This is a genomic window from Streptomyces pseudoechinosporeus (assembly GCF_054783935.1).
Genome location: NZ_BAAGPS010000012.1, coordinates 131,034 through 188,553, shown reverse-complemented (window position 1 = coordinate 188,553; position 57,520 = coordinate 131,034). Strand labels below are relative to the sequence as shown.

Sequence of the window (57,520 nt, the reverse complement as noted above, 5' to 3'; positions counted from 1 at the left end):
CCGGAGGTGACGGTGGTCCCGTGCCCGGTGAGTTCCCCCACGCTCAACAGCGTTTCGCCGCCCGGCAGTTCGAGGGCGTCGTACCAGTCGCCGCCGATCAGCGCGCTCGTCGAGGCGGGCAGATAGCGGGCGGCCACATCCAGGGCGGGAGGCCCTTGTTGCGGGAGCCGCAGGGAGCCGCGCCACGGCGGTAGCACAGCCTCCTGCAGCTCGACCGCGAGCCGGTGCTCGGTCTGCGCGAGGTGCCGTTGGCGTTGCAGCGAGTCACGGGTCTCGCTCACCGTCCGCTGGCTGCGGCGCAGTTCGCTGACGTCCCGCAGCACGGCCCACATCGAGGCGGTGCTGCCGTCGGCCGCGAGCACGGGCTCGCCCATCATGTGCACGGTCCGTACGCCGCCGTCCGGGTGCACGATCCGGAACTCCCCGTCGATCGGCTTGGCGTCGATGAGGCAGTCCGTCACCATCACCGTCAGCCTCGGCCGGTCCTCGTCGAGCACCACGGACGGCAGTTCGTCGAGGGTGAGCGCGGGGGCGGCCGGGTCGCGGCCGAGGATCTGGTAGAGCTCGCCGGACCAGCTCGCCTCGTCGGTCAGCAGGTTCCACTCGGCGCTGCCGACCCGGCTGAGCAGCGAACCGCGCCGGGGTGCGGACGGCACGGTTCGTACCACGGCCGCCGCGTCGGGTGTCACGGGCACGGGCGGCGGTCCGTCCCGCAACTGCGCCAAGTGCGCGTCGAGATCGTTCAGTTGGTGCATGGCCAGATCGCACAGTGCGCGCTGCCAGCGTCCTTCGGGGTCCGTGTCGTCGATCCGCGCGTCACGCCGCACGGCGTCCACGTCGCCGCGCAGCCGACGCGTCTGCGAAATCAGCGCGTCGACCGAGCCGCGTGGGGGCGGCTGGGCGGCTGGGTGGTCCGCCGAGAGATGGGACGGCATGACGTACTCCGATACAGGCCCGGTACGACCAAGGCTGAGGGAAGGACCGGTTACGACTCTTGCACAGCCCGCGACGCGCTGTAAGGGATTTGGCAAGACGCGATGCACTGGTGCCTGTGGCATATGCCTACGTCCTCACAGAGTGCCCTGGCTCGGACGGATCGAGTACGCGGGAAAGCGGCCAAGTCGTAGACATAGTAAGTGAGTTGATGAAGTTGTGGCAGTAGGCGCCGATTCCTTCAAGCGCGTGTTCGACGAGCGTACGTGCGGCTGCCGATGCCGTGCCCCGGGCGAGGGAATGGGGCATATGTAGGGGGCCGTGCCGGGGCCGGCAGCCACGCTCGGTCAGGAAGGCGGTCGCTCCTGAGCCCCGCAGGAGCTTCCGGCGTCCGCAAGCTGGCCGTACAGCAGGAAATCGTCGACCTTCTCGTGCACGCACTTCGACGAACCGTACCCGGTGTGGCCCTCGCCCTTGTTGTCGAGCACGACGGCCGACGGACCGAGCCGCTTCGCGGTCTCCACGGTCCAGCGGTACGGAGTCGCCGGGTCGCCGCGGGTGCCGACCAGGAGCATCTTCGGGGTGTCGACGTCGCGTACGTCCTCGCGGATGTAGTCGGTGCCCTTGGGGCGGCCGTAACACATGAGGACCTGGGTGAGCCGGTAGCGGCCGAAGACTGGTGAGGCCTCCTCGTACTCGGCGCGCAGCCGGTCGAGATTCCTGGTGATCCGGGCGGCGGTGGGGCGGTCGGGATCGTCCGCGCAGTTGATGGCCATGAGCGCGGCCGGGAGGTTGTCGAGGGGGATGTCCGCCTCGTCGACGAGCCCGCCGTTGCCGGGCGCCGCGATGCCACCGGCGGAGAATCGCATCAGTCCCCGGGGGTCACCGTCCTCGACCAGCGATCTGAGCGCCTGCGAAAGGGCCGGCCACAACTCCTTGCTGTAGAGGGCCTGTCCGAGGGCGTCCGCGAGGTCCTGGCCGGAGAAGGGCTCGCCGAACTCCGTCGGCAGGGGATCCTCGTCCAGCGAGCGGACCAGGTCGACCATGTGCTCCCTGGCCGTGCGCGGATCCTGGCCGAGCGCGCAGCTGATGTCGTCGGTGCACCAGGTGAGGAAGTCCTCCAGCGCGGTCTGCAGTCCTTCGGTGCCGGCGAGGCCCTGCTCACCGAGCGGCTCGGTGAGCGTGTCCACGCCGTCGAGCACCAACCGGCCGGTCTTGTCCGGGAACTGGGCCGCGTAGACCGCGCCCAGCCGTGTTCCGTACGAGAAACCGAGGTAGTTGAGCTTCTTGTCGCCGAGGGCGTCGCGCATGATGTCCAGGTCCCGGGAGACGTTGACCGTGCCGATGTGCGGGAGCACGGGCCCGGAATGCTTGGCGCAGGCGTCGGCGGACTTCCTGATCAGCTTCAGCGCGGCCTGCGGATCGTCACTGTCCGGTTCGGTGTCCTCGGCGGGGCTGTCCGTCGGATCCGCGACCCCCTCCCCACAGCTGACCGGCGAGCTCCTGCCGACGCCGCGCGGGTCGAAGGTCACCACGTCGTAGCCGTCCGTCAGGCCCATGAAGACATCGCCGCCGGCGGCGAGTTCACTGACTCCCGAGGCGCCGGGGCCGCCGAAGTTCAGCAGTACGGAACCCCTGGAATCGCCCGTCGCCCTGAAGCGGGCCATGGCTATGTCGAGCGTTGCGGCATCGGGTTTCGCGTAGTCGAGCGGAACGGTCACCTTGCCGCACTGCAAGTCCTCGGGTACCCCCATCCCGGCGTCCTCGCACTTGGCCCAGTCGATCTTCTGGTCGTAGAAGCGGGACAGGCCGGGCCGCTCGGCCGCGGTCACCGGCTGATCGGCCGTGCCCGCCGTCGCCGGCCCGGCTCCCAGCAGAGCCTGTGGCGGCAACGCGGCTCCCACCAGGGCCAGCGTCACAGCGCCGGCGAAAGCGCAGCGGTGGTGCGTGAACAGCATGGAACCCTCCAGGGACGCCCCGGCCCAGGACCGGGATTCCCCCTGGCTCACGATAAGGGCCCACCCCCGACCACGCCTCTGGGCGAGCGCGACGCCCGCGAGGGGCTTACCCTTCGCGCGGCGTCGGTTCCGTGGTCTTCGCGGGGGCGTCTCTCTGCTCGCCGAACGCCCACGACATGCGCGGCTCGACGACGAAGCGGAAGACGGAACGGACCGGCCCCGAGCACAGGAACGTGATCAGGCCGACGGCAGCAGCCGTGATCGCCAGCTCGCCGAGCGGGGAATGCAGCCAGGGGTGGTCGTACCAGCCGAAGAAGCGGGACGACTTGATGATGAAGCCGTGCAGCAGGTAGCCGTACATCGTGCCCGCGCCCAGCGCGGTGAACCACATGTGCCGCCTCGGCACCCAGGCCAGGAAGCAGACGGTCAGGACCAGCGCCAGACCGAGCAGCGCCGGTGTGGTGAGCAGGCCCGCCCAGTTCGGCACGCCCTGGCTCGTGACGCTGCTGCGGTGGTACAGCCACCTGGCATCGAACCAGGGCGCCACCGCATACGCCGTCACGCACGCGGCCACGCCCACCGGCACGGCCATCAGTCGCACACGCCGCGTACGCAGCCGGTCGAAGTGTTCGGCTCGGAGGGTGAGGCCGAGCACGAAGAACGGCAGGAACTGCAGGGTCCGCTGGATCGAGATGTCCCCGCCGAGATCCGGTGAGACCGAGGCGAACACGGCGAGCCCCATCGCGATCGGCACCGGGCGACGCAGCGCCAGCCACACGGGAGTGGTCAGCCGCCAGATGAACAGCGCGACCAGGAACCACATCACGTACCAGGGATCCAGCAGGCTGAACGGATAGGTCCAGTCGTCCTTCGCCCAGCGATAGAAGAGCGTGTACGCGCACTCGAAGACGAGATACGGCACGACGACACCCGTCAGCAGCCTGCGCACCCGGCCCGGCGCCATGTCGAAACTCCGCGAGAAATAGCCGGAGATCAGCGCGAACGCGGGCATGTGGAAGGCGTAGACGGTCAGATACGCCGCCGTCGCGGCCCGGCCGCTGTGCGTCAGCGGCTCCCAGGCGTGACCGCAGCACACCAGCACGATGGTGAGGTACTTCGCGTTGTCGAAGTACGGGTCCCGGCGGGCCGGCGGAGGCTTGGCCGGCGTTCTGGGCGGTGGCTCCGAGACCGCCACGGGCACGGGAGCTGACAAGTCCTGCGACACCACGTCTCCAAGCCTCGATACGTGTACGGTCCCCTCCCGCCCGCCACTGTCACATACGGCGCGGTGGTACAAGGCGTTCACACCTGGCTCAGCAGATACCGATGGCTGAAACCTGCCCCGGGCCCGCACGGCCTCCGCCGGGCACTGAATTCCGTTGCCCGGTCGGCCCATGCATGGTGGAGTGCTGGCATGGATCATGCAGAGGTACTGGCCCTGTTCGACCGGGACATGCGCGAAGGAGCGCGGCCCGACGGCCCTGGCGCTGTGGTGGAGCGTGCCGATTCGGTCGTGCGGCAGGTCGGATCCGAGCAGGGCTGGAGCGGTGTCCTCTGGTCGGAACTGTCGGAACTGGCAGAGGCCGACGTGGACGCGGTGATCACCGAGCAGGTGCGGTACTTCTCGGGCCTCGGCCGCGACTTCGAGTGGAAGCTGTACGGGCATGACCGGCCGGCGGACCTGGGTGGGCGGCTGCGTACGGCCGGGTTCACCCCCGAGCCGGAGGAGACGCTGATGATCGCAGAGTGCGGTGAGCTGCGCCTCGACGCCGAGCCACCCGAGGGCATCGAACTCCGCCCCGTCACCGACCGCGCGGGCGTCGACCTCATGGTGGACGTACACGAGCAGGCCTTCGGCACGGACAGCTCCGGGCTCCGTCACCAGCTGCTGGCCCAGCTCGACGCGGACCCGGACACGGTCGTCGCCGTCGTGGCCCTCGCCGGCGACGTGCCGGTGAGCTCGGCCCGCATGGAACTCACGCCGGGGGCCAGGTTCGCGGGCCTGTGGGGCGGCGGCACCGTCCCGGCCTGGCGTGGCCGCGGCATCTACCACGCCCTCGTCGCCCACCGGGCCCGCATCGCCGCCGACCGCGGCTACCGCTACCTCCAGGTCGACGCCTCCGACCAGAGCCGCCCCATCCTCGGCCGACTCGGCTTCACACCGCTGACCACGACGACGCCGTACGAGTACGCCGCGCGCTGACGCCCAGCGTCGCGAGGCCGATCTGGATCAGCCACTCGATCCAGTCCCTATGAGTGCCCCGTGGTGAGCGCACTTCCGGTCCCGTCCACGAGCCACCCCGTGGCGTCCAGCGCCTCGCCCGCGATGTCGACCACGGAACGATCGTCGGTCACCACCCGCACGGTGCCCGCAGGCGCACGCTCGTCCAGCAACCGTGCCTTGTACGCGCTGTTCCTCAGCTCCCGCGCCAGCTCCGAGCCGACCTCCCGCCTCGCCAGCCGCTCGGCGGCAGTGGCATCGGTGGTGGTGAGAAGCACTCGTATCATCCGCACGTCCGCTCCCATCGCACGCTCGAAGATGGAGGTGGCCTCGGCCAGCACGCTCAGGGTGTTCGTATAGATGAGGCGCCGATGGCCGAGCTCGGCGAAGTTTCCCCAGACCGCCGTCAGGTTCCGCTCAGTGATCCCGGCCCGGTGCGGGTCGCCCTCCGGCGCCGGATGAACCTGCCCCATGAGGTCGCCCTCGACGAGGGCATGAGCGACCTCCGCCCTCCTCAGCCGGTCCGAAATCTCCCAGCCCACCGTCGACTTGCCGACCCCCGCGCGCCCACCGATGAGCAGAACCTCCGCATGACCCATGCGAGCAGCGTGCCGGACCGGACGTACGTCGCGCGACCGAGATTCGCCGAGCAGCCACCCGGTCGGTCCGTCAGTCGGTCGGCTGTCCGGTGTGGCTGGTGCGGGCCCAGGTCTGCAGGGGGACCTCCCGTCCCCTCGACATGCGCAGGACGGGTTCGGTGTCGACGAGGGTGAACCCGGTGGCCCGCGCGACCGCCCTGCTCGCCGTGTTGCTCTCCTCGATGCACAGGACCACGCGCCGGGCGCCGGTGTGGCGCAGGGCGTAGTCCGATACGAGGCGTACGGCTCTGGAGGCCAGGCCCTGACCGCGGTGGGCGGCGCCGACGCCGTAGGCGAGCTCGACGTCCCGTTCGTCCGCCTGGTTGCGGAACAGCAGGACCTCACCGCGCGGAACGACACCGTCCGTGGTGATCGCGAACTGCGCCTTGCGCCCCTGAGCGCGCGCCGCGAACGCCTCGGCGAGGTACGTGTGAGCCGCCGGAATGTCGAACGGCGAGGCCACGGGCGTCCAGCGGGCCATCTCGGGGTCGTCGTACAGCTTGACCAGGGCGAGCACATCGTCCGTCGACCACTCGCGCAGCCGGATCCCGTCCCCTTCGAGGCGGAGTCCTGGCGGCAGGGCAAGCGTCGGTCGGATGTCCATACGTGGATCATGCCGCACACTGCGTGGGCGGCCAAGGGAGCCGCAGGCCTGTACGGAGACCTCGTACGGAGGCCGGCCCGCGACGTGTACGCGCGGACCGGCCTTCCGCCCTCATCCGTGCAGATGTCCTCCTACGCCTGCTCCTACGCCCGCGGTGTGCGCTTCGTGCTCTTCGCCGATACGGCCGCGCACACGGCCCCCAGCACCACGGCGAGACCGCCGATGATGATGTTGTTGACGATCACGCCCGCGTCCGGGCTCTCGCCCACGATCCACGGCGAGATGATCATCCACACACCTATGGCGCACATGGCCCAGCTCAGGCCGTACATCCGCTCCGGGGCCCTGGTGAATCCGAGTGCCAGCAGGCCTATCGCGATACCCATGATGAGGTTGTGCGTCACGAGGAAGGGCTGGCTTGTAGTGAAGTGGAGAATCCACGGTGAGGTGGCACAGTACAGACCGAGCAGGAACACCGGCCCGTCCACGAGCGCCACATCGCGACCATCAAGCATGCGGGCATAACGGTCCCGCATCTCGCCTACGTCCGGGTGAGTGGTGATGTCACCTCTGGTGCGTGAGACGTCGGCCATGACTCGTCTCCTTTGTTCTCTGCAGGCCCGACCGCTCTGGTGCGGTATGCGGTAAGTACCGCATATTCTCATTCTGCGCTTATTTCATCCTTATGTGTAGTGGTCGGCGAGCCTTGAGGGGCTGGCGGGGCAGATGCTCGGGAGCCAGGCCGGACCTCACACGCTGAGCGCCTCCCGCACCGCCGCCACCGACTCCTTCCCGCCCGCACCGGACGAGGTGACCCGCCCGGCCTCCAGGACGAAGTACCGCTGCGCCGCCCGCATCGCGAACCCCACATGCTGCTCGACCAGGAGCACCGAGAGCCCGCCACGGGCGGCCAGCGCGAGGATCGTCTCCTCGATCTCGGCCACGACCGACGGCTGGATGCCCTCGGTCGGTTCGTCGAGGAGCAGCAGTCGAGGCTCGGTGACCAGGGCCCGGGCGATGGCCAGCTGCTGCCGCTGACCGCCCGAGAGCAGCCCCGCCCGCCGGTTCGACAGCGTTCGCAGCGCTGGGAACAGGTCCAGCGCCTCCGCGATCGCCGCCTTGCCGCGCCTGCGCCCGTCCGCCACCAGCTGAAGGTTCTCGGCGGTCGTGAGGTGGGGGAAGGCCTGCTGACCCTGCGGTACGTACGCCATGCCGCGCGCCACACGCTCATGCGGCTTGCGGCGCGTGACGTCCTCGCCGTCGAAGCGGACCACACCGCTGGACGGGGAGAGCAGTCCGACGGCCGCCCGCAGCAGGGTGCTCTTGCCGGCGCCGTTGTGCCCGAGCACGGCGGCCACGCCGTCCTTCGGCACCTCGACCGACAGCCCGTGCAGGACGGTGCCGCGGTGGTAGCCGACGTGGACGTTGTCGATCTCCAGCATCACGCCTCCTGTACGGCCGCGGGGGCCGCGGTGTCGAGTGCGTCCCCGGCGGCGGCGTGCCCGAGGTAGACCTCCTGCACCTTGGGATCCGCCTGCACCTCGGCCACCGTTCCCTCGCTCAGCACCCTGCCCGCGTGCAGCACGCTGACGCTGCGCGCGAAGGACCGCATGAAGTCCATGTCGTGCTCGATGACGACCACGGTCCGCTCCTCGCTGATCCGCTCCAACAGCTCACCGGTGGCCTGCCGTTCGTCATGGCTCATCCCCGCGACCGGCTCGTCGAGCAGCAGCAGCCGTACGTCCTGCACGAGCAGCATGCCGATCTCCAGCCACTGTTTCTGCCCGTGCGCGAGGGTCCCGGCCGGGCTGTCGGCGAGCTCCGCGAGCCCCACCGTCTCCAGCGCCCGTGCGACGGACTCCGGAACGCCCTTGCGGCGCCGTAGCATCGTCAGCATCCCGCGCCCGGCGCCCGCCGCGATGTCCAGGTTCTGAAGGACGGTCAACTCCTCGAAGACCGTGGCCGTCTGGAACGTACGACCGATGCCTGACCGCGCGATCTTGTGCACACTGTGCCCGAGCAGCTCCTCATCCCCGAAGAGCACCGAACCCTCCGCCTTCACCAGACCGGTGACGGCGTCGACGAGCGTCGTCTTGCCCGCACCGTTCGGCCCGATGAGGAAGCGTAGATCGCCCGGCTGGACGTCCAGGTCCACGCCGTCGACGGCCTTGAACCCGTCGAAGGACACCCGCAGTTGCTGTATCCGAAGACCCGAGAGTTCACTCATGCTGCTTCTCCCACAGGAAGGGCAGGCGATGGTTCCTCACTCGCATGCGACGCCCTGCGCCGCCGCACCATCCCCACCAGCGAGGCGAGACCGCCCGGCAGGAACGCCAGGGCCACGATGAACAGCAGCCCCTGGAAGTACGTCCAGGCCGCCGGGAACTCCTCCGACAGCGCCGTCTTGGCCCAGGCGACACCGATCGCGCCCAGCACCGCGCCGACCAGGCTCGCCCGGCCGCCGACCGCCGCGCCGATGACGAACTCGATGGACGGCACGATCCCGATCATCGCGGGCGAGATGATGCCGACCGCGGGCACGAACAGGGCGCCCGCGAGCCCGGCCATACCGGCCGCGACGACGTACGCGACGAGCTTCACGTTCGCCGGGTCGTATCCGAGGAAGCGCACCCGCTCCTCCGAGTCCCGTACGGCGACGAGGAGTTCGCCGTACCGGCTGTGGATCAGCTGCCGGGCGAGGGCGATCAGGAGCAGCAGGGCGGCGGCGATGATGAAGTACACCATCCGCTGGTTGACGGGGTCGTTGAGGTCGTAGCCGAAGAAGCCCTGGATGTCGGTGAGTCCGTTGGTGCCGCCGGTGGTGGCCTGCTGGCCGATGAGCCAGATCGCGAAGGCGGCGGTGAGCGCCTGGCTGAGGATCGCGAAGTACGCGCCCTTGACCCGGCGGCGGAAGATGAACGAGCCGAGCAGCGCGGCGACCAGCATCGGCAGCAGTACGGTCGCGGCGAGCGCGAAGACGGGGTTGGCGAACGGCTGCCACCACCACGGGAGTTCGGTGGCCGTGCCGTACAGCTGCATGAAGTCGGGGAGGTTGCCGGGCCCGGCGTCGGCGATCTTCAGATGCATCGCCATGGCGTAGCCGCCGAGCCCGAAGAAGACGCCCTGCCCGAGCGTGAGCAGTCCGCCGCGGCCCCAGGCGAGGCAGATGCCGACGGCGACCATCGCGGTGCACAGGTACTTGGCGAGCAGCCCGAGCCGGAAGTCGGAGAGGGCGAGCGGCGCGAGGGCGAACAGGGCCACGGCCGCCGCGGCGAAACCGGCCCAGGCCCGCGCGGAGCGTCCCTTGAGAGCGGAGCGTCCCTTGAGAAGGGGCAGACGAGAGTCGGTCATACGAGGCTCCTCGTGCGCAGGGTGTACAGCCCTTGGGGCCGCCACTGGAGGAACGCGACGATGCCCACGAGGACGAGCACCTTCGCGACGCTGACGGTGGTGGAGTACTCGAGAACGGACTGCAGGACGCCCAGCGCGAAGGCGACGATCACGGTGCCCTTGAGCTGTCCGATGCCGCCGACCACGATCACCAGGAAGGCGTCGATGATGATGTTGGTGCCCATCGTGGGACCGATTGGACCGACCAGCGTCAGCGCGACGCCCGCGACTCCGGCGAGTCCGGATCCGATGAAGAAGGCCGTCCGGTCCACGCGTTCGGTGGAGATGCCGGACACCTCGGCGAGGTCGCGGTTCTGTACGACGCCTCGGATCCGGCGTCCCAGCGAGGTCATCCGCAGCGTCAGCGACAGCGCGACGACCGCCGCGATCGCCAACCCCAGGATGAACAGACGGCTGTTGGCGACCGTGAGCGGATCGTCGCCGCCGATGAGCGTGATGTTCCCGGTGAGCAGGTCGGGCGCACGGGTCTGCACATTGGGCGCGCCGAAGATGTCCCGGGCGAGCTGCTGGAGCATCAGCGAGACACCCCAGGTGACGAGCAGCGTGTCGAGCGGGCGGAGATACAGGCGGCGGATCAGCAGCCACTCCAGCAGCGCGCCGAGCGCTCCCGCGACCAGGAAGGCGACGGGCAGCGCGACGAGCAGCGACAGACCGGCGCTGGTGATGGACTTCTGGAGGACGTACGTGGTGTAGGCGCCGGCCATGATGAACTCGCCGTGGGCCATGTTGATGACGTTCATCTGGCCGAAGGTGAGCGAGAGACCGAGCGCGATGAGCAGCAGTACGGCACCGATGCTGATGCCGGTGAAGGTCTGACCGAGGATCACGGTCATACGGCGGCTCCGGGGAGAAGGCGGCGGGACGCGGGGGCCTCGCGCGAGGCCCCCGCGTGACGGGTGATCAGGAGAGGCCGGAGGCCCAGTCGTAGCCCTTCAGATACGGATCCGGCTTGATCGCCTTACCGGAGTCCCACACCTGCTCGATCAGCCCATCGGTGCCGATCTTGCCGATCCGGGCGGTCTTGTAGATGTGCTGGGACGCCCCGTCGACGGTGACCTTGCCCTCAGGGGCGTCGAAGGTGATGCCGTCCGAGGCCGCCTTGACCTTCTCCGGGTCGAAGGACTTGGCCTTCTCGACCATCGCCTTCCACAGATAGACCGAGGTGTACGCGGCCTCCATCGGATCGCTGGTCGGCTTGTCCTGGCCGTACTTGGCCTTGTACGCCTTCACGAACTCGGCGTTCGCCGCGCCCGCCGTCGTCTGGTAGTAGTTCCAGGCCGTCAACTGGCCCGCCAGATACTGCGATCCGATCGACTTGACCTCTTCCTCGGCGATCGACACCGAGACCACCGGCATGCTCGTGGCGGTCAGGCCCGCGGACTTGTACTCCTTGAAGAAGGCCACGTTCGAATCGCCGTTGAGGGTGTTGAAGACCGCGTCGGCCTTCGACGCCTTCACCTTGTTGGCGATCGTGCTGAACTCCGTGGAGCCCAGCGGCGCGTAGTCCTCGCCGAGCACCTTCATGCCGTTGGCCGCCGCATACGCCTTGATGATCTTGTTGGCGGTGCGCGGGAAGACATAGTCGCTGCCGACGAGGTAAATCGACTTCTTGCCCTGGCTCTTGAGGTAGTCGAGCGCCGGCACGATCTGCTGGTTGGTGGTGGCACCCGTGTAGAAGATGTACGGGGATTCTTCAAGCCCCTCGTACTGCACGGGATAGAACAGCAGGGACTTGTTCTTCTCGAAGACGGGTTTCACGGCCTTGCGGCTCGCTGAGGTCCAGCAGCCGAAGGTGGCCACGACCCGGTCCTCACGGATGAGTTTGCTCGCCTTTTCCGCGAAGGTGGGCCAGTCGGAGGCGCCGTCCTCACTGATCGGATTGATCTTCTTGCCGAGCACACCGCCCTTGGCGTTGATCTCGTCGATCGCCAGCTTCAGCGAATCGCGTACGGTCACCTCGCTGATCGCCATCGTGCCGGACAGAGAGTTGAGCAGGCCGACCTTGACGGTGTCACCGCTGGTGTCCGCCTTGGCCGCCTTGTCGGACGAGCCGCCCGCGTCGGTCTTTGCGCCGCACGCGGACAGCGCGACGGCAGCCGCGAGTGCGGCGGCGCCCGCCACCATCCGGCGTCGGAAAATACTGGAACCGCTGGACAAATGAACCCCCTCGTCCAATGAGGACAAGCTCGTGAAGTGCGGACCACAGCTTCAAGTCGACTCGTTTCCGAGGTGTTTCGCTCAACGGTCCCGTCTGTATCTTCCGGCTCTCAGGGGAAACAAAAAATGCCCGGAGGTGGAATTCGTTCCAGGAATTCACGATTCACCCGAGGGATTCCCATGACACCGGCACCACGTCGATGCCCGAGTCGTCGGCGGTGCCGGTGCCCCTGGATGCCGCCGCTGCCCCTACACCTGCCGTGTTCGCATGATCGCCGTTCGTGTTTTGGCCTGCCCTTGCCCATGTGCAGGCCATGTGTTGCCTCGTCCTTTGCCAGTGATCGGCAAGGGTGGGATCGCTCCCATCGGCCCAGAAACCTCTAGAAACAGGAGTCATGATGAAGCGTCAGATACGCACGCGCGCAGCGGTCTACACGATCGCGGGACTGGCCGTCGCCGGCACCGTCGCGGCGGGCATCAGCGTCGCCTCACCGGAACAGGAGCCGAGCGCCCGGCACAAGCCCGCGGCCAAGGCCAGCAAGGGGCAGATCGCCGCTCTCTTCGACCAGTGGAACGCGGCCCTGCAGACCGGCGACTCCGAGAAGGTCGCCGACCGGTACGCCCCGGACGCGGTGCTGCTGCCCACCGCCTCGCCGAAGATCCGTACCAACCATGACGAGATCGCCGACTACTTCGAGCACTTCCTGCTCAAGAAGCCCAAGGGCGAGAAGCTCAGAACCGTCATCAACGTCCTCGACGGCAACTCGGCGATAGACGCCGGTTTGTACGAGTTCCACATCACCGACCCGGAGACCGGAAAGAAGAGCACCCTCGAGGCCCGCTACACCTTCGAGTACGAGAAGCGCGACGGCAAGTGGCTGATCGTCAACCACCACTCCTCGGTGGTGCCGCCAGCGAGCTGATCCTCACGCCGTGCCGTTCGGCGTGGGGCCGCGTGCCGGGAGTCGCAAGGCTTGAGGAAGCGACTTCCGGCACGCGGCCCGGGGCGTCACCGGATCAGGCAGTGCGGTCCGGCTGACTCGCGGTCCCGGAGTCGTCCGCCTTCCGCTCTGCTGCCGCTGCCTCCTCCGCGAGCGCCTGCTTCTTCGAGGCGCGCAGGCTGGTCACCGTCGTCACGGCGAGGACCAGGACGATGAAGCCGAGCGAGAACGGGATGGAGATCTCGGGCACGTGCACGCCGGACTCGTGCAGCGCGTGCAGCACCAGCTTGACGCCGATGAAGCCGAGGATGATCGACAGACCGTAGCTGAGGTGGACCAGCCTCTTGAGCAGGCCGCCGATGAGGAAGTACAGCTGGCGCAGGCCCATCAGCGCGAAGGCGTTGGCGGTGAAGACGATGTACGGGTCCTCGGTCAGACCGTAGATCGCGGGGATCGAGTCCAGCGCGAACAGGACGTCCGTGGAGCCGATCGCCAGCATGACCACCATCATCGGGGTCATCACGCGCTTGCCGTTCTCCACGATGAACAGCTTGGTGCCGTGGTAGCGGTCGGCGACGCCGAAGCGCTTCTCGGCGGCCTTGAGCAGCTTGTTCTCCTCGTACTCCTCCTCGTGCTGGTCATGGCGGGCGTCCTGGACGAGCTTCCACGCGGTCCAGATCAGGAAGGCGCCGAAGATGTAGAAGACCCAGGAGAAGGTCGAGATGATCGCCGCGCCGGCCGCGATGAAGATCGTACGCAGCACCAGCGCCACCAGCACACCGACCATCAGCACCCGCTGCTGGTACTTGGCCGGCACCGAGAACTTCGCCATGATCAGCACGAAGACGAAGAGATTGTCGACGCTCAGCGACTTCTCCGTGATGAATCCCGCGAAGAACTCACCGGCCGGCTGACCGCCGCCGAACACCGCCACGCCGAGCCCGAAGATCACGGCCAGGGCTATCCACACGGCCGACCAGATGCCGGCCTCCTTGATGGACACCTCGTGCGGCTTGCGCCCGATGAAGAAATCCACGGCGATGAGCACACACAGGGCTGCGACGGTCAGCAACCAGATATTGAGAGTTACGTTCACGGTTCGTTTCCTCCGGAGGATTGCTCGTGAGAATCATTCTCACCAGCGGGGCGTTTTGGCAACGCCCCGCTCATCCTTCGGAACGGGTGGCGCATCGCTGTGACCTGGGACTCCTTGTCCTGCTCTGGTCCTGCTTCGGTGGTCAGCCGCCGATTCTGGCCGCGATGACCGGTGCGAGCCTGTCGGCGATCGCGCGGTGACCCTGGTCATTGGGATGGACCGAGTCCGTGAGGTCGCCCGAGCCCAGCCAGCCCGTCGTATCGACGAAGGAGACCCGCAAGTCGCCGCCGTCGACAGCCGCCTTCACGGCCGCCTCGGTCTGCGGGACGAACCGTCCGCGGAAGGTCTCCAGCGCGAAGATCCAGGCCTGCGGATAAGCGGCACGGACCTTGCGTAGCAGGCTGCTGTACGCCGACTGGAACTGCGCGGCGCTCACCCCGTGGCCCACGTCATTGGTGCCGAGGTTGATGACGACCGCGTCCGCCCGGTAGCGGCCGAAATCCCAGTCAGGGGTCGACGCGTTGGGATTGAGCTTGCTGAACTGCCGCTCCAGGCCCACGCATCCGTCCGCCGCGGCGACCAGACAGGCGCCGCCCTGGGCGATCTGGGTGTGCTCGGCACCGAGCCGTTCCCCGATCAACCAGCCATACGCGGTACGGGCGTTCTGCGAGGACGTCGTACCCACCGTGATCGAGTCGCCGACGAACTCGATCAGCTTGCCCGGCGCCGGCGGTGCGAAGGTCGTCGCTCCGCTGTCGAGGACCAGCCCCTGGAACACGGCGTCGCCGCGATAGGAGCCCGCCACCACCTGGTAGTTGACCTGGAGGGTGTGGTTCCCGGCGGACAGCGCCGACGGAGTCAGGTTCACCGTCCCCTTGACGTCGTCGTAGAACTTCACGGGCCCGTCGTCGATCCGCGCCCAGAAGTCGATCGTGTTCCGCTGTTTCAGCTGCACGGTCCTGCCGGTGAAGCCGACCCGGTAGTACGCGCCCGCCCAGTACGGGGTGTAGAGGCTGCTGGAGCTCTGCGTGTCCCAACGCCCGACGAACTTGATGTTGGGATCGCCGGGTTGGCCAGGAGCCGCCGCCTTCACGGGACTGGCCGTGGCGCTGCCCAGCCGGGAGCTGATGACCGGTGCGAGGCGACTGGCGAACTTGCTGTGACCCGCCTCGTTGGGGTGCCCGTTGCCGTCCTCGTAGTCGGCGCCGTCGGTGAGCCAGCCCGTGGTGTCGACGTAATGCACCTTGGCGTCACCGGAGTTGTTGCGGGCGCTGACGGCGGCCTTGGTCTCGGTGACGTACCGCTTCTTGAGCGTCTGCACCGCGAACAGGGCGGCGTTCGGGTACTTGGCGCGGATGTCGCGCAGGAACGTGGTGTACGCCGACTGGAATGCGGCACCGGTCACGCCGTGCCCGATGTCGTTGGTGCCGAGGTTGATGACCACGGCGCTCGCTGCGTAACGCGAGAAGTCCCAGTTCTGGCTGCCGGTGCTGCCTGTCCTGAAGAACTGGCCGCTCAGACCGGTGCACCCGGACTGGGCGACGAGACAGTAGCCGGCGCGGGCGATCCGGGTGTGCCGCATCTTCAGCTGCTCGCCGGTCTTCCAGGCGTACGAGTCGAGCGCGAGCCGGTCGGTGAGGGCGCCCGCGGTGATGGAGTCGCCGACGAACTCGATCAGCCCGGACGGCGTGGCCGGAGCGACCGTGCGTGCGCCGGAGTCCAGTACCAGGCCCTGGAAGACGGTGTCGCCGGAGCGGTAGGAGATGCGCAGGGTGTGGGTGCCCGCGGGCAGCGGCTGGGGAGTGAGGTTCACGGTTCCGCGTACGCCGGCGTGGAAGACGTCGGGCTTGCCGTCGATGCTGACGTAGAAGTTGACCGCGTCTCGGGCCTTGACCTGCACCGTCGTGCCGGTGAAGGACGTCTGCAGGTAGGCGCCGCTCCAGTGGGGGGTGGCCGCGGTGCCGGAGCTGGTGTCCCAGCGCCCGACATAGACGATGTTGGGATCGGACACCGAGCCGTCGCCCGGAGCGGCCCCCGCGGGGGAGCCGCTGCCCGCCCAGGACAGCAGGCAGGCGACGAGAGCGACGGTGAGGACGGCTTGCAGCGCGCGTCTGGCTCGGCGGCACAGTGTGCGCAGGTGGGGGGTGGTCTGCACGGAGTTCCCTTTCAACCGAAGGGGTGGGAGCGCTCCCAGTGGCAGCTTTTCGAGAGAAGCAATGAAACGGGTGAGCGTCAAGGGATCCGACGAGCCCAATAGAAAGCGCTGTCATGACTCTCGACAAGCCCTACGGCTGCGGCTCATCCTTCAGCAGACGCGTGGCATGAGCGCGACAGAAGGGGCTCCCCATGATCAGACGCAGGGCAGTACTGGCTGCGGCGGGCGGTACGTTCCTCGGTAGTGCCCTGGCGACGGGCACCGCACGGGCCGACGCGACCATCGCGGTCAACCCCGGTACGACGTATGGACGTTGGGACGGCTGGGGCACCTCCCTTGCCTGGTGGGCGAACGTGTTCGGGGCGCGCGACGACTTCGCCGACGCCTTCTTCACCACCAAGTCCGTCGCCTACAACGGCCGGACGCTGCCGGGTCTGGGCCTGAACATCGCCCGCTACAACCTCGGCGCGTGCAGCTGGAACAGCGTGGAGGGCGCGAGCATGGTCGCCTCGCCCAACATCCCCCGCTTCAAGCAGATCGAGGGCTTCTGGCAGGACTGGAACAACGAGGACCCGGCCTCCTCCGCCTGGAAATGGTCCGCGGACGCCCCCCAGCGCGCCGCCCTCGTCAAGGCCACCAGCCGAGGCGCGGTCAGCGAGCTCTTCGCCAACTCCCCGATGTGGTGGATGTGCCTCAACCACAACCCCTCGGGCGCCGCCGACGGCGGCAACAACCTCCAGTCCTGGAACTACCGCCAGCACGCCTCCCACCTGGCGGCCACCGCCCTGTACGCGAAGAACAACTGGGGCGTGAACTTCGCGACCGTCGACCCGTTCAACGAGCCCTCCTCCAACTGGTGGACGGCCACCGGACGGCAGGAGGGCTGCCACATGGACGCCACGGTCCAGTCGGCCGTCCTCCCGCACCTGCGCAGCGAACTCGACAAACGCGGCCTGACCGGTACGCGGATCTCCGCCTCCGACGAGACCAGCTACGACCTGGCGCGTACGACATGGAACTCGTTCAGCTCGTCGACCAAGGGGCTGGTCAGCCGCGTCAACGTGCACGGCTACCAGGGCTCCGGCGGCCGACGCGACCTCCTCTACACCGACGTCGTCACCACGGCGCGCAAGCAGCTGTGGAACTCCGAGTACGGCGACAGCGACGGCACCGGCCTCACCATGGCGAGCAACCTGTGCCTGGACTTCCGCTGGCTGCACCCCACGGCCTGGTGCTACTGGCAGGTGATGGACCCGTCCGCCGGCTGGGCGATGATCCACTACGACGAGAACACGCTCCAGGCCGGCGCCGTCCAGACGAAGTACTACGTGATGGCCCAGTTCAGCCGCCACATCCGCCCCGGCATGACGATCCTCGACACGGGCGTCGGCTACGCCGTGGCCGCCCTCGACACGACGGCCCGACGCCTGGTCATCGTGGCCGTCAACACGGGCGCGGCCCAGACCCTCACGTTCGACCTCTCCCGCTTCGGCACGGTGACCGGCGGCACGGGCGGCCTGGTCCGCCGCTGGAACACGGTCACCGCAGGGGGCGGTGACCTCTACACGGAACGCGCGGACACGTACCTCAGCGGCAAGCTGCTGCGGGTGCCGTTCGGGGCGGGCACGGTGCAGACCTTTCAGGTGGACGGCGTGGCGGTGTGAGGCAGTGCCGGGCGGAGCCCGAGGCGCTGCGCCCGGTCACGTAGCCAGCGCCGTCAGTGTGCGCTCGCCTCCGGGATCGCTACTGGTCGCGGGGACGAGCGCGATCTCGTCGAGTCCGGCCGCCGCGTAGGCGTCCATACGTGAGCGGACCGCGTCGACGTCGCCGACGAGGCCGACCGTCGTCGCGGCCTCAGGTGGCAGCGCGGCCAGCAGGGTCCCGCGAGTCGGCGCCCGTGCGGGCCAGCTCCACGGCTTCGCCGAATCCGGCCGCGGTGAACATGTCGCTGTAGCCGCGGACGGTGAGGTAACCGACGAGACTGCGCATGATCTGCGTACGGGATTCGGGCGTCGGATCCACGGCCGCCGGCGGCCAGGCGGCCAGCCGGGGCGGCGTACGGCCCGCTCGTTTCGCCGCGGCGTCCAGCTTGGCGCGGAGTTCGCCGACCTGTCCGGGGGAGACCACGTCGAGCACCATCCGGTCGGCATGCTCCGCCGCGACGGCGATGGCACGGTCGCCGAACGCCGCGACCGTGAGTGCTCCTCCGGGCGGCGGCAGCCGTCGCCGGAAGCCGCTGCCGGGCGTGAACTCCTCGCCCGGCTCGCGCCGCATGAGGTCCCGTACGGCCTCGGCGCTCTCGGCCAGCACGGTGGCGACCCGGGCGCGCGACCTGCCGTGCACTCCCTCGACAACCCGGACACTGGAGGCGCCGAGGGCCACTCCGACCGGCCGGCCGACGACGGCCGCGACTGCCGCGGCGCCCCGCACGATCGTCACCGGATCGCGGACGGAGACCGGGACCGGCCCGGCGGTCAGCGCGACATGATCGGTGGCGAGGCCGATCGTCGTCGCGAGGACGAACGCGTCCCACGTGGGCCCTTCGCCGACCCACACCTCGCCGTATCCGAGCCGGTCGGCCACCATCGCGATACGGAGGGGCTCATCCGTCGGGCTGTCGTCCTCACGGGCTGCGGCTACCACGGTGACATCCATGGCTCGCCGTAGTACGGCGCCGCCCGCGGGCGCAGGGCACACAAAAGACCTACGAGACGGGCTCCCTGCGCCGGCATTGTCCGGATCAGGTTCTAGGGGTCGCCGTCCAGTCTCTCGACCTTTCAGCCTCTCAGCCCGACAGTCGTAGTCGGCCCGAGCGGAAGCCGAAGCTTTCCGCCGAAGTCGGCTACTCCGGTCGAACTCCCTCGCTCGTCCCGTAGGCACTTTCAGTTTAGCGCGGTCCATAGCATACGTAACCCCCCCAAACAAGATTTTTCTCGCATTCCTCGCGCCCGAAGCTCACGGCCACGCAGTCGCCGCGTACGGGCGCAGCAGCAGGTGGTGCCGGAGTGAACCGTGACGGCCGGGCTCGCTACGTGCGGCCAGGGTGGGCAGCCGGTGCCGAGGCCGGAATGCGGGTTTTCCCCCGCCCGGGGCGGCCTGCCGCCGACGTGGACCGGCACCGCTTCCTGCTGTCGTTCACCGTGTCGCGGGCCGGTCGCCGTGCGCCATCGCGACCCGCGTCCTCCCCTCTGCGTCACTACGTCACTCGTTGTGGAGTACCTCCGCGATCGTGAGCCTGGCCGCCCTGCGGGACGGGATGAAGGCGCCCAGGCCGGTGATCGTGAGGCCAGCGAAGGCCAGGGCGGTGAGGGAGAGGGGCTGCCAGACATCCGTCATGTACGCGGGGAGGGCGAGGTCCACCGCGTCGGCCATCTCCGGGACGATCAAGTGGTGGCCGACGATGCCCAGGGGGATGCCGAGCAGTCCGCCGACCACGCCCAGGGCCGCCATCGAGGACACCATCATCACCGTCACCTGGCGCGGCGTCATGCCTATGGACTTGAGCATGCCCAGGTCGCGGCGGCGCTCGCGGGTGTTGAGGACGACCGTGTTGAAGACGCCGAGGGACGCGACCGCGGCCAGCATCAGCGTGAGGACCGATGCCGAGCCGACGATGGTCTGGGTGACGGCGTTCGGGCCGTTCGCCGTCGGGTTGAGGCCGGGGTCGGCGGCCCGGGCCGCGGCCATGTAGGCGTCCGTGTCCGTGCCTTGAGCGAGCTTGACGTGATAGGCGATAGCCTCCTCTTGCGGCGCCAAGGCCGTCATCGTCGCCCAACTCGCGTATATGTTGCGGGAGTTGCCGCCGAAGGCCTCGCCGACGACCGTGACGCGTTCCCGACGGTCGCCCTTCTCCAGAAGAATGCGGTCACCGACCTCCAGGCCGCGCTCGCGCAGGAACGGAGTCGGAGCGACGATCTCGTCCGTGTCGCGCATCCACCGTCCCTCGACGAGTACGTCGCCCATGGCGGGCCGGTCTCCCCGCCGTCCCTCGACGTCCGCCCCTCGCGGGTACCCGGCGACGCGCGCCTCGGCGTACCCCCGGGCGGTCACCTCGGTGGCGCCGGGAAGGGAGCGCAGGAGCGAGTGGAGGTCCAGGTCGCCGCGCTCCGGGTCGATCTCTCTGCCGTCCTTGAAGTTCCCGAGGTACACCACGACTTGGTAGTCGCCTTCGCCCACGCTCCCGAACCGGGTCATCGTCGTGGCCAGGCCCGTCGCGAACGTCACGGTGGTCACCCCGAGAACGACGGCCGCGAGCGTGAGCGCGCTGCGGCCCGGGCGGGCGAACGGCAGCCCAAGGCCCAGGCTGACCGACCGCGGCAGCCCGCTGCTCGCCAGTCGGCGCTGGATCCGCAGCGCGCGCCCGGTGCGCTGCGCGCTGCCCGCGCTGATCGCCCGGGCCGCGGACATCCGGTGCGCGCGCAGCGCGGGGACGAGCGCGGCGAGAACGACGACGGACGGCAGACCCAGCAGAGCGATGGCGTTCACCCAGGCCGGGACGCCACCGACGCTGTCGCGCATCACTCCCGCGTCGGGCCCCGTGAAGGCGAACTCCAGCAGAGGCCGGGCCAGGGCATTGCCAATGACGGTGCCGAGTACGCAGCCGACGACAGCCGGAACGGACACCATCGCCAGGTAGACGGCGACCACTTGACCGGGCGTGAAGCCGATGGCCTTGAGGATCCCGATGTGCCGGAAACCCGAAATGACCGCGCCGCTCACCACGTTGGCGACGATCAGCACCGCCACCACGATCCCCAGGACGCCGAAGGCCATGAGGTACGGGGCGTAGGCGCGGGCCGAACTGCCGATCTGGTGCTTGACGGTGAGGTATGACTGCGCGGCCGTCAGCGAGTCCGGCGGCAGGCCGGCGGTGACGGCGGACAAGCCCGAGCGGATCCCGCCCTCCGTCGAGGAGTCCTCGAACCGGAAGAGCATCTGCGTGGCGGTCGGACGCAGAGCCGCGATCTGACCGGGCGCGACCCAGGCGTCGGCAGACCGGCTCAGGGTGAACGCGTATCCGACGACGGTGAGGCTCGGGCCGCCGGGTACCTCGATCTTCTTGCCCAGCTGGTCCGTTCCCCAGCCCAGGTCCCTGTTCAGCACGATCTCGCCAGGCCGGGTGGCCCAGCGGCCGACCCAGAGATCCAGCCGGTCCACTGGACCACCCGGCCCCGCACGGCCGACGACCGTGACGCCGGTGCCCAGCCCGAACGACGAGGCAGTCTTCCGGGGCAGCTCCAGCACGGCCTGCCGGAAGGGACCCGCGGCGGCGTCGACGCCCGGCTGCCGGGCCGTACGCGCGAGTTGGGCGTCCGAGGCCTTGTCGGGATCGAAGGTGGCGACGGCGTGGGCGCCGCGCTGCTTGCCGAAGGCGCGGTCGAAGGGGGCGGAGGCGGCGTCCACCAGGCCCAGCGCGACGACGATCGTCCCCGTGGACATCAGGACGACCAGACCGATGACGAACGTCTGCAGCCTGCGACGGCGTACGGCCCCACGTGCGGCCCGCCACACGGCGCTCACGCGGTCCGTCCCAGGGGCTTCGCGTCGTGTGCAGGAGTCTTTTCGTCGTTCTCATCCAGGGTGTGCTCCCCGACCACGCGGCCATCCGCCAGCTCGACCAGCCGACTCGCGCAGCGTTGCGCGAGGCGTTCGTCGTGCGTGACCAACAGCAGTGTCTGGCCTATCTGGTTGAGGTCGAGCAGCAGATCCATCACCTGCTCGCCGGCCCGGCTGTCCAACGCGCCGGTCGGCTCATCGGCCAGCAGCAGGGCGGGCCGGTTCATCAGGGCGCGGGCGACGCCGACGCGCTGGCGTTCGCCGCCGCTGAGTACCGCGGGATACGCGTTCTTCCGGTCGGCGATGCCGAGTTCGTCGAACAGTTCCAGTGCGCGCATGCGGGCCTGCGCGGCCGGGGTTCCGGTCAGCTGGGCGGCCAGCGCGACGTTGTCGAGGGCCGACAGGTCGTCGATGAGGTTGAAGAACTGGAAGATCATACCGATCCGGCGGCGCCGGTACAGTGCCAGCGCCTTCTCGCCGAGCGTCCCCACATCCTCGCCGTGCACGAGGACCGTCCCGGACGTCGGGCGGTCGAGCCCCGCGATCATGTTGAGCAGCGTGGACTTGCCGCAGCCCGACGGCCCCATCACCGCGACCGCCTCCCCGGCCCGGATCTCCAGCGATACGCCGTCCAGCGCCGCCGTCTCGCCGTACTCCTTGCGAACGCCGTCCAGCCGTACGACGACCTCTCCCGTACCCGTGCTCTCTCCTGTGACCATGAACAGGACGGTAAGGCGGCGGGCCCGCCCGGACATCCGTCCCCGGATGGCAAACCCCGGCCTCTTTCGGCTCGTCTCGTCCCAGGGATGCAGGCGCCTGCATCCGGAGGATGATGCGCATCGCGGGCCGCTCTGCGAAGGTGAGCGTGTGTGGTCGTCGGGGGTGGGCCGGCTTGTCGCGGCGCTGGTGGTGGCGTGTGCCGCCGCCGCGTGGCTGGGTGTGGCGTTCCTGCGGGCGCGGCGCCGGTACCGCAGAGCCGTGGAGGAACAGGGCTGGTTGCTCGAGCGGGAGCGGCAGAGCGCGGCCCGCGGTGCCGTACGGTCCGAACGGGACCGTATCGCCCGCGAGTTGCACGACATCGTCAGTCACAACGTCAGCCTCATGGTGGTGCAGGCCGGGGCCGCCCGCGACGTACTGAAGACCATGCCCGACGAGGCCGAGGCGGCGATCAGGGCCGTCGAGGACGCGGGCCGCTCCACGATGACCGAACTGCGGCACCTGCTGGGCGTGTTGGCACCGTCGCAGAGCGGCGAGGACGAGGAGAGCGGCGACGGGGTGCGCGACGACGAGGGCGGCTGGGACGGCGGGGACGGTGACGTCGTGGCGGTCGGCCCGGGCCTGGCGCCCCAGCCCGGCCTGAGCGCGCTGAGCCGGCTGGTCGACCGGATCGCCTTCGCCGGGCTCCCCGTAGAGGTACGCATCTCCGGCGAGCCCCGCCCCCTGCCCACCGGGATCGACGTCACCGCGTACCGAATCGTCCAGGAAGCCCTGACGAACGCCCTCAAACACGGCGACGGCGGAGAGGCCGAAGTAACCGTACGCTACGCCGACCACTCCCTCCGGGTGGAGGTATTGAACAGTGGACCCAGTGTGCTGACTGGGGCACGGCCGGGTGAGAAGACCGGACGTTCGGGCGCCGGTGGCACGGACAGGCGGATCGGCAAAGCGGGCGTCGGCGGGTCCGCGCCTCCGCGGACCGGGTCGGTCGGGCGTGGGGATGGTACGGGGCGAGGGCTGTTGGGGCTGCGTGAGCGGGTCGCGGTGTACGGGGGCGAGTTGGATGCGCGACGGCGCCTCGGCGGAGGCTACCGCGTGCGGGCGCGTATCCCGCTGGACCGCCCATGAGCGCCGTCGAGCGTGCCCCGCGCGTCCTCGTCGCCGACGATCAGACCCTGATTCGTACGGGATTCCGGCTCATCCTGACGACCCGTGGCATCGAAGTCGTCGGCGAGGCGGCCGACGGAGCGGAGGCGGTGGCGGCGGCGCGCGAATTGCGGCCGGACGTCGTTCTCATGGACATCCGGATGCCCAACATGGACGGCCTGGAGGCGGCTTGGCTCATCCTGCAACAGGCCCCGGAATGCCGGGTGTTGATGCTCACCACCTTCGACCTCGACCGTTACGTGTACGAGGCCCTGGCCCTGGGCGCGAGCGGCTTCCTGCTGAAGGACGTCACCCCCGAGCACCTCGCCGCCGCCGTACGCCTCGTCAACACGGGCGATGCCCTGCTCGCCCCTTCGATCACGCGGCGCCTCGTCGAGCGTTTTGCCGGAGGCGAACGTGGGCGCGGTGCCGGAGGCGAACGTGGGCGCAGTGCCGACGGCAACGATGAGTGCCGAAGCACCGAACCGGCGCCCCCGCACCGCGACCTCGCCGCCCTGACTCCCAGGGAGCTCGAAGTCCTCACCCTCCTGGGCCGCGGTCTCTCCAACGCCGAACTGGCCGCCGAGCTGACCCTCAGCGAAGCCACCGTGAAATCCCACGTCGCTCGCATCTTCGCCAAGCTCGCCCTCCGCGACCGTGCCCAGGCCGTCGTCCTCGCCTATGAAACCGGGCTCGTGTCCCCGGGCGCTTGACAGGCACTTAGCATGACCGGATACCACTCGACTTGTTCGCCGGAATGTACGTCCGCGACTACGAAGCCGCGAAAGACTGGTACGCGCGGCTGTTGGGGGAGCCGACCTACATCGCATCCGACACGGAAGCCGTCTGGGAACTCGCCGAGCGCCGTTTTGTGGCCATCGAGCAGAACGTCGAGCACGCCGGTCACGGCATCCAGACGATCTTCGTCGAGGATTTCGACGCCCGCGTCGCGCAGATCGCCGAGCGCGGGCTCGAGCCCGTGAAGCGGGAGACCTACCGAGTTCATCGGTGGTGCTCCGCCGTTCACGGCGGAGGTGAAGCCGATCCGGTCGTAGCGGAGCGCCGCAGCGTCTGGTGATGTCCTGGACCGGCGCGGAGCGTCGGGGCGGCATTCCGGCGGAGCCGGAGTGAGCGTGGTCAGGTCGGGCGTTGCTGCTGCCGGATGTACTGCTTGACGACGGTGAGGGGTGCTCCGCCGCAGGAGGCGGCGAAGTAGGAGCCGGACCAGAAGCGACCGCCCCACAGATAGCGGCGCACATGGGGTTCGAACTCCTGGCGCAGGCGGCGTGAGGAGACTCCCTTGAGGGAGTTCACCAGCTTCGACAGGGCGACCTTGGGCGGATAGTGCACCAGGAGATGGACATGGTCGTGTTCGCCGTTGAACTCATGCAGTTCGGCCTCGAAGTCCGCGCAGACTTCCCGCATGATCTCCTCGCGCCGGTCCAGCATCGCCTCCGTGAACACTCCACGACGGTATTTGGTCACAAACACCAAGTGGACATGGAGGTTGCAGACCACATGACGACCGGTTCTGACCTCTGTGTTCGGCTTCCAGCGAGGTGACGTAAACCACCGCTAGCGTCGACGCCCATGGGGCAACAGGACAGTCGGCAAGGGCTGGTGAAGCGGCAGTTCGGGCATCGTGCCCGGCTGGCGCTCGACCCTGCCCAGGTGACGGTCCTGGACGCACAAGGGCATGCGGCGCGCACCACCTGGAACCTGCTGCACGACTGGTGGAGGATGCTCCCGAAGGCCAAGCGGACCCTGGCGGCGGCCGACACGGTCATCCGCCAGGGCCGCAGGGAGCTGGACTGGCTCGGCGTGCTGCCCGCGCAGGCCGCCCAGGCGGTGCTGAAAACCTACTTCCAGGCGTGGAAGAACTGCTGGGAGGGCCGGGCCCGGGCACCAGAGTTCAAGGCCCGCTTCCGCACGAGGATGAGCATCGACATCCCGCAGGGCCGCGACCTGCACGTGGTGCGGGTGCACCGCCGGTGGGGCATGGTCAGCATCCCCAGGCTCGGCCGGGTCCGCTTCCGCTGGACCAAAGACCTCCCCGTCGGCAAGCACGCGGACAACGGCAACAAGATCAGCGGGGCGCGGCTGGTCAAGGACGCCCTGGGCTGGCACATCGCCTTCCGCGTCACCACCCTGGCCCCCGCCCCGGCCCGCATCTGGGCCCGGAGGTCGGCATCGACGCCGGGATCACCGTCCCGCTGGCCCTGTCCGACGGCGAAACCGCCGAACACGGCCCCTGGCTCAGCAAGAAGGAAGAAGCCCGCCTGCTCCACTGTGAGCAGCGAGCGGCCCGCCGCAAGAGCCACCGCAAGAAGGGCGAGCGCACCAGCCACCGCCTGAGCAAGACCTACGACCGGATCGCTCGTATCCGCGCGACAGCCAAGCGCCGACGCGAGGACTGGCAGCACAAAACCACCACCGCCATCGCCGACACGTACGGCACGGTGGTCGTCGAAGCACTGCACATCACGAACATGACCAAGTCCGCAAAGGGCACCGCCGAGCAGCCGGGCAGGCAGGTCGCGCAGAAGGCCGGACTCAACCGGGCCATCCTCGGCGAAGCCTGGGGACGGACCGTGCACCTTTTGGCCTACAAGCTCGCCCGCCGGGGCGGACTCCTGGCCGAGGTCCCCGCCCCGGGCACCTCCCGGGAATGCGCCCAGTGCCACACGGTGACCTTGGGCAGCCGGAGGAACCAGGCCGAGTTCGTGTGCAACAACCCCGCGTGCGGCTGGGAAGGCAACGCCGACACCAACGCCGCCCGCACCGTGCTTCACCGATACCGGACGGGCCACGCGCTCGTCCCGGCTGCCGGGAGGGCAGTCGTCAGGCGCGCTTCGCACGGCGTCAAACCCGCCACCGCAAGGTAGGCAGGAATCTCCCGGATTCATCCGGGAGAGAGCTTCAATCCAACGGCGTGCGCAAGGCGCTGTACCGCGACCCGACGGCAACGAGATCGGCTTCGGGGGGAGCCCCGGCTTAGAACTCCCATCCTGTTCGTGCTGCGCACCGGGATCCCCTGGGAAAAGGCGACTGCACGCTCTGCCGAGCGAGGGCCGACTAGCTCTCCCGCGCCCACGGCCGCAGCTTCTCCGGGTTGCGGACCGCCCAGATCCGGGTGACACGCCCGTCGGAGACGTCGAACGAGGCTACGGTCATGACGACGCCGGCACGCTGGGCCACCAGGCCCGGCACACCGTTGACCGACCGCTCCAGGAGTTCGAGCCCCGGAGCCTTGTCGGCAATGGCGACCATGTACTGGGCGATGCGCGCGCCGCCCTCGACCGGGCGAAGGACGGTGCCGACCATGCCGCCGCCGTCGGCGGTCATCACGGCGGCCGGGTTGAGGAGACCGACGAGGGCTGCGATGTCCTTGGTCTCCCAGGCCTCTTTGACATGCCTCACCACGTCGGCCTGGCCGGTCGCCGTCACCGGAGCACGCGCGACGCTCACCCGCCGCCGGGCGGAGGCCGCCAGCTGCTTGCAGGCCGCAGGGGTCCGGCCGAGAACGTCGGCGATCTCGGCGAAGGGGTACCGGAAGACGTCATGCAGGACGAACGCCACCCGCTCGGCGGGCGTCATCGACTCCAGGACGACGAGGAAGGCCATGGCCACCGACTCGTCCAGAACGATCTGGTCGGCGGGGTCTGCAGGGCCGGTGGGGTCGGCGCCGCCCGCGTGGTCCCACTCGGTGCGGTCGGGCAGCGGCTCGGGCAGCCACGCGCCGACATAGCGTTCACGGCGAGCCCGCGCCGAGCCGAGCAGGTCCAGGCAGATGCGGCCGGTCACCGTCGTGAGCCAGGCGCCGGGGGACAGGATCTCCTCCTGCCGGCTTCGTGGCAGCCCGTACCAGCGTGCGTAGGCATCCTGTACGGCGTCCTCGGCCTCGGTTACCGAGCCGAGCAACCGGTAAGCGACATTGATCAGTTGGCGTCGCTCGCCGGCTATCTCATCTGCGCTGGTCCCGACAGTGCCCATGCTTCCGGCCGCCCCCCTCGCCTTACCTTTCGCAGGCCCGCGTCGTCGGGCTGGTGAGACCTTATCGATCTACTGCCCGAGGGCGGGAAAAGGGGACTGTGACATGGCCACTCAGGTGACGGCGACGGCGAACGCACAGCGCGGCTCCTCGTTCCTGCAGATCGCGATCGCCCTGCAGACCCTGACCATCTTCCTTCAGGCGGCCTCCGCCGGACTGCTGCTGACCTCGTCCTACGGAGAGATCCTGCACAGTGTCGGAGCCCGTGTGATGTACGGGGCGTCGATGCTGTACGTGCTCGCGGCGGTGCTGGCGTGGAAGCCGGGCGGCGGCTCGCCCCGGCCTGTCTGGCACGCGTCAGGTTTCCTCGTACTCGCCTCGGTCCAGGTCGTGCTCGGCATCGCGCACGTCCCGTCGGTCCATCTTCCCCTGGGTGTCCTGATGTTCGGTCTGAGTGTGCTGGCGCTGGCCCGGCGCTAAGGTCCGATACGGGGCCCGCCGGGATCAACTAGGCCGCTTCTGAATCATCTGATCGTTGGTCTGGGACTCCGTGTGCCGTCAGCCGCGACGGGGTCCGGGCTCCCCTCGTCATCCCGCACAAGCCAGACGACTCCGCTCTAGCGGACGTCTCGGAAGAATGCTGCGGCTTGCGAACCACTCTGACGCATGACCACATGAGCCCAGCGTTCCGCACCACTCATTTCGTCAGGAGTTCTTAGCCGCTGCCGCGGGCCTACGCCGTTGCCTGTCCGGCCAGTTGGTCGAGGCGGTCACGGTGGGACGAGGGCAGCTGGAGGTGTTCCGCCGCGAGGTTCTCCTCCAGGTGGTCGATCCGGGCGGTGCCAGGGATCGGCAGGATGACCGGCGAGTGGCCGAGCAGCCACGCGAGCGTCACTTGCGTAGGGCTGGCGTCGAGCTCGGTCGCCACGGCGGCGATCTCGGCCCTCTCGCCCGACGTACCCCACGCGACAGGCCGCCAGGGCAGGAACGCAATCCCCGCCGCCTCGCAGGCCGCGAGTACGGGCTCGTGCTCACGGTCGAGGACGTTGTAGCGGTTCTGCACGCTCACGACGTCGATGATCTCCCGTGCCCGTTCGAGTTCGGCGACGGTGACCTCGGACAGTCCGATGCGGCCGATCTTGCCCTCGGTCTGGAGTTCCCGCAGCGTGCCGAGCTGGTCGGCCAGGGGCGTCTCCGGGTCGATGCGGTGCAGCTGGAGCAGTTCGAGCCGCTCGACGCGCAGCCGACGGAGGGCCTCGTCGACCTGAGCGCGCAGCACGGAGGGCCTCGCGTCGAGCCCCCACTCACCCGTCTCGGCGGATCGCGCGACGCCCACCTTGGTGGTGATGAGCAGCCCCTCCGGGTAGGGGTGCAGGGCCTCGGCGAGGAGCTCTTCGTTGGCGCCTCCGCCGTAGAGATGGGCCGTGTCGATCAGTGTGACGCCCAGCTCGACGACCCGCCGGGCGACCGCGATGGACGCTTCACGGTCCGGGGCGGGCTTGGTCGGCAACTGCATGGCCCCGAACCCGAGCCGCCGTACGTCCAGATCCCCGCCGATGCGAAACGTGGTCGATGTCAACTGCTGTCTCCGCCCCCTCATTCAAGAGGCAACGCTAACAGCGCAGTTGGCATGCATGGCTGGCTCAATGCGATTCACGGCTCACCGCCGACCCCGAAGAACCGGTCAGGAAGTCGAGGTCGGCGCCGGTGTCCGCCTGGGTCACATGGTCCACGTACAGGCGCTCCCAGCCCCGTCCGGGGTTCGCGAACCCGTCCAGGGTCGTCTTGTTGGGCGTACGCAGCGCCAGTTCGGTGTCGTCGGCCTCGAGGGTGAGCGTGCGCGAAGGAACGTCGAGAGTGATCCAGTCGCCGTCGCGCACGAGCGCCAGTGGACCGTCGGCGGCGGCCTCCGGGGCGACGTGGAGGACGACCGTTCCGTACGCCGTGCCGCTCATTCGGCCGTCGCAGATCCGCACCATGTCCCGTACGCCGCGCTCCAGCAGCTTCCGCGGCAGGGGCATGTTCGACACCTCGGGCATGCCCGGGTAGCCCTTGGGACCGCAGCCGCGCAGCACGAGCACGGAATCCGCGTCGACCGGCAGATCCGGGTCGTCGACGCGGGCGTGGAAGTCCTCGATGTGGTCGAACACGACCGCCCGGCCCCGGTGTTGGAGTAGTCCGGGCGAGGCGGCGGCGGGCTTGATGATGGCTCCGCTCGGGGCGAGGTTGCCGCGCAGCACGGCGATGCCCGCGTCCGGTTGCAGCGGCGTCTCGCGCGGGCGGATCACTTCCCGGTCCCAACTCTCCGCGTCGTCAAGGAAGTCGACGAGGGGCCGTCCGGTGACGGTGGTCGCCGTGGGGTCGAGCAGGTCACGGACTTCGCGGAGCACCGCGAGGAGTCCGCCCGCGCGGTGGAAGTCGTCCATGAGGTGCGTGCCCGCCGGCAACAGGTCGACCAGGAGCGGGACATGGGATCCGATCCGGTCGAAGTCGTCCAGGCTCAGCGGTACGCCGAGCCGGCCGGCGATGGCCAGCAGATGTACGACGGCATTGGTGGACCCGCCGGTGGCCGCGAGCGCGACGATCGCGTTGTGGAAGGAGGCGGCGGTCATGACGTCGGCGGGCGTGCGCTGCTCGGCCACCAGTTCGACGGCCAACTGGCCCGTCTCATGGGCGGCTTCGAGTAAACGGCTGTCGGGTGCGGGCGTTCCGGCCAGTCCGGGCAGCGTCATGCCGAGCGCCTCCGCGACGACGGCCATCGTCGATGCCGTACCCATCGTGTTGCAGTGCCCCCGGCTGCGGATCATGGACGACTCGGAGCGGGTGAAGTCCTCCTCGGACAGCGTCCCCGCGCGGACCTCCTCGCTCAGCCGCCAGACATCCGTCCCACAGCCGAGCGGCTTGCCGCGGAATGTGCCGGTGAGCATCGGGCCGCCGGGTACCACGACTGCGGGCAGGCCCACGGAGGCGGCGGCCATGAGCAGGGCGGGGATCGTCTTGTCGCAGCCTCCGAGGAGTACGACGCCGTCGATCGGGTTGGCGCGGAACATCTCCTCCGCCGCCATCGCGGCCATGTTCCGCCAGAGCATGGCGGTGGGCCGCATCTGGGTCTCGCCGAGCGAGACCACGGGCAACTCCAGCGGAATGCCGCCGGATTCGTGCACTCCGTCCCGTACGGACTTGGCGACCTCACCGAGATGGGCGTTGCAGGGGGTCAGATCCGACGCGGTGTTCGCGATGGCGATGTGCGGCCGGCCGGAGAAGGCGTCCCGGGGAAGGCCGCGCCGCATCCATGCACGGTGGATGTAGGCGTTGCGGTCCGTCCCCCCGTACCACTGTGCGCTGCGCAGTTCAGGCGGCATTCGTCGTCCCTCCGGCGCGCTTGCGGGCGTTGGGCTGGAGCGGTTCACGCTAGCTCAGTGCAAGGGGCACTGAACAGCGTCAGCGTGTGGCCGCATGCCGCGTTCGGCGTCAACACCGGCACCACACCCCCGGCGGAGCATGAGCAACTGCGCAGGACGAGCTGACCCTCTGGCACCCGCCGACCGGATACGGCACCATGACGGGCCGTACCGCCGAGGATCACAGCGTTGTCGTACCCGATCGCCAACTGTGCGGCCGTGTACCGGAATTGACCGGTATGCGGCCGCACCCTCGTGTAGCGGAAAGGACCCCCATGCTCCGGAACCGTCGCCCCCTGCTCGCCGCCACCGCCGCGGGCGCGGCGCTGGCCACCGTCCTCGTCGCACCATCGCCCGCCCCCGCCGCGGAGGTGCCGGGCGTCGGCGCCTACTACGTACAGAGCGCGACCACAGGACTGAACGCGGCCGACAGTGGGGGAGCGGTCGTCCAGCGCAACCCCAGGGGCAACGAGGACCGCCAGCAGTGGACGCTCCGGCCGAGCGGCGCCTCGTACGTGCTGGAGAGCACCGACACAGCGGGCAGTTGTCTGGGCCGCTCCGGGGACCAGGCCAGAACCGTGGCCTGCGCGAGCGCCGACGCCGCGTGGGAGGTGAGACCGAACGGCGCCGACCAGTACGCCCTCAAAGTCCCCGGCGCCGAGCGCTACTTGACCGTCGGCGCCAAGCCCTCCGGGGCCAACTACCCCGCCCAGCTGGCCGTGGGCCCGGCGGGCGGCCTGGCCAACTGGTACCTCACGCCGGTGACGTCACCGACCGCTCCGATGCCGTCGCCGGAACAACGCACCCTGGACCAGGTCACGTTCCTCACGTCCCACAACGCGTACGCGAACGGCGTCGATGGCGGCTTCGCCCCGCCCTTCGTGAACCTCGTGCCGAACCAGACCCGGGGCATCGACCAGCAACTGACCGACGGCGTACGCGGGTTCATGATGGACGTCCACCAGACGCCGGACGGCGCGATCCTGTGCCACAACAGCTGCACGCTCGTCAGCAGCCCGGTCGCGCTGTGGGTCGACCTCCAGCGCATGGTGGACTTCCTGAAGCAGAACCCGAGCCAGTTCATCACCGTATTCCTCGAGGACTACGTTGATCCGGGCGTCCTGCGCGGTGAACTGGCCCGGGTGAACGGCCTGTCCGATGTCCTCTACCGCCCTGATCAGACCGGCGTGCGTACGGGCGGCTGGCCGCGGATGGCGGACCTGATCGCCGCCAACGACCGCCTGCTCATCTTCAGCGACCACAGCCGCTCCGCCGACCAGGCGGCGGGGCTCACCCGTGACAGCTTCGGCGTGATGTACCAGCGGGAGTGGACGGTCGAGAACTACTGGTCCATGGGATCCGGCGTCGGCAGCTCCGACTGGTCCTGCTTCAGCCGCTGGTACGACGCCGGCACGAACATCCCGCTGACCCGCACCGAGCCGCCCTTCCGCCCGCTCTTCGTGATGAACCACTTCCGCGACGTCGCGATCGCGGGAACGGCCACCACCGACAACACCAAACTCACCGACCGCGCCCAGCGCTTCTGCCAGCCGGCCGCCCGCAAGAAGCCCAACTTCCTTGCGGTGGACCGCTATGACCTCGGCTCGCCGTCGTCGGCGGTGGCCACCTTGAACACGTACACCTACTGAGGGAAATCAGCCCAGTTGCGCGCGCAGGAACTCGACGGTGCTGCCCCAGGCCAGGGCCGAGGACTCGGGGTCGTGGACCTCGGGGCGGCCGTCGTTGAAGAAGGCGTGATCTGCGGGGTAGAGGCGGAAGTCCGGGGTGATGCCGGACTGCCGGTGGATCGTCTCGCGGAGGGTGTCGAGGCTGTCGGCCGGGATGGCGGCGTCGCGTTCGCCGTAGTGGCCGAGGACCTCGGCCTTGAGGCCCGAGAAGTCGGGCAACTCGCCCCGGATGACGCCGTAGAAGGGAACCGCCGCGCGCACGCGCGGGTCGACGGCGGCCTGGTAGAGGACGAAGCCGCCGCCCATGCAGAAGCCGACCGAGCCGACGGAGTCCGAGGTGACCTCGTCGAGCGCCAGCAGGTGGTCGACGGCGCCGGAGAGCAGCTCGACACCGCGGGAGACCGGCAGGTCCTGCATCATGCGCAGCGCTTCGCCGCTGTCGTGCGCGACATTCCCGCCGTACAGGTCGGGAGCGAGTGCCACGAAACCCTCCGCCGCCAGCCGGTCGGTGACATTCGCTATGTGGTCGGTCAGTCCCCACCACTCCTGGATGACGATCACGCCGGGGCCCTGCCCGGACGGGGGCAGTGCCAGATAGCCGTGCGCGGTGGTTCCGGCACTGGGGAAGGTCACGTTCTGATGGGCGGGGGCCCCGGTCGACCTGGGCGTCTCGGACATGGCGCGTCACTCCTGTCACTCGATCTTGCCTCCAGCATGCAGGAGGCGTACGAAGCGACAGCAGGCGGCCCCTGCCCGGACGGGCTCAGGCCTCCGGAGTCGTGGCCTCCGCTTCGAGCAGTTCCATCAGCGCCCGCGCCGCCGGACTGGTCGCGTCCGGCGGCGGCAGCATGGCGACCGTCTCGTACGACGTCTCGGCGACGTCCTTCAGGGGGAGTGCGGTGAGGGCCGACGCCTCGCGCTTGTGGCCGAAGTGGCGTGGTACGACGGCGATGCCGAGGTTCTCCTGGACGAGATCGAGGAGGCTGTGTACGTCGTTGACCTCGAGGGCGACCGTGCGGTGCACGCCCGCCGCCGCGAAGACCGAGTCCGTGGTGCGCCGGGGGCCCCAGTCGGGGTGGAAATCGACGAAGTCCTCGCCGCCGAGATCCTCCGGGGTGACCGCGCCGCCTTCCGCCAGGCGATGCGCCGGGTGACACAGCACGGTCATCGGCTCACTGGCCAGGGGCAGACAGCGGAGCTGGTCGGTGTCGGCGCGCGTCGTCACCGCGAAGGCCAGGTCGAGGCGGCCGGCCGCGACTTCCTCGGCCAGCGCGCCGGAACCCGCCTGCCTCAGCCGGATCTCGACATCGGGGTGGCGCCGCCGGAACGCGGCGAGGAGCGGAGCCACACATACTCCGGCGATGCACTGCTCGGTGCCCACGGAGAGCGTGCCACGCAGCACGCCCTGCACCGCGGCCACGGCGTCCCGGGCCGCGCGGACCTGGGCGAGGATCCGCTCCGCCTCGGTCAGCAGGGCGCGACCGGCCTCCGTGAGCGTGACGCGGCGGGTGGTGCGGACGAACAGCGGGGCCCGCAGCTCACGCTCCAGGGCGCGGATCGAGGCGGACAGGCCCGACTGCGACACCATCAGCCGCTCCGCGGCACGGGTGAAATGCTGGTCCTCGGCGACGGCGACGAAATGCTGAAGGTGGCGCAGTTCCATGATTGAGAAGCCTATCCGCTGAATCCCATCCGATTCTCCTGTTGGACCGCTGCTCGGTGCCCGCGCGAGAGTGGAGCCGTCTCTGCCCGTTTCCCTCTTTCCCGGCCCTCTGGAGTACGCGTGTACACCGCACACCCCGACCGCTACACCGACATGCCCTACCGGCGCACCGGACGCAGCGGCCTGAAGCTGCCCGCGCTGTCGCTCGGCCTGTGGCACAACTTCGGCCCGGACCGGCCGGTGGACACCCAGCGGCAGATCCTGCGCCGCGCCTTCGACCTGGGCGTCACCCACTTCGACCTGGCCAACAACTACGGGCCGCCGCCCGGCGCCGCGGAGTCGGCCCTCGGCGAGGCGCTGACGGCGGACTTCGCGCCGTACCGCGACGAGCTGGTCATCTCCACGAAGGCCGGATACCTGATGTGGCCGGGCCCGTACGGGGAGTGGGGCTCGCGCAAGTATCTGCTGTCCTCGCTCGACCAGAGCCTGGCCCGTATGGGTCTGGACTACGTGGACATCTTCTACTCCCACCGCCCCGACCCGGACACTCCCCTGGAGGAGACGATGGGGGCGCTGCACTCGGCGGTCGTCCAGGGCAAGGCGCTGTACGTCGGCGTGTCCAACTACTCGCCGGAGCAGACACGCGAAGCCGCCCGCATCCTGGGCGAGTTGGGGACGCCGCTGCTGATCCACCAGCCGCGCTACTCGATGCTCGACCGGCGTCCCGAGGACGGGCTGCTGGACGCGCTCGACGAGCTTGAGGTGGGCTCCATCGTCTTCTCGCCGCTGGAGCAGGGCCTGCTCACCGGCCGCTACCTCGACGGGATCCCGGAGGACTCGCGGGCCGCGAGCGACAGCCCGTTCCTGAGCGCCGACACGGTCACCGAGGACCTCGTCCAGCAGTTGCGCGCCCTCGACGACATCGCCAAGTCACGCGGTCAGACCCTGGCCCAGATGGCGCTGGCCTGGGTGCTGCGCGGCGGTCGGGTCACCTCCGCGCTGGTCGGCGCGAGCAGCCCTCAGCAGCTCGAGGACAGCGTGACGGCGACCCGTAACCTCGACTTCGCCCCGGACGAGCTGGCCGGAATCGACGCGATCATCAATCTGTGAGGCGCAGGCATCAGGCTCCGCAACGTTTCAGCCAATGCGGGCCGTGAATATGCCAAGAGACTGGCTGAAATGGCGTAGTGACAGGGTGTCAGGAGTGACGATACTGAAACTCTGAGTACTCGAACCCTGAGCACTCGCATCGCGAGGACCCGCATCCTGAGCACTTGCTCTTGAGCTGCTTCGGTCACAGGCCGAAGGGGCCCCATCGTGCACGACCAGCACATCGCAAGGAAAGAGAGGCCGGACCGGCGGCAGGCCGGGCAACGGGGGTTAGATCGTGCACGACGAGTTCCTTTGCCATGTCACGGCGTACGGAATATGCGGCGGGCGCCGGGTGGGCGTACCCCTGGGAAGCTATCGGGCGCCCACCCTGGCGTTAGCCATGTGGTGGTTACGGGACCGGGCTTCCTGGATCGCCGAGCGGCTCGACCCGGATCCCGAGGCCCCCTACTACCCGCCGAACTCGGTCGCACCGGTCGCGGACACCACGCCCGACGTCCCCGGCATGCTGCGCGCCTGGTGCGGCGACATGATCCAACAGGAGCTGACCGCCGACCTGTTGGCCGCCGGGCGGCTCGTCCGTATCGCCACGAGTGACGACACCACCGAGTACGAGTTGCTGGCCGAGTCGGTGGACGCGCTGCGGATGCAGCGGACGATTCCCCTGCTGACCGTCCCCGCCGCCTGACCTCGGCCCGTGCCCCGCGCCGCCCAGGCGCATATATGAACGAATCGATAGAATTCGGGCATGGGAGAGCGGTCTGTTGCGCCCGAACTCGTCCTCGAGACCGAGACGGGTTCCATGGTGATGAGCCCGAGCCGGGCCTATCACGTGGGGCGCGACCCACTGTGCGACATCGTCATCGACGACGCCCGGGTGTCCTGGCACCACGCGGTGCTGCGGCCCGAAGACGGTCATTGGAAGCTCGAGGACGAGAACAGCACGAACGGTACGTACGCCGACGGCCGCCGTGTCCAAGCGTGGGATGTCGGCCCGGGCAGCGTCCTGCGCTTCGGCAACGCCGCCGACGGGCCGCGCGCCGTACTCACCAGCAGGCCCCCGCTCGCCGCCGAGCCCGCCGGGCGCCCGTCCGCCGTCTCCCTGCCCGCCGCGACCGGCACCTTCCGGCGGCCCACGACCGTACGCTCGCTGCCCGCCCGCACCGCCGTCCGCATCGGCCGCAGCAGCGACAACGACCTGGTCGTCGACGACCTGATCGTTTCCCGACGGCACGCGGAACTGCGCGCCCACGTGGACGGTACGTACGAGATCGTCGACCTCGCCAGCCACAACGGAACGTTCCTCAACGGGCAGCCGGTGACGCGGGCCCTGATCTCCGAGGGCGACATCGTGGGGATCGGCCACTCGGCGTTCTGCCTGGTCGGCGACCAGTTGCAGGAGTACGTCGACACCGGTGAGGTCTCGCTCGACGTGCAGGATCTGACGGTCGCCGTCGACCGGGGCCGCAAGACGCTGCTGGACCAGGTGTCCTTTCCCGTCGGCGAGAAGTGCCTGCTCGCCGTCGTGGGTCCCAGCGGCGCGGGCAAGTCCACGCTGCTGAACGCGCTGACCGGGCAACGTCCCGCCGACAAGGGCACGGTGCTGTACGACGGCCGCGACCTGTACCGCGACTACGCCGAGCTGCGCCAGCGCATCGGCCTCGTACCGCAGGACGACATTCTGCACGCCCAGCTGACCGTGCGCCGGGCCCTTGGATACGCCGCCGAGCTGCGGTTCCCGCAGGACACCGCGAAGGCCGAGCGCCGGGAACGGGTCGACGAGGTGATCCGTGAGCTGGGCCTGGAGGAGCGCACGGGGCAGCCCATCCACAGCCTCTCCGGCGGCCAGCGCAAGCGCGTCAGCGTGGCACTGGAACTGCTGACCAAGCCGTCGCTGCTCTTCCTCGACGAACCGACCTCCGGCCTCGACCCCGGCATGGACCGCTCGGTGATGCACATGCTGCGCGGCCTCGCGGACGACGGGCGCACCGTCATCGTCGTCACACACAGCGTGCTCAGCCTCGACGTCTGCGATCGGCTCCTCGTGCTCGCGCCCGGCGGCAGGATCGCCTACTACGGGCCGCCGCAGGAGACCCTCGCCTTCTTCGGCTTCGCGCAGTGGCCCGAGGCGTTCGAGGCCTTCGAGCGGGACCGTGACCGGGACTGGGCGGGGGACTACCGGGCGTCGCCGTTGCAGCGGCGGTACATCACCAACTCCAGCGCGCAGCCGCACCGTCCGGGGCCCGTCCGCGCCGAGGCCGTCGGACCGCCGCCCAAGACGCAGAGCTGGGGCGCGCAGGTGCGCACGCTGGTACGCCGGTACGCGGCCGCGCTGTCCGCCGACCGGACCTTCCTCGCCATCATGATCGCGCTGCCGTTCGTGATGGGCGCGATGGCCAGGGCACTCGCCGGAAGCCGGCTCACCCAGGAGACCGCGATGAACGCGCTGCTCATCCTGTGCGTGGGCGGAGTCCTGACGGGCGCTGCCAATGCCGTACGGGAGCTGGTGAAGGAACGGGTGATCTATCAGCGTGAGCGTGCTGTCGGACTGTCCAGATCGGCGTATCTGATGTCCAAGGTGGTCGTCCTCGGCGCGATCACGGTCCTGCAGGCGGTCGTACTGACCTTGGTGGCGCTGCTGGGCGTCGATCTGAACGCGCCGGGCGGTGAGGGGGTGCTCCTGCCGCCCCTCGCCGAGGTCACGCTCGCCGTCGCGCTGCTCGCGTTCACGGCGATGACGCTCGGTCTCCTCGTGTCCGCGATGGTGCGCAAGGAGGAGGTGACGATGCCCCTGCTCGTGCTCCTCGCCATTGTGCAGGTCGTGTTCTGCGGGGCGTTGCTGAAGCTGGACGGGGTGCCGGGGGTCGAGCAGTTGGCGTGGCTGGTGCCGTCGCGGTGGGCGCTCGGTGCGATGGCGGGCACCGTGGGTCTCGCCCAGCTCGTGCCGGGGGACAAGTCCTCCGATCCGCTGTTCCGGCACGAGTCGGGTGTGTGGCTGCTCGACATGGGCATGCTCGTCGCCCTGTCGGCGGTCTTCGGCTACGTGGTGGCCCGGCTGCTCAGGCGGCACGAACCCGCGGTCATGCGGAAGTAGGCGCGATGACGACTTCCGGCTTCCACCCCACGCACGTCGTCCCCCGCGACGGCCTGCCGGCCTGGGAAGCCCCGGACCCCGCCCGGCCCACCGTGCCGCTCGACGCGCTGTTGCCGGTCCGGCTCCTCGACCGGCGCGGCGACTGGGGCCACATCGTCTGCGCCAACGGCTGGTCGGCGTGGGTCGACGGCCGCCTGCTGATCGCCGTACCCGAGGAGCCACCCGCCGCGGCGCAACCGCTCGCCCGCACGGCGGACCCACGCCCACTGCTCACCCGCGTCGAGCAGGCGCTCGGCCGCTATCGCCAGGCGGTCGACGACCTGACAGAGGGACGCCTCGACGGGGAGACGTTTCGCGGGCGTACGCAGGGGCTGCGGGCGGGGATCGTGGTCGATGGGGAGTCCATGTGGCTGTACGAGGCCGAACACGAGCGGTGGGTGTACTGCGACGGCACACGGCTGAGCACGTACGCGACAACGGAGCCCCCGGCTGCGGACCGGCGGGACCCGCCGCCTGCCCCTGCCGCCCCGGAAGCACCTGCCTCCGGCGCACTGGAGCCGACGCGGGTGGTGGACACCGGTGGCGCGTCCGGGGCGGAGCCGACGCGGGTCGTGGAGGACACCGGCGGTGTCGCCGGACCGGAGCCCACGCGGGTCCTGGACGACACCGGCGGTGCCGCCGGACCGGAGCCCACGCGGGTCGTGGAAGACCCCGAGCCGCCGCACATCGCGGGAGATCGGGAGGCGACCCGAGCCGTCGCAGACACCCGCCACGTCCCCACCCGCATCGTGACAAGCGACGGTGACCCCTGATGTCGCACGAGACGAACCTCTACTCGGGCCGGCCCTCCGACCTGGTCGGCAAGCAGATCGCGGATTACCGGATCGAGTGTGAGATCGGTCGCGGTGGGATGGCCGTGGTGTACCGCGCCAAGGATCTGCGCCTCGACCGGACCGTCGCCCTCAAGCTGCTCGGCCCGCAGCTCGCCCGCAACGACACCTTCCGTAAACGCTTCACCCACGAGTCACGCGTGGCCGCCGCCATCGACCACCCCCACATCGTGCCGATCTTCGAGGCGGGCGAGACCGACGGCGTGCTGTACATCGCCATGCGGTACGTCTCCGGTCGCGACCTGCGTCATCTGCTCGACCGCGACGGCCCGTTGCCCGTCTCGGTGGCCGCGCGGATCGTCGGCCAGGTCGCGTCCGCGCTGGACGCCGCGCACGACCACGGACTGGTCCACCGGGACGTCAAGCCCGGCAACATCCTGGTCGCCCAGGGCACGGACAGCGACCACCCCGAGCACGTCTACCTCACCGACTTCGGCCTCACGAAGAAATCGCTGTCGCTGACCGGATTCACGACGGTCGGTCAGTTCGTCGGCACGCTCGACTATGTGGCGCCCGAGCAGATCGCCGGACGCCCCGTCGACGGACGTTGCGATGTCTACAGCCTCGCCTGCGTCATGCACGAAACCCTGTCCGGCGAACCGCCCTTCCAACGCGATGACGACATGGCACTGCTATGGGCGCACCAGTTCGACCAGCCGCCCCGCCTGACCGAGTCGCGCCCCGATATCGCCGCCCCGGTCGACGACGTAATGGCAAAGGCCCTCGCCAAAAGCCCGGACGACCGGTACGAATCCTGCCGCGCTTTCGTCGCCGCGCTGCGGGCGGCGGCGAGTGGAACCGCACAGACGGGCCACGCGCCAACTCGAGTGGATCTCCGGGCAGCCGGGTCCAAGGTAATGGAGAGTCCAGGGCCACCGCCCGAACCGCCACGCTGGGCCCTGCCGGTATTCCATCGATAAATGGGTTACGCGGTCGCTGTTCTTGGCGAGCAGAATAACGAGCGTGCCCATTTCTGGACCCGCCGTGCAAGCGCTCTCAAGGGGACCGTCAGAATTCCGTAATAGTTACCCGGGGGTACCCCTCGGCATAAGCTGTCAAGGTGTGCGAAATAGTGACTTAAGGGTGCGTTCCGGGCGGCCTGAAAAACCTCGTTGAAGGTTTGAGCGTCCGAGGGTCTCTTTCCGTATCCGGAGGAGTGACCAGGAATCCCGTAACCGTCACCGTGGCGTATCTCGTGGTGCCGGGCCGTGAGGCCGCCTTCCATCGCTGGGGGTGGGCAGCGCTGCGCGCGTGTGCGCGTGAGCCGGGCTTTCTCGGGGGTGGCGTGCTCGTCGACGGAGAGGCTGATTGGCATGTGGTCTACCGCTTTGACAGCGAGGATTCGGCCCGGACCTGGGAGAACTCGCCTACCCGGGCGCAGTGGGCGGCCCAGGCGGAGTCGCTCGCACGGGAGACCGGACGCCGCAGCGTGCAGGGCTCCAGAGCATGGTTCGAAGCCCAGGCCGCCACGCCGGCCACTCCGCGGCCGCCACCGAAATGGAAGCTGTGGCTGATCAATATGAGCGCGGTATTTCCGCCGGTGCTCTTATTCAATCTCCTCGTGCTGCCCTATATCGGCGACCTCAACCCATTGCTCCGAACTCTGCTGCTGTGTCTGTGTGTGACGGCCATCGTCACCTGGATTCTCATGCCACGGCTTCAGCGTTTCTTCAAGAAATGGCTGTACCCGCCGATTCAGACGATGCTCCGCGGACGGCACAAACGCCGGGCCGCATAGGCCCGGGAACGACAAAAGGAGGTGGGCGGGTGAAGACCCTGCTCATCGACAATTACGACTCGTACACGTACAACCTGTTCCAGCTGATCGCCGAGGTCAACGGCGAGGAGCCGGTGGTGATCCTCAATGACACCCCGGCCGACGAAATTCCGGATCTGCGCGAATTCGACAATGTAGTGGTGTCGCCGGGACCGGGACACCCCGCCGAATCGCGTGACTTCGGCATCGCCGCCAGGGTGCTCGCCGAGGCCGAGATCCCCGTACTGGGCGTCTGCCTGGGGCATCAGGGCATCGCGGTGGGGGAGCGGGGACTGGTCGAGGCCGCCCCCGAGCCCCGGCACGGCTACCTCTCCACGGTCCGGCACGACGGCCGGGACCTGTTCCAGGGGCTGCCGCAGCACTTCACCGTGGTCCGCTACCACTCGCTGTCCGTACGCGAGCCGCTGCCCGAGACCCTGGAGGCCACCGCCTGGGCCGAGGACGGCGTCCTGATGGGGCTGCGGCACCGCACCCGGCCCCTGTGGGGGGTGCAGTTCCACCCCGAGTCCGTACTCACCGACTACGGCCACCGCATGCTGGTCAACTTCCGCAACCTCACCGCGGAACGGGACCACAGGCCGCGTACGAAGAACACCGCGGTCACCCCGGCCGCGGCGGCGATCCCCCGCCCCCGGCAAGCCCCGCGTCCCGCCCACCGGCTGCACACCCGCCGCATCGCCACCGCCGTGGACGCCGAGGCCGCCTTCACCCGTATGTGCGCCGACGCCCCGCGGGCGTTCTGGCTGGACAGCTCCCGCGTCGAGGAGGGCCAGTCCCGCTTCTCGTTCTTCGGGGACGGCAGGGGCCCGCTCGCCGAGTTCGTCCGCTACGACGTCGACACCGGCCTCTGCGAGATCGAGCGGCCCGGACGGCCCCTGCGCAAGATCCGCTCCTCCGTCTTCGACTACCTGAAGCGGCAGCTGGCGACCCGTCATGTCGACGGCACAGGGCTGCCCTTCGACTTCACCGGCGGCTATGTCGGCTACTTCGGCTACGAGTTGAAGGCCGACTGCGGATCGGACAACCGCCACCGGGCCGAAACCCCCGACTCCTGCTGGCTGTTCGCCGACCGGCTGATCGCCGTCGACCACGAGGAGGGCTTCACCTACGCCGTCTGCCTGGCCGAGGACACCCCGCAGGCCACCCGCGAGGCCACCGACTGGCTCGACAGCGCGATGGCCCAGCTCAGCTTCGTGGCCACGGACAAGCCGCCGCTGCCCGTCACGTCCGAGCCGGACCTCGACGCCGCCGTACCGTGGCTGGTCCGCGACCGGGCCACCTACCTCGCGGACATCGAGGCCTGCCAGCGGGAACTCAGGGCAGGCACCAGCTACGAGATCTGCCTGACCAACGCCGCCCGGTTACCCGCGCCGCGAGACCCGTACGACTTCTACCGGGTGCTCCGACGCGTCAACCCGGCGCCCTACGGGGCCTTCCTGAGGTTCGGCGACCTCGACGTGGCCGGCTCGTCCCCCGAGCGCTTCCTGCGGATCACCCCGGACGGCATCGCCGAGGCCAAGCCCATCAAGGGCACCGCACCCCGCGGCGGCACCCCCGACGAGGACGCCCGGCTACGGGACGACCTGGCCGCGGACCCCAAGACCCGCGCCGAGAACCTGATGATCGTCGACCTGCTCCGCAACGACCTGGGCCGAGTCTGCGAAACCGGCACGGTACGGGTCTCCCGCCTCATGGCCACCGAGACGTACGCCACCGTCCACCAGCTCGTCTCCACCGTCGAGGGACGGCTGCGCGAGGGCACGGACGCGGTCGACTGCGTACGCGCCTGCTTCCCCGGCGGCTCCATGACCGGCGCGCCCAAGCTGCGCACCATGGAGATCATCGACTCCCTGGAGACCGAGGCCCGCGGCGTGTACTCCGGCGCCCTCGGCTACCTCGGGTGCGGCGGCGGCGCGGATCTGAGCATCGTCATCCGCACCGCCGTGTTCGCCGACGGCCTGATGCACCTGGGGGCCGGCGGCGCGATCGTCCTCGACTCCGATCCGGCCGCGGAGTACGACGAGATGCTGCTGAAGACCGCGGCACAGATGCGGGCCGTCCACCAGGAGCACACCGCTGTCCCCGCCGCTGCCGAGGAGCCCACTCGATGACGACCACGCACACAGACCGGCCGACCGCGCAGCCCACGACCAGTCTGACGACCCTGCACGCCACGCGGACCTTCGCCGACGCGGGCGCCCCCGGAAACCTGGCCGCCCACCTCGCCGCGCTCGCCGAACGGCGCGACTGGACCGCACGGACCGCCTTCCACCAGGGCCACCAGTCCTGGACCCATGGCGAGGTGCACGACCTCGCGGCCCGAGCGGCCACCGTGCTCACCGACCACGGCGTTGCTCCCGGTGACCGGGTACTGATCGCGCTGCCCGACTCCGTCGCCTGGGTGACGGCCTTCCTCGCCACCGCCCGCCTCGGAGCCGTCGCGGTGCTGGTCAACCCCGAACTCACCGCCACCGAGCACGAGTTCATGGCCGAGGACACCCAGGCCGCGCTGTGCGTGACCGGACCGGGCCTCGAGGACCGGTTCGCGGACCGCGCCCGCCTCGGCGCCGATCAGCTGGTCGCGCTCACCCGGACCGCGGAGCCGACCGCCGACGCCCACCCGGTCGACGCGCACACCCCGCTGTACATCCAGTACACCTCCGGAACCACCGGCAGCCCCAAGGGAGTTGTGCACTGCCACGGCGACCCGAAGACCTACCACGACCTGATCGGCCGGCGGCTGCTGAAGATCACCCCGGAGGACGTCACCCTGTCGGTGTCGAAGCTGTTCTTCGCCTACGGCTTCGGCAACACCTTCGCCTTCCCGCTGTTCTCCGGCTCCTCCGCCGTACTGGTGGACCGGCGCCCGACCCCCGCGGCCATCGACGAGATCGTCGTACGGCACCGGGTGACCCTGCTCTACTCCGTGCCGTCGGCGTACGCCGCCCTCGTGGCCGACCGGGCCGGGGGTCACACCGCCTGCTTCGCCTCGGTACGCGCCGCGGTGTCGGCCGGTGAGGGCATGCCCGCCGGGCTCGGGGAACAGATCACCGCACTGCTCGGCGCGCCCGTGCTGGAACAGATCGGCTCCACCGAGGCCGGGCACGCCTTCTGCGCCAACAGCTTCCAGCACAACCACCCGGGCACCGTCGGCCGCCCGGTACCCGGCTTCGAGGTGGAGGTGCGCGACAGCGCGGGACGCCCGGTGTCCGACGGCACATCCGGTGAACTGTGGGTGCGCGGACCGACGTTGACGTCCGGCTACCTGAACCGGCCCGAGGAGACCGAGCGCACCCTGGTCGGCGGCTGGCTGGCCACCAGGGACCGGGCGCGCCGCGAACCCGACGGCACCATCCGGCACCTGGGCCGCGCCGACGACATGGAGATGGTCGGGGGCATCACCGTCTCCCCGCTGGAGGTGGAGGCCGTACTGCGGACCCATCACGCGGTGAAGGAGGTCGCCGTCGCCGCCGTCACCGACCGGCGCGGCGCGAACCGGTTACGCGCCTTCGTCGTCCCCGTCACCCCGATACCGGCGGGCCTCGAAGCCGAACTCATCGCCCTGGCACGCGACCGTCTCGCCGCCTTCAAGGTCCCCAGGAGCGTCAGCTTCGTGCCGACGCTGCCCCGCACCCCCACCGGAAAACTCCGCCGCCACCTCGTCCGCCAGGGCGCGTGGTGACCATGAGCGCCGTCCCGCCGTTCCCGGCGGCCTCAGGTACCACAGCAGAAAGGATTGGGCGCATGCGACAGCAGCAGCCCCTGCTCCCCGACCGCGGCTTCTATCTGGGCCCGATGTTCCGGCAGGCGGCAGACCGCCACGGCGCGGCCTTCGTCACGCTGGACCGGCCGCTGGACGTCAACCCCGACCTCGGCGTCTACCTCAGCTACACAGTCCTCGCGGACCTCGTCGACGAACTCTCCGCCCGGCTGTGGGAGGCCGGGGTCAGGCCATCGGAGGAGGTGGTCATCCACAAGTCGGACAACGTCGACATCGTGCTGCTGACCTGCGCCGTCTCCCGGATCGGCGCCGTCCCCGCGCTGCTCGCGCCCGCGCTGGCAGGCCCAGTGGCCGGACAGCTCATCGAGCGCCTCCGCAAGCCCTGGCTGATCACCGACCGAGCCAAACTGGAAGGACCCCTCAAGGACGTCGAACTCCCCACGCTCGTACGGCAAACGCTCTCCGTGGACGACGCGCCCGGAGCCGTCCCCCTGGAGCAGTACGCCGGCAGCAAGCCGCCCGCGCCCGTACGCCTCCACCCCCGCGAACCCTCCCTCATCACACACAGCTCCGGCACCACCGGCGTGCCCAAGCTCGCCGTGCACTGCCCGAACACCATGTGGAACCGCCTCGTACCACAGAAGGCGATGGGCTGGCCCACCCGCGGCGAAATCGCGGCACTGCACATGTCGTTCGTACACTCGCGCTTCTACCATCTGCTCGGCGTGCTGCTGCACTTCGGCAGCCCACTGGTGCTGATCACCCACCCCGAACCCGCCTCGGTCGGCCCCCTCCTCACCCGCCACCGCCCCGGCATCGTCGAGACCCACCCCAACACCTTCGTGCTGTGGGAGGAGTTGGCCGACGCCCCCGGAGCGCCGCTGTCCCGGGTCCGCTCGTACGGCTCCACCTTCGACGCGATCCATCCGCGGACCGTGCGGCGGCTGCTGGACGCCTCGAAGCGCCGCTCGCCGTATCTGATCCAGCTGTACGGGCAGAGCGAGACGGGCCCGGTCGCCTTCCAGTGGTTCACCCGGCGCAGCGCCGCCCGCGCCGACGGCCGCCGGGTAGGGATCGGCATCCCCGGCTTCACGCGCGTACGCATCGCCGACGGCTCCGGCGGGCGGGCCAGGCCCGGAACACCCGGACCGATCGAGGCCCGCACCAGAGGCCGCATCCTCACCTATCTCGGCGCGCGGGAGCAGTACCTGCGCCAACTCGACGGTGACTGGTGGCAGATGGGCGACATGGGCTACCAGAGCCGGCTGGGCGCCCTGTATCTGATCGACCGTGAGATCGACCAGATCGACTCCGTGCACAGCAACCTGGAGGTCGAGGACACCCTGATGTCCCGCCTGGAAGAGTTGCGCGAGGTCGTCATCGTGCCGGGCGCCGACCGCGAACCCGTGCCGGTCGTGTGCGTCCGCGATGACGCGCCCCTGGACATGGAGCGATGGAAGGAGGCCACCGGTGACCTGCCCGCGATGGCTGAACCACGACAGTGGCGGTTCGAGGAGCTGCCGATGACCGCCACCTGGAAGGTGAAGCGGGTGGAGATCACCCGCATGCTGACCGAGGGCACCCGCACATGAGCCCCGTCATCGTGGTGGGCGCGGGACCCGTGGGCCTGTCGGCCGCCCTCGCCCTGCGCGCCCGCGACCTGCCGGTCACCCTCCTGGAAGCAGACCCCGAGGGCCGCGAACGGCCGGGCAGCCGCGCCCTGTTCGTCCACCGGGAGACCCTGCACCTGCTCGAATCGATGCGACCGGGGCTGGCCGACGAGATCACCGCGTACGGACGCACCTGGCAGACCAAGCGCACCCTGTACCGGGGCCGCGAGGTCTACTCCCGCACTTTCCCGCCCCCCTCCGGACCACCGCCCTTCACCAGCCTGCGTCAGGTGGACACCGAGCGCTTCCTGCTCGCCGCCTGCAAGGACGCCGGAGTGGAGTTCGTGTGGGGCGCCGAGGTGGTGGGCGTACGCACCGGCCCGGCCGGCGTCACCCTGACCGACGACGGCCGCACCTGGACCGGCAGTCACGTCATCGCCGCCGACGGCGCCCGCTCGGCGCTGCGGCGCGAACTGGGCATCGCCCTGGAGGGCAGCCACGCGAACGGCTTCCACGTCGTCGTGGACGTCGCCGACATTCCGGGCGCGGAACTCCCGCTGGAGCGGGTCTTCCACTACGAGCATCCCGGCGTCGGCGGACGCAGCGTGATGCGCGTGCCGTTCACCGGCGGCTTCCAGCTCGACCTCCAGTGCCGCGACGACGACCGTCAGGAGGCGTACGGCACGGAGGAGTCCGTACGCGGCTGGCTGCCGGCCGTGGTGGGGGAGGAGTACGCCGAGCGGATCCTGTGGGTGTCGACATACCGCTTCCTGCGCAAGGTCGCCGCCTCCTTCAGCGACCCGTACCACCGGGTGCTGCTCGTCGGCGAGGCGGCGCACCTCTTCCCGCCGTTCGGCGCGCGCGGCATGAACAGCGGAATCGCCGACGCGGCGGCCGCGGCGGAGGCCATTGCCACCGGAGTGCCGGAAGCGGTCGCCCACTTCGCCGCGGCCCGGCGCGCGGCGGCCCTGTTCAACAGCGCCGCCGCTGGCACCGCACTGGACCATCTGCGGCCCCGGCGGCGGATCGTACGGGTCAAACAGCGCACGGCAGCGGCACTCGCCCCCGTACTGCCGTGGTGCGGGGCCTGGCTGGAGCACGCTCCCTACGGGCCACGCAAGGGCCCACCGGCGAGCGCCGGCCGCAAGTACTAGGGCACGTAGACACGTAATGAGAGGAGTCTCTATGACGCAACCCGCAACTGCGGAGGGTCTGTTGGCGTGGAACCCGGGCGGTGGTCTCACCCGGGGTCTGGCCGCCGACACCCGACTGCTGGCCGCGGACTCGTGGCTGCTGCGCGACGGACTGGTGCGCGGCTTCGAGAGGCACCGCGCACGCTTCGAGCGCGCCTGCGCCGACTGCGGCGCCCCACCGCCCGGACAACTCACCGAGTTCTGGCGGGACATGACCGCGGCCCTGCCCCGTACGGGAACGTGGTTCCCTCGAGTCGAACTCGTCCGGGGATCCCTGCAGTTGAGGCTCCTGCTGCGGCATGCCCCGGCACTCGCCCCCGAAGTGCGGGTGTGGGCGGCGGGCCAGCCCGACCCGCGGACCGTGCCCCGCCGCAAGGGCCCCGACCTGGACGTCCTGGCCCGGGTCCGGCAGCGGGCGGCCGGGCAGGGCGCCGAGGAGGCCGTACTCATCGCCCCCTCGGGCCTCGTCCTGGAGGGATCGAGCTCAAGCCTCCTGTGGTGGGAGGACGACACCCTCTGCTCGCCCCCACCGCAGCTGCCCCTGCTCCCGGGAGTCACCCTCGGTCTCATCCAGGAACGGGCCGTGGCCACCGGCGTCCAGCTCGCTCAGCGCGAGCGGACCCTGGAGCAGCTGGAGGGCCGCGAGGTGTGGCTGGTGAACGCCCTGCACGGGATCCGTCCGGTGGTCGCGTGGGAGGGAAGACCGCTGGAGGCGGGCCCGGCGGTGCGGGCCGAGGAATGGAGGAAATGGCTGGACGACATCATGGAGCCGTTGCCGATCACCTGAACTCAACTGCGATAACTCAACGGCGAGAGGAGCGCCTCTGCGACCCGCGACGAAAAGGTCACATCCGAAACCGAAGGCGCCGGACGAATTCAATCGCCCGGCGCCTTCGACCCGTTTTCAATTTCAGACCGGATTCTGTTCCGGAGTCATTGTTTGAGACCTCAGTCTGCCTTCTTCTTGGGCTCATAAGCGCCCGGAGTCATACGTGTGGCGATGGCGATGCGGTTGTACGCGTTGATGACGGTGGCCGCCCAGATCAGTGCCGCGATCTGCTCCTCGTCGAAGACCTCGGCGGCCTCCGCGTACACCGAGTCCGGGACCCGTCCGTCGTGTACCAGGGTCACTGCCTCGGTCAACGCCAGGGCGGCGCGCTCCCGTTCGGTGAAGAACGGGGTCTCCCGCCAGGCACTCAGCGCGTAGACGCGCTGCTCGGTCTCGCCCTGAGCGCGGGCGTCCTTCGTGTGCATGTCGAGGCAGAACGCACAGCCGTTGATCTGGGACGCGCGAATTCTGAGCAGTTCGAGCAGCTCCGGCTCGATCTTGGCATCCCGCGCCGCGGAAACGGCGGCACCATGCAGGGCGCCCATCGCTCCGGAGACGTGGGGAGTAATTCTCTTGAGGGACACGCGGGTTATGGCATCGCTGTGGGACATGGGGTGACTCTAACCCCGTAATGACGGGCCCTGCAGCGGAATCAGGCGGAATTCTTCCGTCTCGTGGGCAAAGGCCGCCGGAAAGCGGCTGGTTCACCCTTGCGAGCCAGTAGATGGGCCTGCTGGAAGCCCCGTTCGTCGTCCTCGTCGGGCTCCCGCACCAGACGCGCCACCTCGACGAGCCCTCTCTCGCGCAGCAGGTCGGCGAGGGGGCCGGGCGACCATCGGTAGGCGAGCGCCACCTTGTGGTCGAACGCCTCCGCGAGCTGAGAGGGATCGTCGTGGGCCTGGAACGCGAGGAGCAGCTGGCCGCCCGGCGCCAGCACCCGGTGGAACTCGGCGAACACCTCCGGCAGCCGCTCGGGCGGAGTGTGAATGATCGAGTACCGGGCGAGGATCCCGCCGAGTGCGCTGTCGTCGAGGGGCAGCGCGGTCATCGAGCCCTGATCGAACCGCAGCTCCGGATGCGCCTTACGGGCGATGGCGATCATCTCCGCCGACAGGTCGACGCCGAACGCGGTCAGCCCCAGCGAGTGCAGCAGCGCGGTCACATGACCGGGCCCACAGCCGAGGTCCGCGACCGGCCCGGCGCCGTCCGCCCGTACGAACTCGGCGAACGCGGCGAGCATCGCCCGGTCCAGGGGCCAGTCCTCGAGCCCGTCGGCGAACAGTTCGGCGTAACGGGCGGCTACGGAGTCGTACCCCGTACGGGTGGTGTGCAGGAAGTCCGGCTCGATCATGGAGACGTACCGTAGTACGCCTCATCGGCCTCACAGTCGGGTACTGGCCACTTCGCCCCGCCGGTGCACACGCCAGGCGAGCAGCCCTCCCAGGAAGCCGGCCACCAGCCCCCAGAGCGCGGCGAATCCCAGAGCGGTCCACAGCCGTGGCCGCAGCAGGAGGTCACCGGACAGCCCGCCGCCGAGGTCACCGATGCCGAGGAGCGACAGGCCGTAGTGCGCGGAGATCTTGCCGATGAGGCAGACGGCGAGCACCGTGAGTGCGAGCGCGACCGCCATGCGCAGGGCGTGCTGCCAAAGCCGCGTCCGGGCCGGTGAGCGGGCGGCCATCAGGAACGCGGCGGCCAGCAGCAGCACGGCATTCACGACGACCAGCCACCACACCCTGCCGTCGTGCTCGGAGAGCGTCCGCAGATCGAGTCTCGAGATGTCCGGCGTACGCATCACAAGATCCAGCAGCCGTGGCATGGGCAGCCCGAACGGCCCGTCGACGCGGCCCTCCCACGAGGCGCCCAAGCCGATGGTGAAGGCGAGCCAGACGAGATTGGGCAGCCCGAGGAGAATCAAGGCGAACGTCTCGACGGCATACCCGCGCGTCGCCGCCACGACCAGGGCGATGAGGAGGCCGAGGACGACGTACGCGAGGAGCAGCACGACCATCGCGAACGCGGCCGGCCGTACCGACTCCTGGAAGCGCAGCAGCCGGGCCGGAAGCGGGGCCTTCCGCGACACCAGCAGCGCGAGGACCAGTACACCCGCGAGCCACAGCAGCCCGAAGAACAGCGTCACCGGTACGTCGGCCTCGAAGCCCACCCGGGGCGATGCCTCCTCCCCGAACAGGTCGCCGATGTCGCCGAGGCCGTCCTCTCCGAGCGAGATGTCGAAGGTCTGGCGGGCCGGCAGCGAGAGGGCGATCAGGGCGAGGAGCCAGACGACGGCGATACGGGCGGCCCAGCCCGCCAGTTCCGGAGCCCCGGCGACGGCTCGGTGGCGCAGCGGCCGGAGGAATCCGGCGGCGATGACCAGGACTCCGGCGAGGGCCACCGACAGGGGGAGCACCGTCAGGTTCGCCTGGGTCTCGGCGAGGGCTCCGGCGTTGCCCGCGAACTCGACCGAACCGCCGACCGCCGCCACCACGGCGGCCAGGACGACCCGCGGAAACGCGCCCTCCGGCAGCTCCGTCGCTCCGGCCGCCCACAGCCCGAGCGCGGCGACCACGACCATGACGACCACTCCGGCGAGAACCGTCACGACGGCCTCGACCCACCCGTGGCGGGCCACTGCCTGGTCAGGAGATGTCCGGGTGCTCACGTTGCCACGCTAGGCAGGGCTGCGGCGGCGCGCCTGCCGAGAGGGCCGACCGCGTCGGCTTGCGGACGATACTGGACTGGAGCACACAATAGGTTCATTGCAGATTAATCGGCATTAAAGGTCTGAAATGCCGTAAATCTCATCCTCGGGAAGAAGAGCTCGTGAGCGTCGAACCGCCGTCCTCCGGCCGCCCCACCGGACCGCCCTCGGGCCCGCTGGGTCCGTCCGAGCCTCCTCCCCCGCGTGCCCCGCTGGGCCCGTCGGGCGGCGGCTCGGAGGCTGGGGGGCCGGGAGGCGGCGGCCCTTCCGGACCCAGCGGCCCGCTGGGTCCGGCCGAGCCCGGCCCCGGTAACGGACCCGCCCGGCCGTGGTGGATGTCTGCGCCCCGCGTCGCGGTCATCGCACTCGTGGCCGTCGCCGCCGTGGTTCTGGCCGTCGTCTTCACCCGCCCCGACGGCGGCACCTCGGGCTCCGGCGGCGAGGTCTTCCTCCAGGCGGCGGGCAAGTCGGGCCCCGACCCCTTCACCGGGTCGACGGCAGAGGACAGCTCGACCGTCCCCGAGACACTTTCGCCCACGACCACCTCGGACTCCGCCAACGTGACGCGCGGCGTGGACGGTTCGGCACCCGGCCTCTACGGCGGTACGCGGAACAAGGCAGCCTGTGACGTAGAGAAGCAGATCACCTACCTCCAAGAGGCCCCGGCCAAGAACGAGGCCTTCGCCTCCGTCCTGGGCCTCGAGCCCTCCGGCGTCCCCGGGTATCTGCGCTCGCTCACCCCCGTACAGCTGCGGATGGACACCCGCGTCACCAACCACGGCTACCGCGACGGCACCGCCAACAGCTACCAGGCCGTCCTGCAGTCCGGCACCGCCGTCCTCATCGACGACCGCGGCGTGCCCCGGGTACGCTGCGCCTGCGGCAACCCGCTGACACCGCCGGTCGCGCAGCAGGGCACGCCCAAGAGGACGGGCGACTCCTGGCCTTCGTACCGGCCGTCGAACGTCGTGGTCGTCTCGCCCGCACCCCGGGTCATCAACACCTTCGTCCTCTACGACCCCGACAACGGCGAGTGGATCGAGCGGTACAAGGGCGACACCGGCACCAAGGACAAGAAGACAAAGCCACCCGAGAAGCGCCCGTCCCCGTCCTGCCCGCCCGGCACGAGCCCCTGCCCGTCGACCTCACCGGCTACACCGACCAAGCCGCCCACGGAAACGACGTCTCCGGACGAGACGTATCCGGACGACGAGACGTCCCCGGACGAGACGTCCCCGGAACCCGAGCCAACGACGTCCGAACCCCCTCCGGACGAGCCCGCCGACTCGCCCCCTGGCCAAGAGTCCCCCGACACGATGAGCGCCCCGGCCTCTGGTTCCGAGCCCGCCGACTCGCCCCCCGACCAAGAGTCCCCCGACACGATGAGCGCCCCGGCCTCTGGTTCCGAGCCGGTCCCGAACTACTAAAGGGGCCTTAAAAGCCCGCACCCCCACGCGCCTGCACTTGCCCACCGGCGGGAGGGGCCGTGGGCCGGTGCGTCCTATGCCCGTCGCGTAGGTTCTGTCTCAGGAAACCCGCACCGTGTACCAGCAAAGGGCCGTATGCCCGGCCTGCGACGGGCTGACGCACCGGCCCACGGCCCCGACCCACCCACGCACCCCAGGGGCGCGGGGAACGGCGCGACCAGCCACCACGCACCCGCACCCGACAACGAACCCAACCGCCGGAGGCACCCCGCGGGGAACGGCGCGACCAGCCACGACGGGCCCGCAGTCGCCAACGAACCGAACCCACCACCCCCGTAGGCGCCCCGCCCAACCGCCAGAAGCACCCGCCACCGATGAGTTTTCGGACGAGCATCAGTCGACACAGGTGACAGCGTTCATCCACCAGGAGGTAGCTCATGACCACCGACGGATTCACCACATGTCTCTGGTTCGACGGCCAGGCGGAAGAGGCCGCGGACTTCTACGTCTCGGTCTTCAAGAACTCCAAGCTCGGCCGAGTCCTCCGCTACACGAAGGCCGGGCCCGGCCCCGCCGGCACCGTCGTAACCGTCGAGTTCGTGGCTAACGGGCAGAAGTTCGTCGCCCTGAACGGCGGCCCGGAGTTCAAGTTCAACGAGGCCATCTCCTTCGAGATCCGCTGCGACGACCAGGACGAGGTGGACTTCTACTGGAACAAGCTCACCGAGGGCGGCGGCCAGGAGGGCCCCTGCGGCTGGCTGAAGGACAGGTTCGGCGTCTCCTGGCAGGTCGTCCCGTCCAGGTTCCTCGAGCTCATCGGCGACCCCGACGAGGAGAGGGCGGCCAGGGCGATGGCGGCGATGATGAAGATGTCGAAGCTGGACATCGCCACCCTGGAGAAGGCCGTCGCGGGCGAGTGAGCCGGAGCGGCACAGCGGCCGGCCCGCCTCACACCACCGTCGGGCGAGCCGACCGCTGTGCGCCGGCGCCACGACAACTCACCACTCGTAGGCGGACTTCGAGGCCTCGTACTGTCCCTGGCGGCGTCCCGTGGAGCCGGGCGGCTCCTCGAAACCGTCGAACCCCTCGAAGAGCGAGCCGGGCCGGGGCGCGGACGGTTCGGCGTCGCTCTCAGCCGTGACACGCCGACGCCGAGAGACGGGCCGGCCCGCCTCACCGTCCCCTGAGACCAGGAGCGGGTCGAACATCACGATCGATCCGGCCAGCACCAGGAAGATGATCGGCCCCATGAGCATGGGAAGCAGGAGCGACATGGGCGAGTCGCCGGTCTGCGGGTCGCCGGTCGTGTCGTGGAGATGCACGCTGACCGCGGCCATGCCCGTGTAGTGCATGCCGCTCACGGCCACACCCATGACCAGGCTGGCGCCCAGGCTCGTCAGAAAACCCCGGATCGAGACGGCCGCCCACAGCGCGGCGGTCGCGGCGACGACTGCGATCACGATGGAGAGCGCGACGGTGCCCAGGGCGTAGTGGATGCTCCCGTCCATCTGGATGGCCGCCATGCCTAAGTAGTGCATGGCGGCGACGCCGAGACCGGTGACGATCCCCGCGATGGACAGCGTGCCGCCGGAGGCGCCGCCGTATCCCACGATGAAGACGCCGATGCCGACCACGACGATCGCCACGACGAGACTGAGCACGGTCAGGCCGACGTCGTAGCGCAGGCGCGTCTCCTCGACCTGGAAACCGATCATCGCGATGAAGTGCATCGTCCAGATGCCGCATCCGATCGCCGCCGCGCCGAGCGCCAGCCAACCGGGCTTCCACGACTGCTTGTTGTTGAACAGGGTCCGGACGATGCAGCGCAGTCCCAGAGCCCCGCCCAGGCAGGCCATGAGATAGGCGGCCACCGGAGTGACCGCGCCGTAGCTGAATCCGTCCACTGTGCCTGGCATAGGCCAATTCCCCCCGAGGCATGGCTAGTTGAAAAGTGAAGGTTCGCGTCCGAAGGGTCGGCGTAGCAAGCCCTTACCGTCGGTACTCGGCCATGTCGGCGCGGCCTGACGCAAATGCTGCCCTCAGTTGGCGCAAACCGACCGGTTCGAATGCAGGCCCGCCCCGAGCGTACCCGTCGCCGGAGCCCGTAACGCCTGGGTTTCCCAAGGTTAAGTTCCGCGCTCCACGGGTTGGCGGGGGTCTCTGCCCACGTTATCGTTCACGCTGTTCACTCAATCGTTCCACCGAACGAATAGCGAGAGGGGTGGTCGGCACACATGTCCGACACCCATCACCCGGGACGGCGGTCGGTCCTCGCCGCGGGAGCCGCTAGCGCCGCGTCGCTCGGCGCGTCCTGGCTGCTCAGCGGCTGCACCGGCGCCTCGGCCGCGCCCGCCCTGCCCACGGACGAGAAACAGGGCGCCCCGGATCGCGGCGGCACCCTCCGGATCGCCCGGCCGCCCGCCTCGGACGCCGAGACCCTCGACCCGGCGAGCGCCCTGTCCGCGTACGAATACCTCGGCGCCCTCTACAACCGGCTGGTCCGCATCGGCGCGGACGGCACCGTCGCCCCCGACCTCGCCGAGTCCTGGGAGCCGGATGCCAGGGCCCGCACCTGGACCTTCCGCCTCCGCAAGGGCGTCACCTTCCACGACGGGCGCAGGCTCACCTCCGCCGACGCCGCGTACACCCTGCGGCACATCCTCGACGAGAAGACGGCGTCCCCGCAGGCGGCCGTCCTGGCCCCGCTCGTCGACCTCGACAGGCTGCGAACTCCCGACGCTCACACGCTGGTTGTGCCGCTCAAGACCCCGAACGCGGAGTTCCCGAGCCTCCTCACGCACTACAACTGCTATGTCATCCCCGACGGCAGCGCCCGCGGCATCGGCCGCACGGGTATCGGCACCGGCCCCTTCAAGCTGGAGTCGTTCACTCCCGCGGGACCCGGCCGGATCACGGCGTACGAGGACCACTGGGCGGGCCGCCCGGTCCTGGACGCCATCTCCTTCTACTCCGTCGCAGACATGTCGGCCCGATCAAATGCCTTGCTGGCCGGGCAGGTTGATCTCCTCTCCCAGACCAACCTCGACTTCGCCACCGCCCGGGTCATCGCGGCCTCCGACCGCGCGACGATCGCCCGGGTCGAGAACGGCCAGTGGTACGTGCTGCCGATGCTCACCACGGAGAAACCCTTCACCGACGTACGCGTCCGGCAGGCCATGAAGCTCGCCTACGACCCCGAGCACGTGGTGAAGGTCGCCCTGCAGGGCGCGGGCACGGCCGGCTGGGACAACCCGGTGCCGCCGAGCGACCCGGCCCACATCACCACGCACCCCGAGCGCGACCCGGAGCAGGCCCGGTACCTGCTGAAGCAAGCCGGACATGAAGGCCTGACGGTCGACCTCTACACGTCCGCCTACGACCCGGTCTTCACGCCGATGGCCCTCGCCTACCAGGACTCGGCCAGGCGAGCCGGCATCCGGATCCGGGTCAGGACGGCCGCGGCGGACTCGTACTACACGCAGATCTGGATGAAGAAGCCGCTCATGGCGACGTACTGGTTCACCGGCCGACCCGTCGACCAGCTCCTCACCCAGGTCTTCCGCAGCGGCTCCTCCTACAACGAGACCGCCTGGTCCGACAAGGACTTCGACGCGCTGCTCGACCGGGCCCGCAGCGAGACGGACGACGAGCGGCGGCGCGAACTGTACGGCGAGGCGCAGACCTTCGTGATCGAGAAGGGCGGGGCGATCACCCCGATGTTCGCCGACCGGCTCGTGGGCCTCTCGCGGAAGGTGCGCGGATACGCCGAGTACGGCTTCGAGTTCGACTATCTCGGCATCGGCCTGAAGGGAGCCTGAGCATGCTCTCGTTCATCGCCCGCCGCGTACTCGCCGCCGTCGGCACGCTCTTCCTCTCCTCGGTCCTGGTCTTCCTCGCCGTCCAGGCCCTGCCCGGTGATGTCGCCACCCAGGTCCTCGGCAGGGACGCCACGCCGGACGCGGTCGCCGCGCTGCGCGAACAGCTGAAGCTGGACCGGCCCGCCTGGGAGCGATACGCCGACTGGACGGCCGGCGCCCTGCACGGCGACTTCGGTGTCTCGCTCGTCTCCGGCAAGGCGGTCGGCGGCGAAGTGGGCATGTATCTCGGCAACTCCGCGCTGATCGCTCTGATCACGGTCCTGTTCGCCGTCACCGGCTCGCTGCTGCTCGGCATCCTCGCCGGCCTGTACCGCGACCGCTGGCCGGACCATCTGATCTCCACGGTCAGCCTGGTCGGGATGAGCGTCCCCGAGTTCGTCGTCGCGACCGTGCTGGTGCTGTGCTTCTCCGTCGCGCTGCCGGTGTTCCCGGCCGTCGTGCTGTACGGACCCGAGGCGAGCGTCGGTCAACTCCTGCCCGCCGTATGGCTCCCCGCTCTCGCCCTCGCGATCGTCATGGCCGCGTACATCGTCCGGATGGCCCGCACGTCCGTCATCGACGTGATGGCGAGCGAGTACGTCACCACGGCCCGGCTCAAGGGACTGTCGACGTGGCGAGTCGTCACCCGGCACGCGCTCCCCGGCGCCCTGCTGCCCACCCTGCACGTCATCGCCCTGAACGTCGCCTGGCTCGCGGGCGGCGTCGCGGTCGTCGAGAACGTCTTCAACTACCCCGGTATCGGCAAACTGATGCTGTCCTCCGTGCAGAACCGGGACCTGCCCGTCATCCAGGCCATCGCCCTGATCAGCGCGATCGTGTACGTCGCCTGCAACCTCGCCGCCGACCTCGGCGCCATGGCCCTCAACCCCAGGCTCCGTACGCGCGGGAGGACTTGATGACCACCCTGGAAACCCCTGCGCCCGCGCCCGCCGCTCCTCTCGCCAAGCCCTCCACCGCGGCCCGCGCCTGGCGCACGCTCCGGTCCTCGCGGGCGGCCACGATCGGCCTCGCGAT

48 protein-coding genes and 2 pseudogenes (1 of these 50 running past the window's edge) are annotated in these 57,520 nt (G+C 69.6%); 24 read left to right on the top strand and 26 right to left on the bottom strand.

What is annotated here, in order from left to right; translation table 11 throughout:
* The 3 genes from ACYVO6_RS18485 to ACYVO6_RS18475 form a co-directional block, all read right to left on the bottom strand.
* On the bottom strand, positions 1-935 hold the 5' portion of the coding sequence (locus tag ACYVO6_RS18485) for a PP2C family protein-serine/threonine phosphatase (protein WP_461062490.1). Its footprint begins 496 nt before the window's first position; only the first 935 of its 1,431 coding nucleotides appear in the window; it begins with the start codon at positions 933-935; the stop codon falls past the left edge of the window.
* A gap of 345 nt (positions 936-1,280) precedes the next feature.
* Complete coding sequence (locus ACYVO6_RS18480) at positions 1,281-2,891, bottom strand: alpha/beta hydrolase (protein ID WP_461062489.1); 1,611 nt, start codon at positions 2,889-2,891, stop codon at positions 1,281-1,283.
* Between the two features lie 106 nt (positions 2,892-2,997).
* Complete coding sequence (locus tag ACYVO6_RS18475) at positions 2,998-4,116, bottom strand: acyltransferase family protein (RefSeq protein ID WP_461062969.1); 1,119 nt, start codon at positions 4,114-4,116, stop codon at positions 2,998-3,000.
* A gap of 189 nt (positions 4,117-4,305) precedes the next feature.
* Here ACYVO6_RS18475 and ACYVO6_RS18470 point away from each other — a divergent pair, with 189 nt between their 5' ends.
* Positions 4,306-5,094, top strand: coding sequence for a GNAT family N-acetyltransferase (locus ACYVO6_RS18470; RefSeq protein WP_461062488.1), 789 nt, complete (start codon positions 4,306-4,308; stop codon positions 5,092-5,094).
* A 47-nt stretch (positions 5,095-5,141) separates the two neighbouring features.
* Here the strand turns inward: ACYVO6_RS18470 and ACYVO6_RS18465 are convergent, their stop codons facing one another.
* From ACYVO6_RS18465 to urtA, 8 genes are all read right to left on the bottom strand, one after another.
* Positions 5,142-5,711, bottom strand: coding sequence for a nucleoside/nucleotide kinase family protein (locus tag ACYVO6_RS18465; protein ID WP_461062487.1), 570 nt, complete (start codon positions 5,709-5,711; stop codon positions 5,142-5,144).
* A gap of 70 nt (positions 5,712-5,781) precedes the next feature.
* Entirely contained in the window at positions 5,782-6,354 is a 573-nt protein-coding gene (locus ACYVO6_RS18460) for a GNAT family N-acetyltransferase (protein ID WP_461062486.1), read from the bottom strand.
* 143 nt (positions 6,355-6,497) lie between these two features.
* Positions 6,498-6,947: an SPW repeat protein gene (locus ACYVO6_RS18455; protein ID WP_461062485.1), complete on the bottom strand. Its 450-nt coding sequence runs from the start codon at positions 6,945-6,947 to the stop codon at positions 6,498-6,500.
* Between the two features lie 156 nt (positions 6,948-7,103).
* Positions 7,104-7,796, bottom strand: coding sequence for an urea ABC transporter ATP-binding subunit UrtE (gene urtE, locus ACYVO6_RS18450; RefSeq protein WP_461062484.1), 693 nt, complete (start codon positions 7,794-7,796; stop codon positions 7,104-7,106).
* Positions 7,796-8,581 (bottom strand): urea ABC transporter ATP-binding protein UrtD, encoded by a 786-nt coding sequence (gene urtD, locus ACYVO6_RS18445; RefSeq protein ID WP_461062483.1) that lies wholly within the window; start codon positions 8,579-8,581, stop codon positions 7,796-7,798. The genes urtE and urtD overlap by 1 nt, the downstream gene beginning before the upstream one ends.
* On the bottom strand, positions 8,578-9,705 hold the full coding sequence (gene urtC / locus ACYVO6_RS18440) for an urea ABC transporter permease subunit UrtC (RefSeq protein ID WP_461062482.1): 1,128 nt from the start codon (positions 9,703-9,705) through the stop codon (positions 8,578-8,580). The genes urtD and urtC overlap by 4 nt, the downstream gene beginning before the upstream one ends.
* Positions 9,702-10,598: an urea ABC transporter permease subunit UrtB gene (urtB, locus tag ACYVO6_RS18435; protein ID WP_461062481.1), complete on the bottom strand. Its 897-nt coding sequence runs from the start codon at positions 10,596-10,598 to the stop codon at positions 9,702-9,704. Before urtB ends, urtC begins: the two co-directional genes overlap by 4 nt.
* A gap of 67 nt (positions 10,599-10,665) precedes the next feature.
* On the bottom strand, positions 10,666-11,889 hold the full coding sequence (urtA, locus tag ACYVO6_RS18430; protein ID WP_461062480.1) for an urea ABC transporter substrate-binding protein: 1,224 nt from the start codon (positions 11,887-11,889) through the stop codon (positions 10,666-10,668).
* A 431-nt stretch (positions 11,890-12,320) separates the two neighbouring features.
* On the opposite strand from urtA, the gene ACYVO6_RS18425 reads away from it, so the two are divergent.
* Positions 12,321-12,845 carry an SgcJ/EcaC family oxidoreductase gene (locus ACYVO6_RS18425; protein WP_461062967.1) on the top strand — a complete coding sequence of 175 codons (525 nt, stop codon included), beginning with the start codon at positions 12,321-12,323 and terminating at the stop codon, positions 12,843-12,845.
* A 94-nt stretch (positions 12,846-12,939) separates the two neighbouring features.
* Here the strand turns inward: ACYVO6_RS18425 and ACYVO6_RS18420 are convergent, their stop codons facing one another.
* Together ACYVO6_RS18420 and ACYVO6_RS18415 are read right to left on the bottom strand one after the other, a co-directional pair.
* Positions 12,940-13,959, bottom strand: a complete 1,020-nt coding sequence (locus ACYVO6_RS18420) for a TerC family protein (RefSeq protein ID WP_461062479.1) — start codon at positions 13,957-13,959, stop codon at positions 12,940-12,942.
* A 142-nt stretch (positions 13,960-14,101) separates the two neighbouring features.
* Positions 14,102-16,114, bottom strand: coding sequence for a GDSL-type esterase/lipase family protein (locus tag ACYVO6_RS18415; RefSeq protein WP_461062478.1), 2,013 nt, complete (start codon positions 16,112-16,114; stop codon positions 14,102-14,104).
* 191 nt (positions 16,115-16,305) lie between these two features.
* Here ACYVO6_RS18415 and ACYVO6_RS18410 point away from each other — a divergent pair, with 191 nt between their 5' ends.
* The gene (locus ACYVO6_RS18410; RefSeq protein WP_461062477.1) at positions 16,306-17,778 is read left to right on the top strand and encodes a glycoside hydrolase; all 1,473 of its coding nucleotides are present in this window, start codon (positions 16,306-16,308) and stop codon (positions 17,776-17,778) included.
* 190 nt (positions 17,779-17,968) lie between these two features.
* Here ACYVO6_RS18410 and ACYVO6_RS18405 read toward each other — a convergent pair whose 3' ends face one another.
* The 3 genes from ACYVO6_RS18405 to ACYVO6_RS18395 all read right to left on the bottom strand — a co-directional run bounded on the left by ACYVO6_RS18405 (position 17,969) and on the right by ACYVO6_RS18395 (position 22,389).
* Positions 17,969-18,769, bottom strand: a complete 801-nt coding sequence (locus ACYVO6_RS18405; protein ID WP_461062476.1) for an LLM class F420-dependent oxidoreductase — start codon at positions 18,767-18,769, stop codon at positions 17,969-17,971.
* 546 nt (positions 18,770-19,315) lie between these two features.
* Positions 19,316-21,634: an ABC transporter permease gene (locus ACYVO6_RS18400; protein WP_461062475.1), complete on the bottom strand. Its 2,319-nt coding sequence runs from the start codon at positions 21,632-21,634 to the stop codon at positions 19,316-19,318.
* Entirely contained in the window at positions 21,631-22,389 is a 759-nt protein-coding gene (locus tag ACYVO6_RS18395; RefSeq protein ID WP_461062474.1) for an ABC transporter ATP-binding protein, read from the bottom strand. Before ACYVO6_RS18395 ends, ACYVO6_RS18400 begins: the two co-directional genes overlap by 4 nt.
* Positions 22,390-22,537: 148 nt before the next feature.
* On the opposite strand from ACYVO6_RS18395, the gene ACYVO6_RS18390 reads away from it, so the two are divergent.
* From ACYVO6_RS18390 to ACYVO6_RS18380, 3 genes are read left to right on the top strand one after another with little or no spacing between them, the layout of a single operon-like run.
* Positions 22,538-23,515, top strand: a complete 978-nt coding sequence (locus ACYVO6_RS18390; RefSeq protein WP_461062473.1) for a sensor histidine kinase — start codon at positions 22,538-22,540, stop codon at positions 23,513-23,515.
* Complete coding sequence (locus ACYVO6_RS18385; RefSeq protein ID WP_461062472.1) at positions 23,512-24,246, top strand: response regulator; 735 nt, start codon at positions 23,512-23,514, stop codon at positions 24,244-24,246. Before ACYVO6_RS18390 ends, ACYVO6_RS18385 begins: the two co-directional genes overlap by 4 nt.
* A gap of 44 nt (positions 24,247-24,290) precedes the next feature.
* Positions 24,291-24,611 carry a VOC family protein gene (locus tag ACYVO6_RS18380; protein ID WP_461062471.1) on the top strand — a complete coding sequence of 107 codons (321 nt, stop codon included), beginning with the start codon at positions 24,291-24,293 and terminating at the stop codon, positions 24,609-24,611.
* A gap of 59 nt (positions 24,612-24,670) precedes the next feature.
* On the opposite strand, the pseudogene tnpA reads toward ACYVO6_RS18380, so the two are convergent.
* Positions 24,671-25,072, bottom strand: a pseudogene (gene tnpA / locus ACYVO6_RS18375) (IS200/IS605 family transposase); the annotation flags it as partial.
* Positions 25,073-25,123: 51 nt separating this feature from the next.
* Here tnpA and ACYVO6_RS18370 point away from each other — a divergent pair.
* Positions 25,124-26,418: pseudogene (locus ACYVO6_RS18370) on the top strand (RNA-guided endonuclease InsQ/TnpB family protein).
* Between the two features lie 190 nt (positions 26,419-26,608).
* Here ACYVO6_RS18370 and sigJ read toward each other — a convergent pair.
* Positions 26,609-27,526, bottom strand: coding sequence for an RNA polymerase sigma factor SigJ (gene sigJ / locus ACYVO6_RS18365; RefSeq protein ID WP_461062470.1), 918 nt, complete (start codon positions 27,524-27,526; stop codon positions 26,609-26,611).
* A 103-nt stretch (positions 27,527-27,629) separates the two neighbouring features.
* Between sigJ and ACYVO6_RS18360 the strand changes: the two genes are divergently transcribed.
* The gene (locus ACYVO6_RS18360; protein ID WP_461062469.1) at positions 27,630-28,004 is read left to right on the top strand and encodes a hypothetical protein; all 375 of its coding nucleotides are present in this window, start codon (positions 27,630-27,632) and stop codon (positions 28,002-28,004) included.
* A 253-nt stretch (positions 28,005-28,257) separates the two neighbouring features.
* Here ACYVO6_RS18360 and ACYVO6_RS18355 read toward each other — a convergent pair whose 3' ends face one another.
* On the bottom strand, positions 28,258-29,124 hold the full coding sequence (locus ACYVO6_RS18355) for an aldo/keto reductase (RefSeq protein WP_461062468.1): 867 nt from the start codon (positions 29,122-29,124) through the stop codon (positions 28,258-28,260).
* Between the two features lie 43 nt (positions 29,125-29,167).
* Positions 29,168-30,886: an IlvD/Edd family dehydratase gene (locus tag ACYVO6_RS18350; RefSeq protein ID WP_461062467.1), complete on the bottom strand. Its 1,719-nt coding sequence runs from the start codon at positions 30,884-30,886 to the stop codon at positions 29,168-29,170.
* 314 nt (positions 30,887-31,200) lie between these two features.
* Between ACYVO6_RS18350 and ACYVO6_RS18345 the strand changes: the two genes are divergently transcribed.
* Positions 31,201-32,574 (top strand): phospholipase, encoded by a 1,374-nt coding sequence (locus ACYVO6_RS18345; protein ID WP_461062466.1) that lies wholly within the window; start codon positions 31,201-31,203, stop codon positions 32,572-32,574.
* Between the two features lie 6 nt (positions 32,575-32,580).
* Here ACYVO6_RS18345 and ACYVO6_RS18340 read toward each other — a convergent pair whose 3' ends face one another.
* Together ACYVO6_RS18340 and ACYVO6_RS18335 are read right to left on the bottom strand one after the other, a co-directional pair.
* On the bottom strand, positions 32,581-33,291 hold the full coding sequence (locus tag ACYVO6_RS18340) for a dienelactone hydrolase family protein (RefSeq protein WP_461062465.1): 711 nt from the start codon (positions 33,289-33,291) through the stop codon (positions 32,581-32,583).
* An 85-nt stretch (positions 33,292-33,376) separates the two neighbouring features.
* Complete coding sequence (locus ACYVO6_RS18335; RefSeq protein ID WP_461062464.1) at positions 33,377-34,276, bottom strand: LysR family transcriptional regulator; 900 nt, start codon at positions 34,274-34,276, stop codon at positions 33,377-33,379.
* 120 nt (positions 34,277-34,396) lie between these two features.
* On the opposite strand from ACYVO6_RS18335, the gene mgrA reads away from it, so the two are divergent.
* From mgrA to ACYVO6_RS18280, 11 genes are all read left to right on the top strand, one after another.
* Entirely contained in the window at positions 34,397-35,386 is a 990-nt protein-coding gene (gene mgrA / locus ACYVO6_RS18330) for an L-glyceraldehyde 3-phosphate reductase (RefSeq protein ID WP_461062463.1), read from the top strand.
* A 277-nt stretch (positions 35,387-35,663) separates the two neighbouring features.
* Complete coding sequence (locus ACYVO6_RS18325) at positions 35,664-36,074, top strand: hypothetical protein (protein WP_461062462.1); 411 nt, start codon at positions 35,664-35,666, stop codon at positions 36,072-36,074.
* A gap of 60 nt (positions 36,075-36,134) precedes the next feature.
* Positions 36,135-38,480, top strand: coding sequence for an ABC transporter ATP-binding protein/permease (locus tag ACYVO6_RS18320; protein ID WP_461062461.1), 2,346 nt, complete (start codon positions 36,135-36,137; stop codon positions 38,478-38,480).
* Positions 38,481-38,485: 5 nt separating this feature from the next.
* Positions 38,486-39,292, top strand: a complete 807-nt coding sequence (locus ACYVO6_RS18315; protein WP_461062460.1) for a hypothetical protein — start codon at positions 38,486-38,488, stop codon at positions 39,290-39,292.
* Positions 39,292-40,290, top strand: coding sequence for a serine/threonine-protein kinase (locus ACYVO6_RS18310; RefSeq protein ID WP_461062459.1), 999 nt, complete (start codon positions 39,292-39,294; stop codon positions 40,288-40,290). The genes ACYVO6_RS18315 and ACYVO6_RS18310 overlap by 1 nt, the downstream gene beginning before the upstream one ends.
* A gap of 236 nt (positions 40,291-40,526) precedes the next feature.
* On the top strand, positions 40,527-41,108 hold the full coding sequence (locus tag ACYVO6_RS18305) for an antibiotic biosynthesis monooxygenase (protein WP_461062458.1): 582 nt from the start codon (positions 40,527-40,529) through the stop codon (positions 41,106-41,108).
* Between the two features lie 29 nt (positions 41,109-41,137).
* Positions 41,138-43,258, top strand: coding sequence for an aminodeoxychorismate synthase component I (pabB, locus tag ACYVO6_RS18300; protein ID WP_461062457.1), 2,121 nt, complete (start codon positions 41,138-41,140; stop codon positions 43,256-43,258).
* Complete coding sequence (locus ACYVO6_RS18295; RefSeq protein WP_461062456.1) at positions 43,255-44,829, top strand: AMP-binding protein; 1,575 nt, start codon at positions 43,255-43,257, stop codon at positions 44,827-44,829. The genes pabB and ACYVO6_RS18295 overlap by 4 nt, the downstream gene beginning before the upstream one ends.
* A gap of 62 nt (positions 44,830-44,891) precedes the next feature.
* A complete protein-coding gene (locus ACYVO6_RS18290; RefSeq protein WP_461062455.1) occupies positions 44,892-46,460 on the top strand; it encodes a class I adenylate-forming enzyme family protein in 1,569 nt (522 codons plus the stop codon).
* Positions 46,457-47,632 carry an FAD-dependent monooxygenase gene (locus ACYVO6_RS18285; protein WP_461062454.1) on the top strand — a complete coding sequence of 392 codons (1,176 nt, stop codon included), beginning with the start codon at positions 46,457-46,459 and terminating at the stop codon, positions 47,630-47,632. The genes ACYVO6_RS18290 and ACYVO6_RS18285 overlap by 4 nt, the downstream gene beginning before the upstream one ends.
* A 31-nt stretch (positions 47,633-47,663) precedes the next feature.
* Positions 47,664-48,458 carry an aminotransferase class IV gene (locus ACYVO6_RS18280; protein ID WP_461062453.1) on the top strand — a complete coding sequence of 265 codons (795 nt, stop codon included), beginning with the start codon at positions 47,664-47,666 and terminating at the stop codon, positions 48,456-48,458.
* Between the two features lie 161 nt (positions 48,459-48,619).
* On the opposite strand, the gene ACYVO6_RS18275 is transcribed toward ACYVO6_RS18280, so the two are convergent.
* The 3 genes from ACYVO6_RS18275 to ACYVO6_RS18265 are packed head-to-tail and all read right to left on the bottom strand — an operon-like array spanning position 48,620 to position 51,162.
* A complete protein-coding gene (locus ACYVO6_RS18275; RefSeq protein WP_461062452.1) occupies positions 48,620-49,111 on the bottom strand; it encodes a carboxymuconolactone decarboxylase family protein in 492 nt (163 codons plus the stop codon).
* Between the two features lie 41 nt (positions 49,112-49,152).
* On the bottom strand, positions 49,153-49,851 hold the full coding sequence (locus ACYVO6_RS18270) for a class I SAM-dependent methyltransferase (protein ID WP_461062451.1): 699 nt from the start codon (positions 49,849-49,851) through the stop codon (positions 49,153-49,155).
* Positions 49,852-49,881: 30 nt separating this feature from the next.
* Positions 49,882-51,162, bottom strand: a complete 1,281-nt coding sequence (locus ACYVO6_RS18265; protein WP_461062450.1) for a streptophobe family protein — start codon at positions 51,160-51,162, stop codon at positions 49,882-49,884.
* 161 nt (positions 51,163-51,323) lie between these two features.
* Here ACYVO6_RS18265 and ACYVO6_RS18260 point away from each other — a divergent pair, with 161 nt between their 5' ends.
* Together ACYVO6_RS18260 and ACYVO6_RS18255 are read left to right on the top strand one after the other, a co-directional pair.
* Positions 51,324-52,628 (top strand): DUF6777 domain-containing protein, encoded by a 1,305-nt coding sequence (locus tag ACYVO6_RS18260; protein ID WP_461062449.1) that lies wholly within the window; start codon positions 51,324-51,326, stop codon positions 52,626-52,628.
* Positions 52,629-53,065: 437 nt separating this feature from the next.
* Positions 53,066-53,548 (top strand): VOC family protein, encoded by a 483-nt coding sequence (locus ACYVO6_RS18255; RefSeq protein ID WP_461062448.1) that lies wholly within the window; start codon positions 53,066-53,068, stop codon positions 53,546-53,548.
* A 78-nt stretch (positions 53,549-53,626) separates the two neighbouring features.
* Here ACYVO6_RS18255 and ACYVO6_RS18250 read toward each other — a convergent pair whose 3' ends face one another.
* Positions 53,627-54,544 (bottom strand): MHYT domain-containing protein, encoded by a 918-nt coding sequence (locus tag ACYVO6_RS18250; protein WP_461062447.1) that lies wholly within the window; start codon positions 54,542-54,544, stop codon positions 53,627-53,629.
* 318 nt (positions 54,545-54,862) lie between these two features.
* On the opposite strand from ACYVO6_RS18250, the gene ACYVO6_RS18245 reads away from it, so the two are divergent.
* Positions 54,863-56,446 (top strand): ABC transporter substrate-binding protein, encoded by a 1,584-nt coding sequence (locus ACYVO6_RS18245; RefSeq protein ID WP_461062446.1) that lies wholly within the window; start codon positions 54,863-54,865, stop codon positions 56,444-56,446.
* Between the two features lie 2 nt (positions 56,447-56,448).
* Positions 56,449-57,402 (top strand): ABC transporter permease, encoded by a 954-nt coding sequence (locus ACYVO6_RS18240; RefSeq protein ID WP_461062445.1) that lies wholly within the window; start codon positions 56,449-56,451, stop codon positions 57,400-57,402.
* Positions 57,403-57,520: the final 118 nt, after the last annotated feature.

Excerpts from the sequence above, each read along its gene's own strand:
- ACYVO6_RS18480 (WP_461062489.1), bottom strand. The coding sequence starts at position 2,891 with ATGCTGTTCACGCACCACCGCTGCGCTTTCGCCGGCGCTGTGACGCTG.
- ACYVO6_RS18470 (WP_461062488.1), top strand. The coding sequence starts at position 4,306 with ATGGATCATGCAGAGGTACTGGCCCTGTTCGACCGGGACATGCGCGAA.
- ACYVO6_RS18465 (WP_461062487.1), bottom strand. The coding sequence starts at position 5,711 with ATGGGTCATGCGGAGGTTCTGCTCATCGGTGGGCGCGCGGGGGTCGGC.
- ACYVO6_RS18460 (WP_461062486.1), bottom strand. The coding sequence starts at position 6,354 with ATGGACATCCGACCGACGCTTGCCCTGCCGCCAGGACTCCGCCTCGAA.
- ACYVO6_RS18455 (WP_461062485.1), bottom strand. The coding sequence starts at position 6,947 with ATGGCCGACGTCTCACGCACCAGAGGTGACATCACCACTCACCCGGAC.
- urtE (WP_461062484.1), bottom strand. The coding sequence starts at position 7,796 with ATGCTGGAGATCGACAACGTCCACGTCGGCTACCACCGCGGCACCGTC.
- urtD (WP_461062483.1), bottom strand. The coding sequence starts at position 8,581 with ATGAGTGAACTCTCGGGTCTTCGGATACAGCAACTGCGGGTGTCCTTC.
- urtC (WP_461062482.1), bottom strand. The coding sequence starts at position 9,705 with ATGACCGACTCTCGTCTGCCCCTTCTCAAGGGACGCTCCGCTCTCAAG.
- urtB (WP_461062481.1), bottom strand. The coding sequence starts at position 10,598 with ATGACCGTGATCCTCGGTCAGACCTTCACCGGCATCAGCATCGGTGCC.
- urtA (WP_461062480.1), bottom strand. The coding sequence starts at position 11,889 with ATGGTGGCGGGCGCCGCCGCACTCGCGGCTGCCGTCGCGCTGTCCGCG.
- ACYVO6_RS18425 (WP_461062967.1), top strand. The coding sequence starts at position 12,321 with ATGAAGCGTCAGATACGCACGCGCGCAGCGGTCTACACGATCGCGGGA.
- ACYVO6_RS18410 (WP_461062477.1), top strand. The coding sequence starts at position 16,306 with ATGATCAGACGCAGGGCAGTACTGGCTGCGGCGGGCGGTACGTTCCTC.
- ACYVO6_RS18405 (WP_461062476.1), bottom strand. The coding sequence starts at position 18,769 with ATGGATGTCACCGTGGTAGCCGCAGCCCGTGAGGACGACAGCCCGACG.
- ACYVO6_RS18395 (WP_461062474.1), bottom strand. The coding sequence starts at position 22,389 with ATGGTCACAGGAGAGAGCACGGGTACGGGAGAGGTCGTCGTACGGCTG.
- ACYVO6_RS18385 (WP_461062472.1), top strand. The coding sequence starts at position 23,512 with ATGAGCGCCGTCGAGCGTGCCCCGCGCGTCCTCGTCGCCGACGATCAG.
- ACYVO6_RS18380 (WP_461062471.1), top strand. The coding sequence starts at position 24,291 with ATGTACGTCCGCGACTACGAAGCCGCGAAAGACTGGTACGCGCGGCTG.
- sigJ (WP_461062470.1), bottom strand. The coding sequence starts at position 27,526 with ATGGGCACTGTCGGGACCAGCGCAGATGAGATAGCCGGCGAGCGACGC.
- ACYVO6_RS18360 (WP_461062469.1), top strand. The coding sequence starts at position 27,630 with ATGGCCACTCAGGTGACGGCGACGGCGAACGCACAGCGCGGCTCCTCG.
- ACYVO6_RS18355 (WP_461062468.1), bottom strand. The coding sequence starts at position 29,124 with ATGAGGGGGCGGAGACAGCAGTTGACATCGACCACGTTTCGCATCGGC.
- ACYVO6_RS18350 (WP_461062467.1), bottom strand. The coding sequence starts at position 30,886 with ATGCCGCCTGAACTGCGCAGCGCACAGTGGTACGGGGGGACGGACCGC.
- ACYVO6_RS18345 (WP_461062466.1), top strand. The coding sequence starts at position 31,201 with ATGCTCCGGAACCGTCGCCCCCTGCTCGCCGCCACCGCCGCGGGCGCG.
- ACYVO6_RS18340 (WP_461062465.1), bottom strand. The coding sequence starts at position 33,291 with ATGTCCGAGACGCCCAGGTCGACCGGGGCCCCCGCCCATCAGAACGTG.
- ACYVO6_RS18335 (WP_461062464.1), bottom strand. The coding sequence starts at position 34,276 with ATGGAACTGCGCCACCTTCAGCATTTCGTCGCCGTCGCCGAGGACCAG.
- ACYVO6_RS18320 (WP_461062461.1), top strand. The coding sequence starts at position 36,135 with ATGGGAGAGCGGTCTGTTGCGCCCGAACTCGTCCTCGAGACCGAGACG.
- ACYVO6_RS18315 (WP_461062460.1), top strand. The coding sequence starts at position 38,486 with ATGACGACTTCCGGCTTCCACCCCACGCACGTCGTCCCCCGCGACGGC.
- ACYVO6_RS18310 (WP_461062459.1), top strand. The coding sequence starts at position 39,292 with ATGTCGCACGAGACGAACCTCTACTCGGGCCGGCCCTCCGACCTGGTC.
- ACYVO6_RS18295 (WP_461062456.1), top strand. The coding sequence starts at position 43,255 with ATGACGACCACGCACACAGACCGGCCGACCGCGCAGCCCACGACCAGT.
- ACYVO6_RS18290 (WP_461062455.1), top strand. The coding sequence starts at position 44,892 with ATGCGACAGCAGCAGCCCCTGCTCCCCGACCGCGGCTTCTATCTGGGC.
- ACYVO6_RS18285 (WP_461062454.1), top strand. The coding sequence starts at position 46,457 with ATGAGCCCCGTCATCGTGGTGGGCGCGGGACCCGTGGGCCTGTCGGCC.
- ACYVO6_RS18280 (WP_461062453.1), top strand. The coding sequence starts at position 47,664 with ATGACGCAACCCGCAACTGCGGAGGGTCTGTTGGCGTGGAACCCGGGC.
- ACYVO6_RS18275 (WP_461062452.1), bottom strand. The coding sequence starts at position 49,111 with ATGTCCCACAGCGATGCCATAACCCGCGTGTCCCTCAAGAGAATTACT.
- ACYVO6_RS18270 (WP_461062451.1), bottom strand. The coding sequence starts at position 49,851 with ATGATCGAGCCGGACTTCCTGCACACCACCCGTACGGGGTACGACTCC.
- ACYVO6_RS18255 (WP_461062448.1), top strand. The coding sequence starts at position 53,066 with ATGACCACCGACGGATTCACCACATGTCTCTGGTTCGACGGCCAGGCG.
- ACYVO6_RS18250 (WP_461062447.1), bottom strand. The coding sequence starts at position 54,544 with ATGCCAGGCACAGTGGACGGATTCAGCTACGGCGCGGTCACTCCGGTG.
- ACYVO6_RS18245 (WP_461062446.1), top strand. The coding sequence starts at position 54,863 with ATGTCCGACACCCATCACCCGGGACGGCGGTCGGTCCTCGCCGCGGGA.
- ACYVO6_RS18240 (WP_461062445.1), top strand. The coding sequence starts at position 56,449 with ATGCTCTCGTTCATCGCCCGCCGCGTACTCGCCGCCGTCGGCACGCTC.